Genomic DNA, 57049 nt, shown 5'->3' on the forward strand with positions numbered 1-57049 from the left:
CCGGTGGGGCCGTTCGGGCCGCAGGTCCACCAGAGCCAGCGGACGTTGGCCTGGACCTCGGTCGGCACACACGCCGCACCGATGGAGACGGTTCGCATCGTCTGGAACCCCGGCAGCCGCACCTGGCGGAGCTGGCCGTTGCCGCCGGTGGTGGTCCAGAGCGTGTCGAACCAGAGCGCGGCGGCGGTGATCGGGCCGGTACGCAGGGTCTCCGTCTGCACCAGGTCGACCACGTACTGGGTGGCCGGCGCTCCTCCGTCGACGACGGCGTACCGGTCCATCGCGTCAACCAGCCGCGCACCGGTGGTCGGCAGCCACATGGAGAAGTTGCCGCCGCCGTCGCCCTTCCTGGTGATCGAGGTCTGACCGTTGACCTCCATCAGGAACGTCGTCTTGCCCTCGACTCCGTCGACGGTCCGGACGCAGGCGACCGCTGGCGTGCAGCGCACCGAGTAGACGCTGAGCTCGCCTCCCTGCTGGGCAAGCGGGTACGCGTCGGGCGCCAGCGCGTGGTTGAACACCGCGTACTGCGTCTCGGAGGTGCTCGGGAAGACCTGGGTCTGCACGTGCCGCACGACGCCGCGGCGGTAGGTGAGCCCGGCGTTCTCAACCGGGTCCCGCACCGACATGACCGGGGCCGGCGCCGCGCCGGTCGCGGTGAACCGCTGCACCGCCCAGTCGCGGTAGTTCGTGCCACCGACCGCCAGCGCGGTCCCGTCCGGACCCTGGAGCAGCGAGTCGGCCGGCTGGGCACGGGGCAGCACGGTCGTCTGGCCACTTCCGTCCAGCGAAACCGTGATCACCGAGCCGTCGGTCTTGCCCGGGACGGGGTCGAGCGTGGCGACCACCCGGTCACCGAGCACAGCCAGGCGATTGCGGGCACCCGCGACCGTGACCACCCGCTCCGTGGTGTCGCTGCCGGAGGTGAGGCCGGCACGGGAGAGGACGTGCGCGGTGCCGGTCGAGGTCACCCAGGCCACCGCGTCCCCGGAGAGGCGGAAGTCCGTGGGTGACGCCGCCGTGGCACCGGGAATCGGGACGACGGTGGCCGTCGCGATGTCGAGCAGGCCGTACCAGTTCCTGCCGTCCGAGGTGGTCCCGGGTACGACCACCGAGGCCGCGTCACCGACCCGGGACTCCGCGGCGAAGCGTGTGCCCGCCGGGGCGCCGGTGACCGGGCGGCTCCCGGTTATGTTCCCCTCGGCGTCGACGGTGTGCAGCGCGAGCTGCCTGTCGCTGACCCGCGAGATCATCGTGCGTCCGTAGATCCCGAATGGCTCGCCCTCGGCGGCCCACGCCCACGTCTCCCAACTCTGGTCGGCGAGGTTCACCACGTGCGTCGACGAGCCCGACGACGCCTCGATGGTCACCGTGTCACCGCCGGCCGGTCGCAGATCCGCCAGCCGTACGCCGAAGAGTTCGTTCACCCGGACGGAGTTGCCTGTGTCGTAGCGGGTCCAGAGGTAGCTGCGCTGGTTGTTGTGCTGGTGAAGGAAGCCGGTCGTACCTGCGAAGACCACCTTTTCGGTGGGCCGCACGGTCGGTTCGTACTCGGGGATGACCGCGACTTCGCGCGGAGCGGTGCCCGGGTCGGCGGCGGCCGGGGTGGCCGGGATTGCCAGCAGGCCGACGGCGAGGGTGGTCGCCAGGGTGCCGGCTGCGGAACTGCGGCCCAAAAGGGTCCTCCTGAGTGGGGTGCTGCGCACGGGGAAGTGAGCCTATCGATATGAAGAGCCACGGGTAGGCCGCCGAACGGCTGGTTCGTGGACGCGCAGCCGTCGTTGCCCAGCCGACGTCCACCTGATGGACGACCGCCCCCGCACGCGGTGCGTGCGGGGGCGGTCGGGGCGCGCAGTTCGAGTCAGATGATGATTTTGTACATGTTCCAGCCGGAGCCGGCCTTGACCCGCGGCTCGAAGGAGCCGTTGCCGAGGCCGGCGTAGGACCAGAGGACCCCGTCGGCGTCGCGGGCGACGAGGTCGTTACGGCCGTCTTCGTCGAGGTCGCCGATGGCGACGATCGAGTTGTAGATGTTCCAGCCGGCGAACACCTTCACGCGGCTGCTCCAGCCTTTGTCGCCGTTGCTGAAGTAGGCGTACATGACGCCGGTGGCGTCGACGCCGAGCAGGTCACCGTGACCGTCGCCGTTGAGGTCTCCGGCGCCGAGGACCCGGCTGTAGATGTTCCAGCCGGAGCCGACCTGCACCCGGGAGTTGATCCCACCCTTACCGGTGGTGGTGTACAGCCACAGCTTCCCGTCCGCGTCGACACCCAGGATGTCGTCGTGACCGTCACTGTTCACATCACCGGGGGCGAGGATCGACTTGTACATCATCCAACCCGCACCCAGGCTCACCGTCTGCCGGCCACCGAAGTTGAGCTGACCGATACCCAGATGCGCCTTCATACCGCCGTCACCGTCACGCACCAACAGATCCGGGTACACGTCCCCGTTGAAATCACCGAACGGCACCAACGCCGACGTACGCGACGCCCCCGAACAGCTCAAACACCAGTTGTCGGTGTACCCGTGGTCGTAGAGCACACCCGGGACGCTCTGGTCCCGGCGAGTGCCGTACCAGTGCCCCTCGCCGGTCGCCTGGACCCCGAGCAGACCCGGGCCGCCGTAACAGTCGTAACCCCGGAACGGGAACGTGCCGCAACCCACCAGGAGCGCCTTCGTACCGATCGTCACCGGCTCGGAACTGTCGGCGGTGGTGGCCTTGAGAGTCCACTGGTAGGGCCCGTTCAGGGCCGGCTCCCCGGAAGAGAGCTTGCCGTCCCAACTGACCGAGATGCTCTGGCGGGCGGCGGCCCCGGTCTGGCGGTGGACCACTTCCTCCGTCCACTTGCGCGTGACGGTCAGCTCCCACTGGGTGACCGACCGGGTGAGCCCGAACGACCCGTACCAGCCGGCCCCCGCCGTCCGGGGGTGCGCCACGTCCCGCACCGAGGAGGTGGCGGCCTTCACCGGCGTACCCGGCACACCGGTGTCGAGCACGTGCACCGCGTTCTCCGCGTCTACATACGCGACGCCGGAACCGTGCCGGTCCACCGCCCAGGTCACCCGGCGGCCGTCGGCCGGGACGCCCGCAGCCAGGTCGGCCAGCTTCACCGGCGCCCGCACCGTGCCGTCGTGGAAGTCGGTGAGGTAAAGCGCACCAGTTTCGTGCCGGACCAGGAAACCGTCACCCAGCATCGCCGGCCCGGCCGGCACACTCAGGTTGTGGTTCCGCTGCAGGTCGTAGACCCCGGCCGGGCCGGCCACCCCACACGACCAGTAGAGCCAACGCGCGCTGGCCTGGAGTTCGGTCGGCGCACAGGGGGCACCGGTGGAGAAATTCCAGCTGACCGGACTGCTGTTCATCAGGTCGCGGGCTTGAATCCAACCCGACGATCCGCTGGTCCGGTACAGGGTGTCGAACCAGAGGGCGGCACCGGTGGCCGGCCCGAGCCGGGTCGTGCTCCCGTGAGCGTTGTCGACCAGGTACTGATCGGTCGTAGCGCCGTCGTCGACCAGGACGTACCGGTTGCCCACGTCCACGACCCGGCCGTTCTGCGTCGGTAGCGAGTAGGTGCTGTAGCTGGAGGGGAATTCCCGGAAGGTGTAGAGCGTGTCCTTCGCGCCGTCGGCGCCCGGGGACACGTAGGCCACACCCTCCTGATTGCCCTCCGCCAGCCGCACGCACTGAACGCCCGTCTCGCAGGGCACCTGCGGCTTCGCGAACGCGACCCCACCGGCCTTGACCGAGCCGTCGTCCACGATCGGGTGGTTGTAGAGCGCGTATCCGGGCTCACCAGTCGTCCCGACGATCTCGCTCTGCACGTGCCGAACCAGGCCCTGGTGGTAGAGGAGACCCGCGTTCTCCACCGGGTCACGCACCGGCATCAGCGGCGTGCTGGTGGGCGCCTGACCGGGCTGCGCGCTGATCCGGCGTACCGCCCAATCCCGGGCTCCTGAGCCGCCCACGACCAGCGCGGTGCCGTCCGCGGCCTGGACCACCGCGGTCTCCTCCGCGTCGACTCGCGGCAGCAGCGTAGTCCGGGTGCCGTCGGCGGAGACGGCGACCGCCGGCTCCCAGGTGGCACCCCATCCGCTGGCGTCCCGCGACGTGACCAGGCCGTCGCCGACGATCGCCGAGCGGCGCACGGTGTCGTAGGGAACGGTCAGCTTCCGGGCTTCAGTGTTGGAGCCGTCAGCCAGGCCGCTGCGCGAGTAGAGCCAGTAGGTGCCTCCACCGGTCATCGAGGACGACGCCCAGCCGACGGTGTCGCTGGTGAGCCGGAAGACCGCTGCGCCCCAACCGACCTGGGGGGCACCCGGGATCGGCATGATCTGGCCGCTGGCGATATCGAGCAGCCCGGAACGCAACGTGCCGTTCTCATTCGCGTACCCGACGACGGCGGAGGTCAGGTCAGCGGTGGCGGCGGGGTAGATGCCGGTGGGGACGGCGCCGTCGGGCACGGTTATCGGGGTGCTGCCGGCGATGGTGCCGTCCTCGGCGAAGGTGAGCAGCTCGGCACGGGAGCCGACGCCGCCCGACAGCTTCACGGCCATGACGGTGCGGCCGTAGACACTCAACACGGCATAGCCGTTGGAGCCGGTGGGCACCGCCCACTGCTGCCAGCTCTGGTCCGAGAGGTCGAGCACGCTCACCTTGCCCGGGGCCGGCTTTGCCGGCACCTGGAACCGGGTGGAGACGAAGTCGCCACCGGCCGGCTTCAGCGATGACGGCTTGACGCCCGCGAGGCTCGGAACCGGTACCGTTTCGCCGGTGTCGTAGCGGGTCCAGAGATACTCGCCAGACGTGTTGTGAAGGTGCAGGAAGCCGGTCACGCCGGCGAAGATGATCGCCTCGTGGGCCGGGACCGTCGCCTCGCTCTCCGGAAAGACGGCGATCTCACGGGCTGCGGCGCCGGGTTCGGCGGCGGCCGGTGCGGCCGGGGTGACCAGCAGGCCGAGGGCGAGGGTTGTCGCCAGGGCACCGGCCGAAAGACTGCGACCCAAAGAGGTCCTCCTGGGGTTGGGTACGGCGCAGAACGCGCCCAGATACGCGCAGCAGCCTAGCTTGATGATCTTCGACGGGTGTGCCGCCGAACGGCTGATGCAGGCACCAGGCCTGTCCCGCTCCTGACCCGGGGACTCGATCCGCTGCGTCCCCACCCGTCGCCCACAGCCAGTGCCGTTGCTCTCGACGGCGCTGGTCCGTTCAGCGCCGCACCTCTCAATCGCCGCTGCCAGTCTCTGAGCGGCGAAGGTCGGCGGCGCCATAACCTGTCGCCCGGTAGAGGTCACGCAGTAGGCAAATCTCGCCGCCGTGGTGCATCACCTCGCGGTTCACATGCACTATCAGCGCTGCCATTGACTCATCGGCGAAGAATGCACCCCTCGGCCCGAGCGGCCGGCTCAATGCCTGCTCGTCCAGCCTGGCGATGGCGTCATGCCAGCCCTTGTAGGAGTCTTCGAGCAGGGCTATCCCGGCTGCGGCGCTGCCAGGCAGGTCGGCAGGAAGATGCCGAGAGTCGAACATATCGGCGTCCTCCGGCACGCTTCCGTCGCCGAAAAAGGCGCTTACGCGGGTGGCCATTCCGGTAGCAACGTGCACGAGTCGCCAGGCAAGAGTGGTCACCGGCGCGGGCGACGGCTCGGGTCGTTGCACATCGAGAACGTGGCGGCCGTCCGCCGTTGGGCGCAGGTTCCAGCATCCTTCGACGGGTTCCCAGAAGTATTCCTCGTCGGTCAGCCCATCCAGCCGCGGCCGCAAGTGCACATTCCAGTAGAACTCCAGCTGCCCGACCAACGATGATCCCAAGTCAACTGCCACGTATGCCTCCTGCGGTCGATGTCTCTGCACGCTATCGAGGTGATGTGGCTCGGGCCGACCGGTGCGGATCTCCTCGTCGGGCAGTCGTACAACGTCGCGCCTGCGGCGGCGACCAGCTCGTGCCTCAGACCATCCCAGCTCGCCTGACCTATGAGAGGTTTCAGCAAAGGTCTAGGCGGTGGGGCTTTCATCCCTTGTGGAGGGACCTGAGCGACGACCACTCGTCGTATGGACGCCGGGGGCACAGCCGATCCGCCATTGACGGTAACATCTCCATGTTTTTGCCTGGAGCGGGGAGAAAGACCACATGCGATGGAAGATCCGGGTCGGCGTCCTAATGGCGCTGGCCTTTCTGATCCCGGCGGCACCGGCGATGGCGCAAACCGAACCGTCCGGGCTGAACGAAGCCTGCCAAACGGTCGAGCGCAAGGTGTACACGGATATCCGCGAGCTTGTCACCATCGACCTGGATACCGCCACAAATGCAGAGATACGGGTGCTGGCCAACCAGATCCTGGCGGCGGCGAACGCCGACTCGTTGCCCGTTCTGCCTGACGCTGTTCAGGAGCGCCTGGACGGCACCGCGGATGATCTGCGTGCATTCCTCAAGGCGGACGTACAGAACGCCTGGTCGACGGCTCTGCGGATCACGGTGGACCGGACGTTGACGGGCGCTGGTCCCAACGTGAAGGCGGCCGCGCAGAAGGCGCTCGACGACGGGTCCATCGATGCCTTCATGGCTTACCTGAACGACGGCCTGTACGCCGCACGTGAGCTCGACTGCGCGTCTCAGCCCACAGCGACACCGACGTCTCAGCCCACGTCGGCGCCGAGCGCCACTCCCAGCGCCACGACGACCGTTGCACCGGCCCCTGCTTCCTCCACCAGCCTGGGTGCTGCCGGCGGTGAAGGCGGCGGGCTGCCCGTTACCGGTGCCGACACCGCGACCGTGGCCGGCATTGGCGGGGCGCTTCTGCTCCTCGGCGGCGTGGGCTATGTGATCGGCCGCCGACGCCGTTCCCGCTTCGTGGCATAGCCCACTGGACGCGCCCGGCTCGATGCTTTGTCGGGCCGGGCGCGATTCGCCTGTGCCGCGAGGCGGTAGTGCGGTGGGAGATCACCTGCGGTGAGTAGCGAAGCTCCTCACCCATGATCCGAAGCTGGCCCGCGAACGTTCAGCAGGCCTTGGCCTTCCTGTTCGACGCGTAGGCGTTGGGCTCAGCCGTGGGGGTCAAAAGGATCAAGGGCCGGTCTCCCGTGACAGGAAACCGGCCCTTGACCTGCTGTGCGCCCGAAGGGACTCGAACCCCTAACCTTCTGATCCGTAGTCAGATGCTCTATCCATTGAGCTACGGGCGCTCGTGCTCAGCCAGCCTACACGACCGACTTTCGCGCGGAGACTCCGGGATTCGAACCCGGGAGGGGCTTTAAGACCCCAACCGCATTAGCAGTGCGGCGCCATAGACCAGACTAGGCGAAGTCTCCTTGGTGACCCGCAAGTCACCGCGCCCGAGGATACAGGGCAGCACCCGCCGGGGGCAAAGCGGCATCCTCGGGCAACCCCATCCGGTATCTGCCTCGGCGTACTTCCACGCTGTGCACCGGCGTGAACACGGCTAGGCTCCATCGATATGCAGGAGCAGCCCCCGAGCGAGCCGACCCGCCGCGAGCCTGCTGACGGGGCCCGGCGGCGGTCCCCCAAGGCGACCTTCACGCCGCCCGGCGACCCGCCGGTCGCGTCCGAGCCGGCACCCCCACCGGCACCGCCAGCAAGATCACGCCCGGTGAAGGCCGCCCCGGCCATACTGTTCCAGCCGCCCGAGCCCGACGGCCCGCTGCCACCCCAGCCCTCCCGGCCCACGGCCGGCAGAAGGGCCACCCCGGCCACTGGCAGCCCGGCCGGTAGCGCACCGGCGAGGCCGGCGACGGCAGCAGCGGAGCAGCCGGCGGCGACGTCCGCGCCTCAGGCGACGGCCGACCCGACGACGACGGCGGACCCGACGGCGACGGCCGACCCGACGACGACGGCCGACCCGACGGCGACGGCGGACCCGACGGCGACGGCGGACCCGACGGCGACGGCGGCAGATCAGCCGGCGGGTGACCGGCAGGGGCCCGCACCGGCCAGGGCACCGAAGGCACGGAAGGCAGCCTCCGGGACGAAACGGACGCCGGCCGGGAAGTCCGCGCCCGCGCAGACCGGACCCGCAGAGCCGGACCCGCCGGCGGCCCCCATCGGGCGCGACGAGGAGCCGGAGCCGGTGGCTGCACCCGAGCCGAAGACGGCGACCGCCAAAAAGAGCACCCCGGCGAAGACGGCGACCGCCGCGAAGAACACCCCGGCGAAGAAGGCCGCCGCCGGGAAGGTGCCCGCGTCGCGCAGGAGCACGCCGAAGAAATCGGCCCCGGTGCCCGTGCAGGTCGCGGCCGCCGAACCGCGGCCGTGGCAGCAGGCCACAGCTCCGCCAGAGGAGCTTTCCGCCGTACCGGCTCCGGCTGCCGAGTCGTCCGGTCTCCGGATGACCATCGCGCGGATGCTCGATCACCCCGGCTTCGCGCCGGAGTTGCTAGCCCTGGCCGCTGTGGAGGCGCTCGGCCCGAGCGCACGGGACTGGGCCGAGCAGCTGCGTTCGACGTACCCCGAGGCGTCGCCGGACGGGCTGGCCCGGCTCGCCACCCGGCGGTTCGTCCGGCTGGCCGGCGCTGGCGGGGCCACCTCGGCGCTCGCCGGAGCCCTCGCCCCGCTGGCCGAGCTCACTTCGGTGCTCTGGGCCCAGGCCAACCTGGTGCTGCACCTCGCGGCGGCGTACGACCGCGACCCGGCCCACCCGGATCGGGCGGTCGAGTTGCTGGTGCTGACCCAGGTGCACCCGGATGCGGAGAGCGCGCGTACCGCTCTGGACGCGGCGCGGGCGTTGGACGGACCGGGAGACGCGCCCTGGCCGCGCGTGGTGGAGGCGGCGTGGCGGCTGGCGGCGCCGCTCGCCGCCCAGGCCGCCGGGTGGCTGGCGCTGCGACTGGCGTCCCGGCTGCTTCCGGGCGCGGCGGTGCTCGCAGCGGCGGCCGGCGACGCGGCGGCTGCGGAACGCCTGGCGGCCCGCGCGATCACGGCCTACCGCCCGGCGCGCGGCGGCTGACCGGACGGCGATATTCACCGCCTGCCGAGCAGGCGGTGACGCCGGCTGGGGTCGTTGGGGGGCCAAAGGCGCGCCCGCGGGGCGGGTCAGAGCCAGTCGAACCACGACTTGGGCAGCAGCGCGTAGCCCACGAAGGCGACCACGTCGAGGAGGGTGTGCGCCACGATCAGCGGCATCACCCGACGGGTGCGCAGGTAGAAGAGGCTGAACACCACGCCCATCACCGCGTTGCCGAGGAACGCTCCGAAGCCCTGGTAGAGGTGGTAGCTGCCGCGCAGCAGCGCGCTGGCCGCGATGACCCCGCCGATCCGCCACTGGAGTTGCCGCAGCCGGGTGACCAGGTAGCCGACCACGATCACCTCTTCCAGCACGGCGTTCTGCGCGGCGGCGAGGATGAGCACCGGCACGGCCCACCAGACGTCGGGGAGCGCGGCCGGCACGAGCGTGGCGTTGATGCCGAGCTGCGCCGCCGCCCAGAACAGCGCCAGCCCCGGCAGCCCGATCAGCGCGGCCAGGCCGGCGCCGCGGACCAGGTCCGAACCGGGCCGCCGGGCGTCCAGGCCGAGCGTTCGCGCCGGGTCGCCCGGGTCCCGGCTCAGCAGGTGTACGGCGAGCAGCACGGGCAGCAGCGCGAACACGATCCCGAGCAGCTGGTACGCCAGGTCCAGGTACGGCCGGGCCGACGCGGAGGTGTTCAGCGCGGCGGTCTGCTTGGAGAGGCCCCCGTGCGCGGTCAGCTTCGCGATGATCGAGACGACCGCGTAGACGGCGGACTGGCCGAGGGAGAGGCCGAGGACCAGCAGCGTCTCGGTCCCCAGCATCCGGCGGGACACCGGGCGGGTGAGCTCAAGGGTCACCGCACCACTCTGCCCGATGCGGGCGTACGGCGACCGCCCGAGGAGCCCTTGTGAGCTGATCGCACATTCTGTGCGACCGGTCAACACGCTCCGTGGAGATTCTGTGTTCGCCCCATTCGCGGTCAGGAGAGGGAGCGAGCCGGCATGGAGAACTTCGAGCGGTTGCTCAAGGAGAGCTGGACCCTGGTCGAGGAGCACCGGGAGCGGCTCAGCGAGCACTTCTACGCCCGACTGTTCCTGCTCGACCCGGAGCTGCGGCAGCTCTTCCCGGTGCAGATGCGCGGGCAGGGTGACCGGCTGCTCGAAGCGGTCATCACGGCGATCCACACCATCGGCGATCCGGAGAGCTTCGACGAGTTCCTCCGCGCGCTCGGCCGCGACCACCGCAAGTACCACGTCGAGGCGGAGAACTACGCGACGATGGGTGTCGCCCTCATGGACGCGCTCCGCAGCACCGCGGGCGACGGCTGGAACCTCGAGTACGACCAGGCGTGGCGGGACGCGTACGCGGCGATCTCGGAGAAGATGCTGGCCGGAGCGGCGGCCGACGAGAATCCGCCGTTCTGGCATGCGGAGGTGCTGACCCACGAGCGGCACGGCACCGACACGGCGGTGCTGACGGTACGCGCACTCCAGCATCCGCTGCCCTGGAAGGCCGGCCAGTATCTGAGCCTGGAGGTGCCGCGCTACCACCCGAGGGTGTGGCGGACGTACTCGGTGGCGAACGCCCCGAACGACGAGAACGTGCTGGAATTCCACGTCCGGTCCGCTGACGCCGGTTGGGTGTCCGGGGCGCTGGTTCGCCGGGTGAAGCCGGGTGAGCTGCTCCGACTCGCCGCGCCGATGGGCTCGATGACCCTGGACCGGACCTCGGAGCGGGACATCCTGTGCGTGGCCGGTGGGGTCGGGCTCGCGCCGATCAAGGCGCTCGTGGAGGAGTTGGTCACCTACAACCGCACCCGCTGGGTGCACGTGTTCTACGGGGCCCGCCAGGAGTCCGACCTGTACGGGCTGCCCGGGCTCCGCGAGCTGGTCGCCGCACACCCGTGGCTCTCGGTCACCCCTGCGTGCAGCGAGGACCCGGACTTCGACGGCGAGCTGGGAGACATCGCGGATGTGCTCGGCCGGTACGGGCCGTGGACGACGCACGACTGCTACGTCTCCGGTTCGGCTCCCATGGTCCGCTCGACGCTGCGGGTGCTCGCGGCCGACAACGTGCCGCCGCCGCGCATCCGGTACGACACCTTCGGCGAGATCTGAGGCTTTCCTCCCCCCATCCGGGGTGCGTGCCCCTGCCCCCTGGGGCACGCACCCCGGCCCCCGCCCCCGCACCGGGCTCGACACCCGGATGCGGAAGTCAGTACCGCCATGGCCGGCCGGTCTCGCGGTATTCCTCCACCGGGACCAGCGGCACGCCGGGCGTCATCCGGTCGAGATACAACCGCCCCTCCAGATGATCGATCTCGTGTGCGACGAGCCGCGCCATCCCGAATTCGAACGAGGTGATGATCCGGCTGCCGTCCCACTGGGCGTGCTCCACGTCGAGCCGCAGCGGTCGAGGTACGAGACCTCGGTGGTCGAAGAAGGAGAGACAGCCTTCGTACTGTTCGTCCGTGTCGGGCGAGACGTCGACCACCCGCGGGTTGAGCAGCACGACCGGCTCGGCGTTCCGGTCCGGGGGCCGGACCACGGCCACCGCCCGGACGACGCCGAGTTGCGGCGCCGCGATCCCGACGCCCTTGCTGAACGGATGCAGTTCGTCGAGGCGTACGAGGGTCGCGCTGAGCCGGTCGACCAGCGCCCTGGCGTCCGGTTCCTCGGCAGGCAGGTCGAACGGGCGCGCGGCCTGTCGCAGCAGGTCGTCACCGCGCTGCACCACGCCCAGCGCACGCATCCGGTCGCTCGGGCGGATCCGGCCGTTCGGCGGGGTGTCGTGCTCCGGCTCCGGCCGGGCCCGGAACCGCCATTGCATCCGGTAGCGGGCGTTCAGCGGCGGGTCCTCGGTCTCCCACTCGAAGATCACGCGATCGCCCTCGTCGTGCCGCTGCACCGGGGTGCGTAGCGGGCCTTCCTCCGCCGAGAGTGAGGTCTCCGCGCCCCAGACCTGTGGATCGAGGGCCGCCGGCAGATCCAGCCGTACGGCGAGGTGCCGGGTGGGTAGCCGAACCGCCCGCTGGAACCAGGGTCCCCACTTCTCCGCCCCGACCCGGTAGGTGTACTCGATGGTGGCCCGGTCGCCCGGGTAGAGCGGGAAACGCCGATCGCCGTTGTCGAAGAGGAGCCAGACCTCCTTGAACGCGTCCCGATCGTGCTTGGCTCGCCAGTGCATCGGCTCCCGCTCGCCGCCGTCGTCCCGGTACGCACGCAGTTGGAGTTCCGCGAAGGTGAGCGGATGTTCCCGGTGGTGCCGGTTCGAACGGCCCGGGTCGTTCGGGTAACGGTCGACCGCCACCCGTACCAGGTAGCGGGTGACCGGTTCGGTGCCGGCGTTGTAGAGCTGCCGCCGGATCACGCACCGGTAGCCCCCGTCGGTGTGGCTGAGGGTGGCGGATTCGCGCTCGACGATCAGGCCGGTGCCGGGGGGAAGCCACTGCCCGGGCGGGGGCAGCTCACGGTGCGCCTGCCCGTTGCGGGCCTGCCGCGCGTCGTCGTACTCACGAAAGCGCTGCCAGATCGCGCCGCCGGCCTCCAGGACGGCTTCTGCCCGTCGGGCGAAATCCTCGGTCGGGCGGTGTCGCCGGCCCTCGACGTGGCTGACGTACGACGGGTCGAAGCCCATCAGCACGGCCAACTGTTTCTTGGACAGCCCCCGCCCGGTCCGTCGGCGGGCGAGTTCGGCGGCAAAGGAGTCGACAGCGCGATCGAGGGGTGAGGTGGTCATCGGCTTCCTCGTGGCCGGGAGTATCAGTTTCACGTTCCGTGGCCGAACACACACGGAACTGCCACCTTGCCGACAATCTGCTTGACAATTAACCGACGGCCGTCGATCCTCTGGCGCCCGGCCGGACAGCCGGTGCGTTTTTCCGGTACCGGCAGGGGTATCAACGGCTGGCACGTGACGTTGCCGCCTGCGGAGACAGGAAGCCCGAAGGTGACCCATGCCTCGGCATCCGCCGGGGTCCGACCTTCCCGGAATCGGGGATCTGTGGTTAGGCTAGCCTTAGCTCAACGGACTTCACGGGGGTACGGGGGATGATCGAGTGACAGCGGTGATGCCGAGCCGCGCCCTCGCGGCCGCCCCGCTGGCTCCGGTCACGGCGGCTCTGCGCGCCATGTTCGGCACCGACGACGTGCCGAGCCTCGCGCCCGGCCTGACGGTCACCGATGAGATCGGCTGGATTCCGGCCACCGCCCTGATCGACGGCACCCGGCTTCCGGATCTCCTGCGCGCCGCTGCCGAGCAGTGGGGCGGCACTCCGCACGCCTGCGCCGCATTGGCCTGGAAGTCGTACAGCTACTGGAGCGCCCTGCCGGTGGCGCTCGGCTGGGCCTCGGCCCGACGAGTGCCGCTGCTCGACCCGTCCGACGTCCTGGTCCACTTCGAGGATCGCCGCCCCCTGCTCACCCTCGGGCTGCGCCACTCGACCACCGTGGCGGTGCTGCCCGGTGACCCGCTGGCCCTCACCGGCGGCCTCGGGGTGCGGATCGTGGCCGACGAGGCCGAGTTGCTCGACGCGCTGCGCGCCTCACTGCTGGATGCCCACCTGCTGCCGATGATCGAGGCGATCCAGACGCAGGTGCGGATCGGCACCCGTACGCTTCTCGGCTCGGTCGCCTCCGGCCTCTCGAACGGGCTGCTGCGGGCGGCGGACGTGCTGCCCGGCTCGTCGGCGGACACGATCACCACCCTGCTCGACGCCCTCGGCCTGCAGGATCTGGTCGAACTGGTGCCCGGCCCGGGCGGCGAGCCGACCGTGCAGCGACGCACCTGCTGCCTGGCCTTCACCCTGCCGCAGCCGAAGATCTGCCGGGGCTGCTGCGTCAGCCAGGCCTGACCGGCGGTCTCGTCCGGCGGAGCGTTGGAACAGAAGCCGACGGCATCCGCGAGCGGAGCGTTCAGTCGGTCAGTGGGCGGACGTCCCATAGCCAGACACCGCGCGTGAAAACCGGCTCGATCCCGGTCAGCTCGGTCATCCCCCGACGCAGCGCCTCCGCCTGCCGGTGCGGTCCGAGGATCACCACACCGGCCCGCCAAAACCGCAGGTCGTCGACCGCGTTCACCCGGCTCTGCGGGGTGATCGGCGGCACCGCTCCGGTCTGCCGGATCACGGTGAAGAAACTACTGGTGGGGCGGGGCGGGGCGGTGAAGAGAGCCGCACCCCGCTCCTCCGCGTGCGGCCGGTCGTCCGGGCCGAGGAAGTAGCCCCGGGCCAGGGGCATCTCCAGCCGGGTGACGGCCGACCAGCGCAACGGCTCGGCGTAGTTGGTGTCCGGCAACGGCAGCGTGACCACGCTTCGACCGCCTGCCACGTACGGGCGCCAGGCCCCGGACGTGACGAATCCCGGGACCGGGTTGAGGTGGGTCGCCGGCAGGGGCGTGGGCAGGATCGGCAGCAGGGCCATGGCGAGCACGGTCACCGTCCAGAAGCGGATGCGGGGTCGCGCGCTCGAATGCCGTACGGCAAGCTTCCGGGCGCACTCGGCACCGAGCGCGAGCAGCAGTCCGATGATCGGGGTGAGGGCCAGCGCCCACCGGGTCGGCACCACCGAGTGCAGGATCGGCAGGTCCTCGAGGGGAGCCCAGAGGCTCGGCACACCCGTCTCCCGACCGTCGAAGACCACCTCCCGGCCGAGTGAGAGCACCGCGAAGAGCAGGCCGAGCACGGCCAGGGCGAGCGCCAGCAGGTTACGTCTCAGCCACCAGATCAGGGCGATCACCAGCACCACCAGCGCCCAGCCGAAGAAGCTGTTCTCCTCGGTCGGGTTCTTCGCCAGTCCCTCTGCGGTACGGGCGTTGCCTGCCAGCGACTCGCGGGAGTACGCCACGAACGACGCGAGGTCGCTCGAGTAGCCCCGGATCAGCCGGGACAGCCCGGTGTACGACCCCGGTCCGAAGAACTGCACGTAGAGCGGGTACGCGAGCGCCACCGCAGCGACGGCGGCGGCGACCCCGAGACCGGCGAGGAAGGGGCGAACGCGTTGTCTCAGGTCCGGGCGGCCGATGGCGAAGACCAGCAGCACGACGCCCAGCCCGATCGCGGCCATCAGCAGTATCTCGAGGTTGAGGAACGCCTGCCAGATGATCACCAGCGCGAGCAGTACGCCGTTGCGCAACCAGCGATCCGGCTCGGCGAGGCGCATGGTGCGCCAGATGATCAGGGGCACCACGAACTGGGACACGATGTTCGGATGCGCGTTCGCGTGGGACACCATGGCCGGCGCGAACGCGCAGAACGCCGCGCCCAGCCAGGCCGGGCCACGGGAGCCGACCAGCACGCGGGAGAAGAGGAAATACCAGGCGACCCCGGTCGCGATCATTCCGAAGGTGAGAAAGAGCAGGAACGAGGTACGGGGCCCGAACAGCAGGGTGATCGGCGTAAGCGGCAGCGAAACGGATAATACCGACGTATTCGCCGCCAAATTGACGCCGTCCGGCACATTCATCTGGTCCGAGTGGAACGGGTACGCGAATTGCGTGACCACTCGCGCACCGTGCGCCATCATCCACTCGAACTGCGCCTGATCCGACCGGTTGTCCCGAATACCGTTGCGCGGGTCGAGCCAGAGCCGTGCGGTCACCCAAAAAGCCAGCGCCACGAAGCTCAGCAGGGCGAGGACGTCGATCCGTGGCCCCCACGCCGAGCGCTCCCCCCGGTCGACACCCTCCGCCGCATCGCCCACGGAGCCGCCTTTGGGTTCGCCCGGGTCAGGAGTAGTCATAACAATTCGGAGCGTAGTCAGCCTAAGGCGTGCACGTGACACGTTTCGGGGTACTGCCGTACTATGTGCCGGGTTCGCCGACCGCCGATCACGCGCCACCCCCGACCGCATTTCGGCCATCAGGTTCCCCCGATTCTTCTGCCGTCCGCGCGGATGATTCACTCTGTCGGTCCAGGCGCGGGTCGAGTTCATACCGTGAGGAATCGACGCATGGCAGAAATCACTGGTGATCAGCGCGTCCAGTCCGAGGTGCTGGAGGGTCTCGCGACCGCGGTCAACCACCGCCGCTGGTTCGTCGAGCTGGCCGTGCCGTACCTGGGAGACAATCCGATCGAGATCGGCAGCGGGCTGGGCGACTACGCACTGGAGTGGTCCGAGCACACACCTCGGTTCACCGCCACCGAGGCGGACCCGGACCGCCTGGTCCGGTTGAAGGAGCGGCTGGCCGACCAGCCGAACATCGACGTCCGGGAGATGCTGCTGCCGCACTCCGAGCGCGGGGACTACAGCGCGGCGGTCTCGTACAACGTGCTCGAACACATCGAGGACCACGTGCTCGCGCTGAGCAGCATGCGCGAGCTGGTCCGGCCGGGCGGCGCGGTCATCATCATCGTGCCGGCCTTCCAGTTCGCCATGAGCCCGGCGGACATCGCCACCGGACACGTGCGCCGGTACACGAAGAAGACGCTCGCGGCGGCGATGACCGAGGCCGGACTGACGGTGGAGAAGATCCACTACGCCAACGCGCTCGGCCTGCTCGGCTACTTCATGGCGACGAAGGTCTTCCGGCTCATGCCGAAAGAGGGCCCGATGGTCAAGATCTACGACACGCTCGTACTTCCGGCGACGAAGGCCGCCGAGCAGATGGCCCGCCCTCCGTTCGGGCAGTCCGTCTTCGCCGTGGCCCGCGTCCCGGCCTGATCACGCACCCTCCCCGCGAGCCCACGATGGCCGGCCCGCATCGCGAGGCCGGCCATCGAAGGGGATCACGGGGGAGCGCTGGCTCAACTCACTTGCTCTGGTAGGTCGGACGGATGACCGCCCGAGCCAGGGTGTGGAACGCCAGATTGAACCCGACGTACGCCGGGGTGGCGTCCGGGGTCAGGTCCAAGCGGTCGACGTCCAGGGCGTGCACCGCGAAGACGTACCGGTGCGGGCGGTCCCCGCTCGGCGGCGCGGCGCCGCCGTAGCCCTGCTCGCCGTAGTCGTTACGGACCGGGAAGGCCCCGCCGAGATCGGCGCCCGCGCCACCCGCGCCCCGCGGTAGCTGGGTGACGCCGGCCGGCACGTTGACCAGCACCCAGTGCCAGAATCCACTGCCGGTCGGGGCATCCGGGTCGAAGCAGGTGACCGCGAAGCTCTTGGTGTCGGCCGGGAAGTCCGACCAGGTGAGCTGCGGGGAGAGATTCTCACCGCCCATGCTCGGGTGCGCGTGCCGTACGTCCATCGGCTCGCCGTTCTGCACGTCGTCGCTGGTGAGCGTGAACGACGGCACGGTCGGCAGCAGTTCGTACGGGTCCGGGGCGATCGGTCGTTCCAAGGTCATCGAGACGCGTCCTTCCGATGTGCGCGCGAACGTCCTGTGATCTTCTTACCCTGCCGCGCCGGAGCATTCGACCGGAAGCGGCAGGTGCGGATGCGCCGTTCGTCTCATTACCGTTGGTTCCAGGCAAACGTTCCAGGAGAAATCTCTTGACCAGCATCTGGCGTGACTTCTTCGCAGCGGTCGTGACCGCCTTCCGGCACCGGCCGGACGAGCGGGCGACCGCCGAGGAGCGCCGCCGCGCCGTCCAGCGACTGGCCGAGGAGAAGATCCGTGAGCAGCGCCGGGAGCCGGACGCGCAGGAGTGAGGAGCCGCGGCGCACCGGCGATCCCGCCGGTGACCTCGGCGGTCCTGCCGTTCAACAGAGCGGAGGGTGTGGGATTCGAACCCACGAAGAGGTTGCCCCCTTACCGGTTTTCAAGACCACGAAGCTCACGGCGCTGACCTGCTGCTATACGAGCCATCGCCCACCATGCGACACGAATGCGGCATAGGGACTGCTCGGGCCGCTTGCGTGTCGCTCTCGGATTCTGTCGTACGCGTTTGCTAAAACCAGCGAGGTTCGGATGGTCCATAGGAGGTGATCATCCCCGTATCAAGTTGGAGGAAGTATGGATCCGAGGGCGCTGTTCATCAGTCTCGCTGTTGGCACGGTGGCGACCTGGGCCACCGGCAAGATCATGAAGGAGCTGAGAATTCCTGCCTACGCGGCACCGCTTGTGGGCGCCGCTGCCACCATGGTCGTCAACACTGCCGCCAAGCTGCTGCGCTGACGACTGGCGGGCCGCTGTGCGTAGCTACAGCGGCTCGCCAGTCTTCGCCCCCGGCCTTCCCGTCTACCGTCCACGCACTGTGGAGGCAGCCCACCGGATACGATCCCGCCTCCGGAGGGACGCAGCGTATCCAGCCCCAGCCCACCCGTGAGCTGGGCGGACGTCAACCGAAGCGAAAAAGCATGTCCAACTTTGGCACGTTTTCGGCACAGAGGGCGTCTCACCCGGCTGGCGCGGCTAAGGGAAGGTCGCCCAACGGCCCTAGACTCCAATGGGCCACTGAACGAGAGGTGCGAGCGTGGGGACGGACAACTCCGCGAGCAGGCTGGCGGCGTTTCTACAGCAGGTGCGGCAACAACAGCGCGACACTGACAAGCCGGCCGTCGAAGTCTGGAAGCAGATCTTCGGAGTATCGGACGACGCCGACGTACTCAAGAAGGCAGCCGACCTCGCGAGGCTGGTCGATGAGGTGGAGGCCGAAGTGCGCGCCCTGCCAGAGGACGAGGATCCAGACCATCTACTGGCATATCTACCCCAGATCCGCCAGGTCCTGGGCACCTTCCTCTTTGCCAGGCAAGTCAAGATGCATCAAGTCATGTCCCAAGTAACGGGAGAGATGGCCTACAGCATCGCGACCTGCGAGCGGGCGCTGCGGCGCAACGGCAAGGTGGAGCCCACGATCTCGAAGGACTCGGCAAGGCAACTTGTGGAGGACGTCAGGGCGATCATCGATGACGTGGTCAGCAGCGACCTTCCGAATAAGCTGAAGGAGCTACTGGTAGACCGGTTGAGGGGCGTGGAGGCGGCACTGCTCAACGTCCGTATCGGCGGATATGCCAACGTCGAAGAGGCGATGGATGCCTTGACGTTCGGGGCGGTGCGGGCCACCAAGCCAGACAGCGAGGAGCGCGCAAAGGTCGGCTCTTGGCTCGGCCGACTCTGGGGCAAGCTGGGCGAGCACGCCCAGGGCGCGGAGGCCATCGCCTCGACAGCCGCCAGCACGGCAGAGGTGGTCAAGGCGATCACCGGAGGCTGACGGCCTCCATTGGCTGGCTGTCACTTGTCTACCAGTGTCTTGATAGGCAGATGAACCTGTACAACTGCGGACACAACGTCTGCGATCTTTTCACCTAGCCACGTCTCCGTTACCATCCGTTCCATGGTTGGTGAGGCGCTCCATGAGATCGGTCGAGACGGAGCGATTCGCGCCAAGAAGTGGCTCGATGCGACCACGCGTGTAAAGGCTGCTTGGCTTAATACTGACCCGTCCGGTGCTCAGAAACTTAGTTTCAACTGGCCTGCCTCGGGCAATGAATTCTCCTTTGATATCGGCGGAATCTTGCGTGGCGGCGAGTTCGAGAATCAGATGTTCCTCGCTGAATGCAAGAAATACACGACGCCTGGCGGTCAAGGCACGGCGTACCGCCGCTATCTGGCGATGTGCTACGTAGCGACGACTCTCAACCGGGCAATCACTGACCATTTTATGTGGATAACCTGGCATCCATTTTTGGTCGAGAGCTGGTCGAAGCTCTGTGAAGCTGACGAGATTGAGAAAGGCGTCGTTGAGCAGAGAACTCAAATCCTTGGCTCTGATGCAACTCCGGAAGATGCAAGAGCTTGGCTCGATCAAGATTTGTGCAAAGAGGTAGCCAATCGGCTCTGGCTCTTGGTGCTGAGTGACCGACAAGAAAAACTGGTCATTACTGACGCGCACCGAGGGCTAATCCTTAAGTATGAAGTTGAGCACGGCGGGGGGTGGTGAGATGTCAGTCTTTCAGGAGCGAATCCAGCAAGCCCGAGCGGGATCGGATGCCCGGGAGAACGTCAGGCAAATTAAGCGGGCGGTCATAGACGAACTGCGTCACACGGACCCGCGCGTTTCCATCAAAAACACTGATTACTTCAATAACACCTACGCCCCAGATCTAGTGCTTCATTGGCCGACTGATGGGAAGTCCCGCTACCTCTACATACGAACAGATCCTGATCCGCGGCGGCTGCATGAGGACGTGAGCTATCTCGGAAACGAGCATCCCGTTCTGTTTAGTCTGGAAGCGGTTGGACGACACCCTGATTCGGCAGCTTCTCTGGACCAAGTCACCGCATCGAAGGATGTTCTGGTGACCGATCCGGACGGCCTAGAGGCGTTGGTAGACACGCGTCGTCGGCATCCAGTTGTCCAACTCGCATCGGCAGCGGTGCTGCAGGGCGGCCGTGGGCTTATCGGTGAAGAGCAAGGACACCGCATTGCGGAAAGCTTCAGCGAAGGATTTGACGCTGCCCGTAGAACTGAGCCAGAGCTCACTGCTCGGGCGGCTGCGACGATAGATGACTCTTTCGATACTCGGTCAAGTAAGCGTTTAGGTCAATTCCTGCAAGCTGTATGGGTTGGGTCCGGAGGTCTCCCGACGACGTTTCCAGGTCGCACCGACCTTTCGTCAGACCTATCCGACGAGGGGTTTCGTTTCCTGCTGGAACTCGCAGAATTCGACGACGCTGAGTTTTGGAGACGGGTCGGCCGAAGGCTGACGGTAGAGCGGCTTGCGCAGATGGACGTCGACCCTGCATCGCCCAACTTCCAGCATCTCATAAAAAGCAATCTTGATGTTCTCTGGGTCAGGATTTGTCGGGTGGTGAAGACCGGGGCGACGTTATTCGATGCCCCAAGCCGCTTTTCCTGGACGCAAGAGTCCGGAAACTTGGCACTCAAGGGGGCGCGCTTTACGGCTTATGTAGCCCGGAAGACCGAAGATATGCGAGTTGCGGCAGATCGCGGGGATAGCATTAGTGGTGAAGACCTCATTGCTCGGGCGGAGCAGCTGAACCGTGGTGTTGAGCAGGTTGACCTTGTAGGGCCAACTTGCAGCGTCCTTTATGCCTCTCAGGGCACCGATGCAACGCACGACGCCGCATTGCACGGAATTATTTCCACACTTGGGGACGCTAGGGTGCGCGCAGCTACCATCAAGTTGCCCGAGGGTAGAACCTTGAGGTGTGATTTCGAGACTCGTACAGCCGCCGGTAAGGGTCCGGCGATTTTCCCGATCGGGGACCTGGTGCCGGCGGCGCTGCGGGTTATGGAGGATCTGAACGAGAATGAGGTCAGCGAACTAGATGAACTATTTGGCGGCTGGCGCAGTGGGCCGTCGCAGTTGACGCTTGGCTTCTCTGGTTCGAGCGACGAAGCCGCCCTCTTTACCTTCCCTGAGCTTGAGGCACCGGAAGCCCTTGACGAGGGCGGGCCAAGCTAGCCGCAGAGGTTTGCGACCCGGTGTACAGCCAGACGATCAGCCGTCAGAACCCTCGTCAGCACGCCGGCTATCGCCCCCATGCTGGTGATCACTACATCCGCCCCGGCAGCCCGGAACGCCTCGGCCTTGGGTGGCCGATTCGCGTAGCCGACCACCCGCACCTCGGCCGCCCGCGCCCCCTCGATGTCCGACAGCGAGTCGCCGACAAGAACACACCGGCCAGGAGTCGCGCCGAGGGCTTCAACGGCTCGGAGGATCGGTTCCGGGTTGGGCTTCATGCGGTTTGGCTCGGCATATGCCCGGCCGACCACCGGCGACACATGCCCTGCGAGCCGGTGCGCTGTCAGGTAGGCGGCCACCGCACCAGCGGAGTTGTTGCTAACCACCACGACGGGCAGGCCTGCCTGTCGAGCGGCCACGATGACCTCCCGGCCGAAGGGTGTGGGCTCGGCGCTCGCGACCGCACGGCGCTCTGCCGCGCAGAGCGCATCCTCCACCGCCCGCGTGGCCTCCTGGTCGCCGGTTGACCCGGTCCAACGCAGCACTTCAAGCGGGTCCGGCTCGGTGGCGAGGCTCGGCGGCAGGTCGACGCCTTGACGCCGGAGCACGTTGACCAGCTCGACCGCAACCTGCGGCGCCGGGTAGCCGGCGAAGATGCTGCACACCGGGCCGTCGAAGTCGAGTAGGACTGCGTCGACCTCGCCGAGCAGTCGGCCGAGGGCGGCGTTCATCCGTCGTACCGGTAGGCGATGGTCGACCACACTGAGTCGAACCACTGGCGGGATGCCTCCACGAACTGCGTGCCGTGCGAGGTGTCGTCGTCGGTCACCGCGTAGTGGAACAGCGGCACGTCCTTGCCCATCAGGTCGTAGATGGCCATCGGCTCGCCCTTGATCGAGACGGTGCGCTCCACAACCGGGTAGAAGCCGTAGAACACCTCCTCGCCATTAAGGATGTACAGCTTGAACAGCGGGGACGCCCGGTGCATCCGTACCTCGACGGTGGTCGACCGGATCAGGCCGAGGTCGCCCAGCTCGGTCACCTGATCGATGATGCCGTCTGCCGCCCGGCGGGTGATCCGCTCTGCCCGCTCGCGTACGGCCGGGTCGTCGGCCTGTGTCTCGGCGCGTGAGGGCAGCGCCATCGGCACGGTCATGTCGGAGATCAGGACTCGCACGGCGATCGTTTCCGGCGCGAGCCGGCCCACGCGCACCTTGTCGAGCGCTTCGGCAAGCGCGTCGCGCAGTGTCTCGCCAGAGAAGCCGGCGAAATCGATGGTGACGTGGGGCCGCTCGAACGCGGCTTCGATGTGTGGCCGCAGCTCGACGGCCCGCTGCGTCTGCGCCCGGACGAACGCGCCGCTACCCTGCCGGGTCACGATCAGCCGCTCTGTTCGGAGCAGGTCTAGGGCCCGCTTAACGGTCTCGCGCGCCACGCCGTAGCGGGTGGCTAGCCTGCGGCAGCACTGTCGCGACGCCAACGGCCGCATGTTCAACGCGGCCGGCGCCCGCTTGGCCCCGGTATCCAAGAGCACCTACCTCCGTGCCTGGCGGCAAGCCCGGCAGGTGGCGCTGACGCCGGTTCAGCAGCGGTGACCGCTAGCGCATCGGCCCTACGACCTGCGGCACGCCGCTGTGTCACTCTGGCTCAACGCCGGGGTGCCGGCCACCCAGGTCGCCCAGTGGGCCGGGCACAGCGTGCACGTGCTGTTGAAGGTCTACGCGTCGTGCATCGACGGGCAGGATGAGGCCGCGCGGAAGCGGATCGAGGGCGCGTTGGGTGTCGAGAAGCCGGCCACGGCACCATGATCGACCCGGAAGACGCCGACACGCATACGACACGACCAGTGAGACACGACGGCCCGAAGCGGGACGAAGTGAGACCGACTCAGCATCCATAGACACGCCCCCTGACCGGCGTTCGCGCTGGCCAGGGGGCGATTTTGCTGTTCGGGGTGGCGGAGGGTGTGGGATTCGAACCCACGAAGAGGTTGCCCCCTTACCGGTTTTCAAGACCAGCGCCATCGGCCACTAGGCGAACCCTCCCGGACCGCGCCCAAACGGCGCGCGGCCGTGCCTAGTGTGCCATGTCGCCCGTCCGGGACGAGTGAGGGCGGCAGCGCCGGCGGGTACTTACCGCCCGCCGCGTGGACGGCGGCGCGGATCGGGTAAGACTGATCCATGCACGCGATCACCATTCCGGAGCCCGGCGGACCCGAAGCACTGGTCTGGGCCGAGGTGCCAGATCCCGAGCCCGGCCCCCGCGAGGTGATCGTGGACGTACGGGCCAGCGCGGTCAACCGGGCGGACCTGCTGCAACGGCAGGGGCACTATCCGCCGCCGCCGGGTGCGCCCGCGTACCCCGGGCTGGAGTGTTCCGGCGTGATCAGCGCGGTCGGCTCCGACGTGACGGACTGGCGGGTCGGCCAGGAGGTCTGCGCGCTGCTGGCCGGCGGCGGGTACGCCGAGCGGGTGGCCGTGCCCGCCGGGCAGCTGCTGCCGGCGCCGGTCGGCGTCGACCTGGTCGACGCCGCGGCGCTGCCGGAGGTGGCCTGCACGGTCTGGTCGAACGTAGTGCAGCTGGCGGGGCTGCGCTCCGGTCAGACGCTGCTCGTGCACGGTGGCGGCAGCGGCATCGGGACCTTCGCGGTCCAGCTCGGCGTGGCCCTCGACGCCACCGTGCTGGCGACCGCCCGGGCCGCGAAGCACGACCGGCTGCGGGAGCTGGGTGCCGCCCACGCGATCGACTACTCCGAGCAGGACTTCGTCGAGGAGGTACGTCGGCTCACCGACGGCCGGGGCGCGGACGTGATCCTCGACATCATGGGTGCCGGCTACCTGGCTCGGAACGTCGCTGCGCTCGCCACCGGCGGCCGGCTGGCGGTGATCGGTCTTCAGGGCGGCCGCAAGGCTGAGCTGGATCTCGGCGCGCTGATGACCAAGCGGGCCACGATCACGGCCACCACCCTGCGGGCACGGCCGCTGGCGGAGAAGGCGACGATCGTCTGGGGCGTCCGCGACGAGGTGTGGCCGCTGGTCGAGGCGGGAAAGATCCGGCCGATCGTGGAGCGGCGGATGCCGATGGCGGATGCCGCCGACGCGCACCGGCTGGTCGAGAGCAGCGACCACTTCGGCAAGGTGCTGCTCACGACGTCCTGATGTCGGCCTCCCGCTCGGCGCGGGTACCGGGCAGAGCGTCCCGTTCAGCCGGGGTACCGGGCGGGGCCTCCGGCTCGGCCTCGGTGCGGGGCAGCACCAGTCGGGCACCCGGCCCCTCGCCGGCCAGGCTGTCGCCGGGGTTGTAGAGGGCGCAGCGCTGCAACGACAGGCAGCCGCAGCCGATGCAACTGTCCAGGTCGTCGCGGAGCTTGGTCATGAGCCGGATCCGCTCGTTCAGCCGCTCCCGCCAGACGCTGGAGAGCCGGGCCCAGTCCGAGGCGGTCGGCGTACGCGAGGCGGGCAGCGAGTCGAGGGCTGCCCGGATCTCGTCGAGCGAGATGCCGACCTGCTGGGAGATCCGGATGAACGCCACCCGACGCAGCTCGGAGCGGGCGTACCGGCGCTGGTTGCCGCCGGTCCGCTCGGCACGGATCAGACCGAGCCGCTCGTAGAAGCGCAGCGCGGACGGTGCTACGCCGCTGCGTGCGGCGAGCTGGCCGATGGTCAGGGATTCGTTCATCCGGTCGCCTTGGAGTTGAAGCTAGATTCAACTTGCAGGCTACCGGCATGACGATGACCGCCGCCACCACGCCCTGCACGAAGAAGGTGGTGGCCGCGACAGGCGCGGGCGGTCAGATGGCGGGCGCCGTTCGGATCAGCGGATCGACGCGGAGGGACGGCGGCGGGTGCGCTCGCGGCCGAGGATCCAGATGGCCTCGACGCCGTCCTTCCAAGTGATCTTCTTGCCCTCTTCGCGGCCCCGGGCCCGGTAGCTGATCGGCACCTCGTAGGGGCGGATCCGGCGGCGCAGCAGCTTCCCGGTCACCTCGGCCTCCATGCCGAAGCCGCGGGAGCGGACGTCGAGGGAACGGTAGAGCGCCACCGGCATCAGCTTGAAGCAGGTCTCCAGGTCGCCGATGTAGGAGTTGAAGAGCAGGTTGGCCGCCATGGTGACGCCCTTGTTGCCCATCACGTACCAGAAGCTGTAGGCGCTGTGGCTGCCGAACGTGCGGTTGCCATAGACCACGGTGGCCCGTCCGTCGAGCACCGGGTCGAGCAGCTTGGGGATGTCCTGCGGGTCGTACTCCAGGTCGGCGTCGAGGATGACCATGTACTCACCCTCGGCGTTGTCGACGGCCGTCTTGATGGCCGCGCCCTTTCCGGCGTTGCGCTGGTGGGTGATGACCCGGACTCGCTGGTCGTCGGCGCGGTCGAGGACCTCGGCGGTGCCGTCACGACTACCGTCGTCCACCACGACCAGCTCGATCTCGCACGGGTAGTCGACCGCGAGCGCCTGCTTGAGGGCATCCGCGATGCGATCTTCCTCGTTGTAGACCGGCATGAGGATCGAGAGCTTCACGGAAATCTCCATGGTGGGGACGATTGTCGCGCCTAGCGTAGCCTGGCTGGTCAGCGCGATGGTGGTCCCTACCATAGGGCGTCCGGCGTGGCGCGGCTATCTGGATGGTGTTTACTTCCCGCCATGTCGGCAGCTGGCTCCCTGCTCACGGTGGCGCCTGTCGCCGCGATGCTCCTGCTCGTCCGCGCCACCAGACCGCACGATGCCGTGACGGCACCGCTACGGCTCGCGGTGGTCCGAGCGGCGCTGGTGACCGGAGCCTTCGCGGTGCTCACCGTCGAGGTGCTCGGCGCGCTGCACGCGCTCACGCCGGCCGCATTCACCGTCGCCTGGCTGCTGTTCCTCGCCGTCGCCGCGTTGGCGGCGGGCTGGCGCCACCGTCGGGACGCCGCTCGGGACGCGGCGATGCGAGCCGCCGCGCCACGGCAGGCGTTGGTCGCCGCCGCCACCGCACCGACGACCGACACGCTCGACGTCCTGTCCCCGCCGCGCGTGCATCCGGCGAACGCCGGCTCCGCCACGCGACCGGACCGCCTCGGCTGGCGGGCCCGGCTCGGCCGGCACTGGCGTACGGCGAGCCGGGGCGAACGGCTGCTCGCCGGCGGGGTGGCCGGGCTGCTCCTGATCGAACTGGTCGTCGCCCTGCTCGCCGAGCCGAACAACTTCGACTCGCAGACGTACCACCTGCCCAAGGTGGAGCGTTGGGTCCTCCAGGGCGGCCTCGAGTTCTGGCCGACCGCGATCCACCGGCAGGTGACCATTCCACCCGGCGCGGAGTACCTGCTGCTGCACCTGCGTCTGCTCACCGGTGGCGACGGGCTGTACAACCTGGTGCAGTGGGGGGCCGGGGTGCTCTGCCTGCTCGCGGCTGCCCGGATCGCCGCGCAACTCGGCGGCGGCCGGCGCGCCCAGCTGCTCACCGCTTTCATCCTGGCCACCACGCCGATGGTGGTGCTGCAGGCGACCAGCACCCAGACCGATCTGGTGGTCGCCGCCTGGGTCGCCTGCGCGGCGACGTTGGCGTTGGACGGGCTGCACCGGCGTACCGGACTGGGCACGCTGCTCGGGCTCGGCGCCGCCACCGGCCTGACCGCGGTGACGAAGACGAGCGGGCTGATCGGGGTGGGCCCGCTGCTGGTGCTCTGGGGGCTGGCGCAGCTCCGGCTGGCCCGGCGTCCGGAGGCCGCGCGGTCGGCCGCGAGCAGCGAGGTGACGGATGCCGCGCACCCACCCGCCCGGACCGTCGGGGTCGCCCGGACGGTCGGTGCCTCGGCGCTGATCCTGCTCGTCGCGGCCACGGTGGTGGGCCCGTTCCTGGCCCGCGTCACTGTGGAGTTCGGACACCCGCTCGGGCCGCCCCGGCTGCGCGAGTCGATACCGATGGAGCGGCACGATCCCCTCGCGATCCTGGTCAACGGGCTGCGGATCGCGCACACCGCGTTCGACACCCCGCTCGCGCCGGTGCGCTCAGTCACCGCCGCAGCGATCATCAACGGTGCCGAGGCGGTCGGCGTCGACCCACAGGACCGGGAGATCACGTTCGGCCGGGAGATCTTCCCTGTGCCGTCCTGGTACCCGGACGAGGACCGGGTGGCGTTCCCGCTCGCCGGAGCGCTGGCATTGCTGGGGGCGGTGTTCGCGCTGGCCCGGCCGTGGCGGATCAGCCCGGACCGCGCCGGGTCGCTGCGGGGGTACGCGGCGGTGATGACGGCCACCGTGGCGCTGCACGTCGCGATGATCAAGTGGCAGCCGTGGGGCAACCGGCTGCTGCTGTACGCGCTGGTGATGGCCGTACCGCTGGCCGGTGTCTGGCTGGACGCCGTGTTCCGCGGGCGGGCCGGATCGGCGGGTGCGCCCGGACGCAGGCCGGTCGCCGCCCTCGCGGCGGTGACCGTGCTGGCCACCTCCGCGCTGGCCGGCCTACTGGCCGTGTCGTACGGCTTCCCGCGCCGGCTGGTGGGCTCGGGATCGGTCTTCACCACCGCCGAGTGGGACACCCGCTTCCTGCGCCGGCCCCAGTGGACCGACGAGTTCCGCTGGGCGGCCGAGGCGGTACGCGACAGCGGCGCCCGCCGGATCGGCCTGGTGGAGCAGAACGACAACTGGGAGTACCCCTGGTGGCTGCTGCTGCGCGACGCCGACGGCCGACCGCCCGAGCTGGTCGCGCTCCAGTCGGTGCTGCCCGAACGGCCACCGGCCGAGCCGTCCTCGGTGGACGCCATCGTCTGCACCGGGCCCCGGGCGGCGTGCGTGCGCCTCGTCCCGCCGGGCTGGCAGGTCGAGTACCGCAACTACGTCGGGTACGCGTTGCCACCCGGTCGCTGACCGGCTCGCGGTAGACCGGCGTACTCCACCGCCCGGTCGGGTCAGGTCAGACTTGCGCCGCCGGCCGGGCGTACCCGACACCCGTCATCGGGCACGAGGCGCCGGGCCGGGCAGTCAGCGGACGACGGCCGGACGGAGGGCGGCGGGCCGCGAGTTGGCCGGCGCTTCGCCGATGGTGGCGACGATCCGCTCCTGGGCGGGCCGCAGCCGGGTGCGGAAGGCGTGGTTGAGCAGGGTGTCGAGCTGCCACATCTGCTTCGGATCGTTGTTGCGGATCAGGAAGCGCTCGCGGACGCCGTCGATCGCGGTAGCAGCCAGCTCGACCGAGTGCGTCCGCGGGTCGGGGCTCCACGTCACGTTGCTCAGCTCGCGCAGTTCGGTGTTGAGGTGCAGGCGGAGCCGGTGCAGCACCCGGGTCTGCTGGGTGACCACGAGTCGCCGGTGCGTGAGCAGGAGGAGGTACTCGCCGCCGGCCGGCCTCTCGGGACGGCTGCAGCGGGTCACCAGGATCGTGGCATCGCCCGAGCCGACGCAGCGGCGGAAGACGGGCATGTGCCGGCCGACGGTCTGCACCGCCAGGCCGGCCTCGGCGGCGGCCGGAAGGAACGTTCGGGAGAAGACGTCCATGACCTGCCCAACGACAAGCGCGCAGCAGTGACATGGGTCACGTCGAAGTTGTGCAAGTTCCACGCGTCGTCGTCGCACCGGGTGTCCGACTTCCGGCCCGCGTGGGCGCCGCTGGGCCGGGTCCGCCCTGATGGCGGACCCGGCCGGCGGGATCAGATGATCGGGGTCATGGAGCCGAACCCGGTGCCGATCCGGATGGCGGTGGCGAAGCCGGTGCCGGTCCAGCGGTACCGGTAGAGGTAACCGCTCGACTTCTGCACGGCGACCATGTCGGGCTTTCCGTCCCGGTCGAAGTCGCCGACCTGGGCGAGGTCCCGCATCGTGTCCCAGCCCGCTCCGACCTGGGTGCGGGTGACGAAGCCACCGGTCGTACCCGGGTAGAGGAAGAGCTTGCCGGTGCTCTTCTCGCGGGCGATCAGGTCGGCATAGCCGTCGCCGGTGAAATCGCCACCGCCGTTGAGTTCATCCACGGTGTTCCAGCCGCCACCGAGCCGGATCCGGGTGCTGAACGCGCCACTGCCCCGGCCCGGGTAGAGGTAGAGCGAGCCGGTCGAGGTCTCCACCGCCACCAGATCCTGGAAGCCGTCGCGGTTGTAGTCCCCGATCGAGGTGATCTCGCGGAACCCCTTCCAGCCGGCACCCAGGTTGAACCGGCCGGTGACCCCGGAGCCGTTGCCCGGGTAGAACCACAGGTAGCCGGTGGCCGGCTCGCGGGCGATGAGGTCCTCGCCTCCGGAACGGTCGAAGTTGCCGGCCCGGATGATCGTGTCCATGCTGTTCCAGCCGGCACCGAGCGTCACCCGGCCGCTCAACGTCGTGCCGTTGCCGCCGTAGACGTACAGGTACCCGGTCGAGGGGTCACGGTAGCCGACGTCCGACCAGCCGTTGCCGGTGAAGTCGCCGAACGGGGTCGTCGGCAGCGGGGCGACGTCCAGGTAGTCGCCGTCGATGTTGATGGTGACGCCGCCCCAGGTCTCGTTGTGCGGACCCACGTGCTGCTTCATCCGCCGCTTCGGCGACCAGTAGCCGGCGGGGATGGCCGGGTCGCTGACCGTCGCGACGCCGTCCCAACGGGCGAAGTCGAGGTAGTCCGGCCGCACGTAGCCTGCCGTGTTGTAGGCCGCCACCTGGTCGGCCACACCCCGGGCCATGCTGCTGTAGAAGCCCGAGAGGTAGCCCGTGTCGTGCAGCCGGGCCGTCCACGCGCTCATGAAGGTGAGGACCGCCTGGGTGCAGGCAGCGTCGCCGCCGTCGTAGTCCTCCATGTCGTAGAAGAGCACGCTCTCCCGCGGCAGGCCGAGGTTCACCGCCTGGGCCACGGCGTCGTCGGCCTGCGCACGACCCTGCGCCGCCGCCTGGGCCGGATCGATCAGGTCCTCACTGGTGCCCTGGCACGGGGCCTGGAGGCCGACGTACATCGGCACGAGGTGCCAGCCGGCCGCGGTCTGTGCCGCCACCCACTCGGCGGTGAGGGCGGGCTGGGCGCAACCACGGTTGACGCCGCCGAAGTAGATGACGATCGCCCGGTAGGGCGAAGCCTGCCAGGCCTGCATCTGGGCGCTCGTCGGCGCGGTGCAGGCGTCGAAGCCGAGACCGGTGTAGGTGCCCGGCTGGGGACCGACGGCGGCGAAGGCAGGGCTGGACGCGACTGTCAGCGCGAGACCGGCCCCGAGCGCCGCGGCGACGGCACCGGCCAGAACCCTGCGCGCGGCTTGACGGAGCCCGCGCGGCGAGAAGGTCGAATTCAACGTTTCCCCGATCTGTGTCCCTCGGTGGGAGCGGTAGGCGAGCGGTCGCAATGCGTCACCCGCTCGTACGGCCCGCTGATTCTCACCACAGTCGACGTCGGTTGTCGAGATCGGAGCCGGAAACATCCGGTTTAAGCAGGGATCGGAGTCGGCCGAGCGGGGATGGTACCGCCCGCTCGGCCGCCGACGGAAACGACTGTCAGAGCAGCTCCACGATGGTGGCGTTGGCCATGCCACCGCCCTCACACATCGTCTGCAACCCGTACCGGATCCCGTTGTCCCGCATGTGCTGGAGCATGGTGGTCATGATCCGGGCGCCGGAGGCGCCGAGCGGGTGCCCGAGAGCGATGGCCCCGCCGCGCGGGTTGAGCCGCTCCGGGTCGGCCTCGGTCTCGGCCAGCCAGGCCAGTGGCACCGGGGCGAACGCCTCGTTCACCTCGTACACCCCGATCTCCTCGATGCCCAGCCCCGCGCGGCGCAGCGCCTTGGCGGTGGCCGGGATGGGCGCGGTGAGCATGGTGACCGGGTCGTCGGCGGCACCCACCGCGGTGTGGATCCGGGCCAGCGGACGAAGCCCGTGCCGGCTGGCCCACTCGCTCGTGGTGACCGCGAGGGCGGCCGCGCCGTCGGAGATCTGGGAGGCGGACCCGGCGGTGACCACACCGTCGGCTCGGAAGGGGGTGGCCAGGCCGGCCAGCTTCTCCAGCGAGGTGTCACGGCGGATGCCCTCGTCCGCGGCGAACTTGCCGCCGTCGCCGAGCGCCACCGGAGCGAGTTCGGGGTCGAACGCGCCCGCGTCCTGCGCTGCGGCCGCCTTCTCGTGGCTGGCGAGCGCGAACTCGTCGAGCTGGGTCCGGGAGAAGCGCCACCGCTGCGCGATCAACTCGGCGCCGACGCCCTGATTGAACGGGAGCGGGGAGTCCTCGGCGAACCCCTCCACGCCGCGGTAACGCTCGGCGATCGCGGCACTGAACGGCATTCCACCGGCCACGCTGGAGCCCATCGGCACCCGGGTCATCGACTCGACGCCGCCGGCCACGACCAGCTCGGCCTGCCCGGAGAGCACGGTCGCCGCGGCGAAGTGCAGGGCCTGCTGGCTGGAGCCGCACTGGCGGTCCAGCGTGGTGCCGGGCACGCTCTCCGGCCAACCGGCGGCCAGGACGCCGTTGCGGGCGATGTTCCAGGACTGCTCGCCCACCTGCGACACGCAGCCCCAGAAGACCTCGTCGACCAGCGCCGGGTCCACGCCGGTGCGCTCGGCCAGGGCGCGCAACACGTGGGCCGACAGGTCCACCGGGTGTACGTCCGCGAGACTGCCCTTGCGCCGCCCGACGGGGGTGCGTACCGCGCCGACGATGACCGCGTCACTCATGACTACTCCCCGGTAACTTGAGCTGCACCGATCCTACGTCCTCCACCACCCCGACGTCCCGTGGCGGGGTCGCCTGATCTCGACAGGCCGGGCCGGGCGTACGTCCGGGCACCCGGTCGTGCCGGGCGTGACGGCAGACGATGCCACGACCCGGGCTCGCTGGCATGCTGGACGGGTGGAGGAGACGTTCCCGGTGCGACGGTGGCGGGTGCCCGCGAGCCTGCCGGCCGCGAAGATCGCCGGCGCCATCCTGCTGATGTCGATCGGCCTGCTCTTCGCCGACGGCGATCCGGTACGCCTGGCACTGGCCGCACTGGTGGCGACCGCGCTGGCCGGCTGGGCCGTACGCGACTTCGTGGCACCGGTGCGGCTCGCGGTCGACGCCGCGGGACTCACCGTCGTCCACGGTTTCGCCCGCCGCCGGCATCTGCCGTGGGCGACGGTCGAGGCGATCAGCGTGGACCGGCGCCCCCGGCTGGGGCTGACCACCGAGACGCTGGAGATCGACGCCGGGGCGACGCTGCACCTGCTCGGCCGGTACGACCTCGGCGATTCTCCCGGCGACGTGGCCCGGGTGCTGCACAGCGCGCGTACGGCCGCCGGCGCCTGACCCGACGCCGCCCGGCGGGCACCCGACCGCGCGAGGCGGGCACCCGACGCTGAGCTGCGGCTCAGCCGGCCACGAGCTGGGCGCTACGGATCATGACCAGACCGATCAGCGCCAACACGATGATCGCGCCACCGGCCACCTGGAAGAGCGTGCGACGGCCGCGCGGGGCATATGCCAGCACCAGCCCCATCAAGGCACCGATGATCAGGCCGCCGACGTGCCCGGACTTGGAGATGCCCTGCACGGCGAAGGTGAAGACCAGGTTGACCACGATGACGGGCAGGATCGCCGAGGTGTCCCGGCCGAGCCGGCGCATGATCACGAAGATCGCCGCGAAGAGCCCGAAGACCGCCGTCGACGCGCCGGCGGTGGCCGAGTTCTGGGCGCTGAACAGGTAGGCGGCGACGTTCCCGCCGAACCCGGCGATCAGATAGAGCGCCAAAAAGCGCAGCGGACCGAGATTGGCCTCCAGCGAACGGCCCAGCACCCAGAGCGCCCACATGTTCAGCAGCAGGTGGAGCAGGCCGTAGTGCAGGAACATCGCGGTGATCAGCCGGTACCACTCACCGTCGGCGATGCCGCCGACGGTGCCGTCCGGGAAGATCGCCAGCCCCAGCACCGCACCCCAGTCGGTGAGCGGCGTGTTGCCGCCGAGCAGCCCCGCGAAGCCGGAGCCGCCCGCCGCCGCGTCGCCGCCCCGGTCGGAGGCGATCGAGAGCAGCATGAACAGTGCGTTGATCGCGATCAACGTCTTGGTGACGTAGCCGTGCCGGCCGGCGGCACCGCCGCCGAAGGCGGTACGCGCCGGCCGGACGCTACGACGCCCTTCACTGATGCACTCCGGGCACTGGTGGCCGACCGATGCCTCGCGCATGCAGTCGGGGCAGATCGGCCGATCGCAGCGGGTGCAGCGGACGTAGGTCTCCCGGCCGGGATGCCGGTAGCAGACCGGGGTGGTCGGTGGCGATTCGCTCACCGTGCCCACCCTCCGGAGCGCTCAGTCATGCGAGCAAAGGTACCTCGCGCCCGCCTCAGGCGGCGGTGCGCTCGATCTCGACCCGCTCGATGACGACGTCCTGGAGGGGACGGTCGCTCGGGCCGGTCGGGGTGTTGGCGATCGAGTCGACGACCTTCGCCGACTGCTCGTCCGCCACCTGACCGAAGATGGTGTGCCGGTTGTTCAGGTGCGGCGTCGGGCCGACGGTGATGAAGAACTGCGAGCCGTTGGTGCCCGGCCCGGCGTTCGCCATCGCGAGCAGGTACGGCCGGTCGAAGCGCAGCTCCGGGTGGAACTCGTCGGCGAACTTGTAGCCCGGGCCACCGCGACCGGTACCGGTCGGGTCACCCATCTGGATCATGAAGCCGGAGATGACGCGGTGCGAGATGGTGCCGTCGTAGTACGGCCCCTTCCCCGGCTGGCCGGTGCGGGGGTCGACGTACTCGCGCGTCCCCTCGGCCAGCTCCACGAAGTTCTTGACGGTCTTCGGCGCGTGGTTCGGGAAGAGCTCCAGCCGGATCGGGCCGGCGTTGGTGTGCAAGGTGGCGTAGATGGCCTCGGCCACGGGTACTCCTCACTCGTTGGTCAGTTCCATGCGGATCCTCCCATGTGCCCGATCTGGCATCACGGAGGCATCCGAAGGTGGAGGATGACGAAGGAACAACTCCCAGGAGGTGGGACCGTGTTTGGAATGGGACGACGTAAGTCCCAGGGGCAGCTGGCGAAGGCCGAATTGAACCAGGGCATCAGCCATCTGGTACAGGCAGCCACGTACGCCGCGAGGGGTGCCGGCGCGACCGTCGGTCCGCGGGTGCAGGCGGCCCGGGACCAGGTCGGTCCGACGGCGGCGCTGCTGCGCGACCGGGCCGCGACCGGTTGGGACACGGCTCTCACCTCGCTCGCCCCGCTCGCCGCGGCCGCTCGTGACGGCGCCACGCAAGCGGGCTCGATGACCAGGAAGGCGAAGTCGAGGAACATGCGGATCAGCGGGAAGAAGAAGCAGCCGCGCCGTGGCGGCCGGATGATGACCGGTCTGCTGGCCGCGGGCGCGATCGCCGGGGTCGCCGGGTTGATGGCCGCGCGGCGCCGCCGGGAGCAGCAGGAGTGGGCCGAGTACGACCCGACCCGCACCCTGGAGCCGATGCGGGACGAGGTGGACACCCTCGAGGTGCAGACCCGGTCGACGCCGGGCGGCGCGAAGATGGCCGACGCGTCCACGCCGCGGACGTCCGGTATGGCCGGTGGCCCGACCGGGGCCGGCAGTTCGGCGGTGGCGGGCGGGGACAGCGCCACCACCATCCCGGCGAGCACCGGGTCGAAGATCCAGCCGACCGGCAAGGTCCCCTCGGTGGCCGAGGGTGCCACGGACGTGTCCGGCCGCCCGGCCGACGACGCCGGCAAGGCCATCAGCAAGGGCGCGGCGCGCACCAACGGGCGCCGCTGACCAGCCGTTCACCGCGGACAGCGCCGGCAGGCGGGGTGATCCCGCAGCGCCGGCGCTTCCGCGCGTTCCGGGGTCGTGCCGCCGTACGCCCGGCGCTGCCACAACGTGCCGTGGGCCCACGTCCGGCGTTCAGCGTTCCGCAGAGCCAGCCGTTGTGGCGGAGGCGGCTCCTCAGAGCCAGCCGTTGCGGCGGAACCAGCGGTACAGCGTCCACGAGCAGGCCAGCATCAACGCCCAGATGACCGGGTAGCCGTACTTCCAGTCCAGCTCCGGCATGTACTTGAAGTTCATGCCGTAGATGCCCGCGATGGCCGTCCAGACCGCGGCTATCGCCGCCCAGGCGGCGATCTTGCGCATGTCGTTGTTCTGGTCGACGGTGACCTGGGCGAGGCGCGCCTGGAGGATCGAGTTCAACAGGTCGTCGTACGAGTTCACCTGCTCGACCGTGCGGCTGAGGTGGTCCTGCACATCCCGGAAGTAGCGCCGGATCTCCTTGGGCACCTCGCGGTTGACCTGCGAGGTCAGCGTCAGCAGCGGGCGCTGCAGCGGCACCACCGCCCGCTTGAACTCCACCAGTTCCCGCTTCATCTGGTAGATCCGCTGGATCCTTCCGCTGCCGTTCCGGTCGAAGACCTGGGCCTCCAGGATGTCGAGGTCGTCCTCGATCTTGTCGGCGACCTCCAGGTACAGGTCGACCACCCGGTCCGTGACCGCGTACGCGACCGCCCACGGTCCGTGCAGCAGCAACTCCTGCTTGCTCTCCAGGTCGGCCCGGATCGGGGAGAGCCGGCCGGCGTCGCCGTGCCGGACGCTGACCACGAAGTTCGGGCCGATGAAGAGCATCACCTGCCCGGTCTCCACGACCTCTGACTGCTCGGTCAGTTCGGTGTGCTCGCAGTAGCGGGCGGTACGCAGCACCAGGAAGCTGACGTCGCCGAACTGCTCCAGCTTCGGGCGCTGCGCGGCCTTCACCGCGTCCTCGACGGCGAGTTCGTGCAGCCCGTACGTGGCCGCGATGGCGCTCATCTGCTCCAGCTCCGGCTGGTGCAGCCCGAGCCAGACGAAGCCCTGCTCCCGCCGGGCGGCGGCCAGGGCGTCGGCGTAGTTCCAATCACCCGGCTGCCGCTTCCCGTCGACGTAGAGCGCGCAGTCGACGATCGCGTCGTGCCCCGACTCGGCATGCTCCGGGGCGCGCTGAGCGCCATCGGTGCTGAGGATGCGGGTCATCGCCCTTACCGGAGCCGCCCAGCTTCGCGGCACCGGCAACCGGCCGCCGTTCTGCGGGGTCGCCCGGCCCCGCTGGTCCCGACCTGCCATCGCACACCCCCTCCCCACGGTGAGCCGCGCTCGTCGCACCGGCTCCGCCAACCGCACAGCACCCTGGGACTGCCGGAAGACCGGGGCAGCCGCCGCACGCTTTCCCGACAGTCTCGCGGAGCCGGATTGCAGGGTACGCCGGACCGGACCATCACTGCCTGTGACGAAGGTGTCGGGGGTGGCGCCGGGCGGGCCGGGTCGCATCAGGGGGGTGAGGGGACGACACGGCCCACCCGGCGCCCTGTGGGGGCGAGGGGTTCTGCTGGTCGCGTCACTCGTCACGCATGGAAGCTGGTCGAGCACCCCTGGCGCCGGCTCGGCCGAGTGCCGGGCTCGGGGACGACCGATCGCTACCCGTCGTGAATGACGCTCGCAGCATTGTGGGCCGTCGGCCGCCCGGGCGGGAGCCCTGAGACGGCCGACATCAGCCTTCTGTCGGAAATCCGACAGAAACTCACCCACGCACCGCTTTCACCGCTTCGGCGAGTCGGCGTACACCCTCATCGATCTTGTCGGCGGTGACCGCCGAGTACGCCAACCGCAGCGCGTGCCGGCCGCCGTCGATGACGAAGTCACTGCCCTTGACCACCGCCACACCACGCTCGGCGGCAGCGGGGGCGACCCGTTCGGCCAGCACGTCCTCCGGGAGTTCCACCCAGAGGAAGTAGCCGCCGTCCGGCTCCACGAACCGAGCCTCCGGAAGGTGGCGGCGCAGCGACTCGGCGAGCACCCGGGCCCGCTCGCCCAGCGCCACCCGCACGGTCTCGATCGAACGGTCGATGTCGCCGGAGACGCAGAACTGGTGCACGATCGCCTCGGAGACCATGCCGGGCGAGATGTAGAGACTGGTCGCCTTCTTCGCGATGTCCGCGATCAGGTCCGTCGCGCCGACCAGGTAGCCGACCCGGACGCCGGGGCAGACCGTCTTGGTGAAGCTGGAGGCGTGCACCACCACGTTGCGGGTGTCCAGCGAGAGCATCGACGGCAGCGCCTCGCCCCGGAACCGGATGTCCGCGTACGGGTCGTCCTCGAAGATCGTGAAGCCGTACTCGGCCGCCAGGTCCAGCAGCTCACGCCGCTTCTCCAGGGAGAGCGTCACGCCCGCCGGGTTCTGGTAGTTCGGGATGACGTGCGCCAGCCGGGGGCGGACCCCGGACTCCAGCAGCTTGCGCAGCTCGGCCGTGTCCAGGCCGTCCGGCTGGATGGTGACACCGTGCAGTTCGCCGCCCATCTGCTTCAGGTTGAGCAGCGTCCGGTCGTACGTGGGCCGCTCGACCACCACCGCGTCGCCGGGGCGTACCAGGTGGTTGAAGAGGAACGCGTCGGCCTGCAGCGAGCCGTTGGTGATCAGCACCTGCTCCGGCGCCACCCTGTGCTTTTCGGCGATCCACCTGCGCAGGGGCGGGTAACCGACTGAGGTGCCGTACGCCGTGACCCCCGCAGGGTCGGCGTCGAACGCGCGGACGGCGGCGGCCTTGAGCCCCTCGACATCGACGATGTCCAGCGAGGGAGCTCCGCGGGCGAAGGAGATCAGCTGCTCGGCGGTCATGGCTGTTGAGCGTACGGGCGGCCACCTCGGGTACGCCGACGGCACGGCGATGTCCGCATCCTGAGCCACCGGGTCGGGTGACCTGGGCCGGACGCGCGGGGCGGCAAGTCGGGCCGGAAGGGCGAGCGGGTCGTGCTGCACCTGACGAATCCGGCGTTCCACCCGCATCGATCCGCCGGCCGGTCAGCCCGTCGACACCATCCGGCCGGCCGCCCAGACCCGCATGATGTCCCGCACCGAGATCACCCCGGCCACCTCGCGGCCGTCGAGCACCACCAGGTGCCGGAACCCGCCCCGGGCCATGGCCACGGCCGCTTCCTCCAGCGTCCAGTCCGGCACCGCGTAGACCACGTCCCAGGTCAGGTGGGCGCCGGTGCGCTCGACGTCGCAGTCGAGGCCGGCGCCGATGGCGTTGAGCACATCGCGTTCGGTCATGATCCCGACGCCCTCGGACTCCGGGTCGATCACCACCGCCGAACCGACCCCGCGGGCCGACATCATCTGGGCCGCCTGCCGGAGCGTGTGCTCCGGGCCGACCACCAGGACCTGGCTGGACATCGCTTCCCGTACCTGCATCACACATCACCCCTGTGGGACGGTGGCCTCCGGTACGGACATAGTGGGCGGCCGATGTTTCCGGAACAAGACCTCGGCGTCGCCGACATGTCGATCGGCTCGCTACTGTCGGGGCGTGTCCACCGAGCCTCTGCGCTGCGCCGGCGCCCTCATCGTCGACGACGACGACCGGCTTTTCTTCCAGCGCCGATCCCCGCACCGACGCCTGTTTCCCAACTGCTGGGACGTGGTCGGCGGCCACCTGGAGTCCGGCGAGGATGTCGAGGCGGCGCTGCGCCGCGAGGTGACCGAGGAGACGGGCTGGACCGTCTCGCACCTGCTCGGCCCGGTCGGCGAGTACCGCTACGTCGGCGACGACGGCCTGGCCCGGATCGAGTACAACTGGCTGGTCCGGGTCGAGGGAGACCTCACCCGACCACGGCTGGAGGTCGGCAAGCACACCGAGTTCCGGTGGCTCGCCGAGGAGGACGTGGCCCTGTTGGACGAACACCGGGACGTCAACGACGGCCTGATCCGCCGGATCGCGGAGGAAGCCTTCGCCGCCCTGCGTGCCATGGATCGGTGAGCCACGCCGTCGAGCTGGCGCCGCACCGGTACGCCGGGCTGGTCGCCCCGGCGGTCGACCGGACCTTCCTGGCCGGCATGAGGACCGGCCAGGAAGGCGGCACCGAGCTGAGCCGGCGATACGGCGGACCGGCGGCGACCGGCTTCCTGGTGGAGTTCCGCACCCGGTTGGGCGAGCCCGGCGGCACGATCGACGAGCCCGGGTTCGCCGCGGTCACCCGGTACCGGGACGCGGCCGAGTGCCGACGGGCGTTGGACAAGCAGGTCGCGTACGGGATGCTGCACCGCCGCCCGGACGGTGGGCTGGCCGCCACGGAGCGCGGGCTGGCGTTCCTCGCCGAACTCTGGCGGCTGCACGCCGAGGTGACCGCCGAACTGTGGGCCGGCCACGAGGAACGGGTGGTCCGGCTGGTCGAAGCGTTCGGCCGGCTGCTGGCGTACGCGCTGGTGCTCGCCGCCGAACAACCCGACTCGGCGGGCGCCGCGTTCGCCGCGATCGCCCCGCCGTACGAGCCGGACGGCACCCCGCCCGGCGTGCTGCTGCTCAACCGGCTCGACACGCTCCGCCACCACCGGGCCGACGCGCACGCCGCCGCCTGGGCCGTCGCCGGGCACACCGCGCTCAGCGTGACCGCCCTGCCGCCCGGCCCCGAGCGGCTGGCGATCGAGCAGGAGACAAACCGCCGGGCCGCCGGCCCGTACGAGGCGCTGACCGCCGACGAACGGTTGAGCGTGCTCGCCGACCTGGCCGCGCTCCCCGGCTGAGAGATCGTCGGAAAAGCCGGGGTCGAGCGACAGTCGCTGAACATCGGGTGAAGCCCGGTTGACGGGAGGCGGCGCCGGGTCCGGCGCTATCCTCCACCGGTGACCGGAGTCGTACGAGGGGGGAAGCCGGCATGATCGGGATGGTGCTCGCGGCCGGGGCGGGGCGTCGGCTGCGCCCGTACACCGACACACTGCCCAAGGCGCTCGTGCCGGTCGACGGCGAGGTCACCATCCTCGACGTCGCGCTGGGAAACCTCGCCGAGGTGGGGCTCACCGACATCGTGATCGTGGTCGGCTACGCGGCCGACGCGGTCCGGGAGCGGCAGGCCGACCTCGAGAAGAAGTACGGCGTGAACCTCACCCTCGTGCACAACGACAAGGCCGAGGAGTGGAACAACGCCTACTCGCTCTGGCTGGCCCGCGAGTACTTCAGCCAGGGCGTACTGCTCGTCAACGGTGACACCGTGCACCCGGTGAGCGTGGAGAAGACCCTGCTCGCCGAGCGCGGCCCGGGCATCCTGCTCGCGGTGGACACGCTCAAGCCGCTGGCCGAGGAGGAGATGAAGACCACCTTCGACGCCGCCGGCCAGCTCACCCGGATCACCAAGCTGATGGACCCGGGCGAGGCGTACGGGGAGTACATCGGCGCGACGCTCATCGAGCCGCAGGTGGCCGACGCCCTCGCCGACGCGCTGAAGGCGACCTGGCGGCGCGATCCGAACCTCTACTACGAGGACGGCTACCAGGAGTTCGCCGACCGGGGCGGCGAGGTCCGGGCGGCGCCCATCGGGAACGTCTCCTGGGTCGAGGTCGACAACCACGCCGACCTGGCCCGCGCCCGGGAGATCGCGTGCCACTACTAGCCCGGTCGGTACTGACTCCGCTCCACATCGACGTACGACGGGGGGCGGTGGCCGACCTGGCCACGATCCTGGCCGACGGGCGGATCTCCGCCGGCGGCGACGTGGCGGTCGTGGTCGGCCCCGGCCAGGGCGAGCGGATCGCCGAGCTGATCCGGCCCACGCTCGGGTCGGCCGACGTGTTCACGGTGGCGGGCGGCACCCTGCAGGCGGCCGACGACCTGGAGGGCAAGCTCCGCGCCCGGTCGTACGACGCGGTGGTCGGCATCGGCGGTGGCAAGACCATCGACGTGGCCAAGTACTCGGCGACCCGGCGAGGTCTGCCGATGGTCTCGGTCGCCACCAGCCTCGCCAACGACGGAATCGCCTCCCCGGTGGCGAGCTTGATCACCGACGGGCTCAAGGGCTCCTACGGGGTGCACATCCCGATCGCGGTCATCGTCGACCTGGACTTCGTGGAGAGCGGTCCGGAGCGGCACAATCGCGCCGGAATCGGCGACGTGGTCAGCAACATCAGCGCCCTCGCCGACTGGGAGTTGGCGCGAGTGGTGCGCGGTGAGCCGGTCGACGGTCTGGCCGCCTCACTGGCCCGGGCCGGTGCCGAAGCATTGATCAACCATCCGGGCGACATGGGGGACGACGCCTTCGTCACAGTCCTCGCGGAGGCGCTGATCTCCAGCGGCCTGGCGATGGCCATCTGCGGGACCAGCCGCCCGTCCAGCGGCGGCTGTCACGAGATCATGCACGCGGTCGACGCGCTCTTCCCGGGGACCGCCTCGCACGGCGAGTTGGCCGGGCTCGGCGCCCTCTTCTGCACCTGGTTGCGGGGGGACACGTACCGCTTCGGCCAGATGGTGTCCTGCCTGGCCCGGCACAAGCTGCCGGTCACCCCCGCGGACGTGGGGCTGACCGACGAGCAGTTCGTCGACGCGGTGATCTTCGCGCCACGTACCCGGCCAGACCGATACACCATCCTCGAACATCTGGCGCTGTCGCCTTCCGACGTCCGGGCGCGGCTGGCAGACTACGCCGGTGCAATCCACGACCGCCTTGGCTGAGCCGTTTCGTCCCACCGTCGCCGATTTCCACCGGACAAACCGGGGCGGTGGCCTGTTCAGTGAGTCGATCAGCCAGTGGCTGGGGGCCGCCTTCGCGGTCGCCGCGCACCGGCTGGGTCTGCGCCCGACGGCGCTGACCATCACGAACCTGGTGCTGGGGCTGGCCACCTCGATCACCGTGGTCGCACTCGCCGACCGGGTGGCCGCCGGCGAGGTTCCGGCCTGGGTCGTGGGGCTGCTCGCGCTGGTCGGCTGGCAGGTCGCGTACTCCCTGGACTGCGCGGACGGCCAGCTCGCGCGGGTGACCGGGACGGGCAATCCGGCGGGTGCCCGGGTCGACGTGCTCGCCGACGTGGCCGCCCAGATCGCCCTGGTCGCGGCGCTCTCCGCGACCGCCGTGGCGCAGCACCCGTCGACCCCGATCTGGCTGGTCGCGACGTTCGCCGGCACGTGGATGGTCAACCTGGTCACGTCGGTGATGCAGGCCGGCCCGAACGCGGCGAGCATGGTCACCTCGACCTCGCTGCCCGTACGCCTCGTGAAGCTGGTCCGCGACTACGGCGCGGTGATCTTCGTGGCCGCGCTGGTGCTGCTCCTCGCCCCCGCCCTGACGCTCTGGGTGATGGTGGCCTTCACGGTCGTCAACGGCGGCTTCCTACTGGCCAGCATCGCCTTCTCCGCCCGCGCCTCCTACCGCTGACCCACCCCCCCCACCCTCCGCCCCGCGTGGGCGCACTTTCACGGAAAGAGTGGCTTCCGGAGCCCGGATAGCCACTCTTTCCGTGAACGAGTGGGTTCACGCTCGGCGTGAGGGGCAGCCGGTCAGGGGGTGAGGGTGGTGTAGATGTCGATGAGCTGGCTGGTCACCACGTCCGGGTGGAAGGTGCGCTCGTAGCGCGAGCGCGCGGCCGACGACAGTGCGGCGGCACCCGCCCGCGCCACCGGAAGGGCCGCTGCCAGCGCGGCCGCCTCGGGCGGCACCGCCCAACCGGCCTCGCCGGTGACGATGCCCGCCGGCACGGCGGACGTTCCGGAAACGGGTCCCGAGAGCGGCACGGAGCTGGCTGAACCGGTCGCGGCCGAGGCCTCCTGGGCCGAGCCGGTCCCGGCCGGTACCCGCGCGGTGTCCGCCCCGACCAGGTACGGGATGCCGCCCAGCGCGGTGCCGAGCACCGGCCGGCCACTCGCCAGCGCCTCAATGATCACGGTGGGCAGCACGTCGTGCCACGTCGAGGTGGCGAGCACCACCGCGCTCGCCTCGAGCGCGGCGCGCACCCCGGCCCGGTCCAGCGTGCCGAGGTAGGTGACGTCCGACCGTTCGGCGGCCGCCGCCTCGACCAGCGGGCGCAGCTCGCCGTCACCGGCGATCCGCAGCGTGCCGAGCGTGCCGTCCGGGTGCCGGCGCCAGGCGTCCAGCAGCAGGTCCAGCCCCTTCTCCGGGGAGAGCCGGCCGAGAAAGAGGAAGCCGTCGCCGAGCGGCGCGGGCAGCCCCGGGTCCGGGATCCCATTCGGCTTGATCACGATCCGGTCGGCCGGGATGCCGTAGTCGCGCAGGTGCGCGGCGACCGCCGAGGTCAGCGCGACGTACCGATCCACCGACCGCCAGGTGGGCCGGTGCACCGCCAGCGTGGTGGCCATCAGGGCGCTCTGCGCGCGGGAGTTCCGGTAGCAGCGGTGCACGATCGCCGGTACGCCCAGCGCCCGGCCCCGGCAGTCCTGGCAGATCATCCCGTCCCGGAAGTAGAGCCCGGAGGAGCAGACCTGCCGGTAGTTGTGCACGGTCTGCACCACCGGCACGCCGTGCTTGTGGGCGGTGCGCACCACCCAGGGCGAGAGCAGCGGGTACGGGTTGTGCAGGTGCAGCACGTCCGGGCGGTGCTCGGTGAGCAACCGGCTCAGTTCCTGCTGGGCCTGCGGCGCGTAGATCGGCGAGATCGGTAGCAGCGCCTTCGCCGCCTTCGACATCGAGGGGATCTCGTCGGAGCTGCGGATGAACGGCAGCACCTCCACGCCGGCCGCGGTGAGCTGGGCGATCTCCGCGTCGACGATCGTATTCTCCCCGGACGGCTGAGCCTGCCGGTACCGGTTGTGCGCCACCACGATCTTCACTGAGCTCGCCCTTTGTTCGCGATTGCCGGACTCGCGAGCTCGCTCCTCGCGCTCACGGGGCCACCATCGTTCCCGACTGCGGGACTCGCAAGCTCGTTCCTCGCGCTCACGGAAAAGAAGGCTACCGTTGTCTGATGCCCGAGCTACCGGAGGTTGAGGCGCTCGCGGGTTACCTGCGTCAGCGCGCGGTGGGGCGGCGGGTCGACCGGCTGGAGGTCGCCGCGATCAACGCCCTGAAGACGTACGATCCGCCGCCGACCGCCGCGACCGGCCGCACGGTGGTGGACGCGCGCCGGCACGGCAAGTTCCTGGACGTGGTCTTCGACGGCGACCTGCACCTGATGGTCCACCTGGCCCGGGCGGGGTGGCTGCACTACCGGGAGGCGTTCCCCAGCGCCGCCCCGCTGCGCCCCGGCAAGGGCCCGATCGCCGTGCGGGTACGCCTCGACGACGGTTCCGGCTTCGACCTGACCGAGGCCGGCACCCAGAAGAAGTTGGCCGCGTACCTGGTGACCGACCCGGCGGCGGTGCCCGGAGTGGCCAAGCTCGGCCCGGACGCGCTCACCGCCGACCTGCCCACGTTCACCGAGCGGCTGCGCAGCCGCCGGGGCCGGGTGAAGCTCGTGCTGACCGACCAGGCGGTGCTGGCCGGGGTGGGCAACGCGTACTCCGATGAGATCCTGCACGCCGCGAAGCTCTCGCCGTACGCGCTCACCGACCGGCTGACCGACGACCAGATCGCCACCCTGCACGCGGCCACCCGGCAGGTGCTCGGCGACGCGGTCGGCCGCTCGTTGGGGCAGCGGGCGGCGGAGCTCAAGGGTGAGAAGCGCTCCGGGTTGAAGGTGCACGCGCGTACCGGGCTGCCCTGCCCGGTTTGCGGCGACACCGTCCGGGAGGTCTCCTTCTCCGATTCGAGCCTCCAGTACTGCCCGACGTGCCAGACCGGCGGCAGGCCGCTCGCTGACCGACGGCTGTCCCGACTCGTACGGTGAGTAACGACACTCGGGAGCTACGGAGCGGAATCGTCCGGAGAACGCGGAAGGTCCTGCTCCGGAGTTCCACCAACGGCACCATCCATCGGTATAGTGGCCCGGTCCCCGGCTTCTGATATGCGTGAAGCCGGCCAGATCCCGCCGGCACCAGCGGGGCGCGATGTCCTTCGGGTCCGGCGCCCGGCCCGGCCGGTCGTGGGAGACTGGGACGGTGGGCGACCCGGGTCCTCACGATGAGTGAGCGGCCCGCGTCATGCGGGAGGACATGGGTTGAGGTGACGGCAAGCCTCCAGCGCCCGGTAACCAACACAGGCCGGAGCGAACTCGTGCGGCACGTCGACAGCTTCGAGATCCAGCCGCCGACGCCGCCGTCGCACAACGGCGTTCCCCGGTCGGCGTGGGCCCGGGCCCGCCGGCGCGTTTCCCGCTGGCACCGTCCCTACATCGCCATCCTCCTGCTGCTCGACTTCGCGGCCGCCGCGTTCGCCAGCTTCACCGCGATCCACACCTTCGACCAGGCGCGGTCGGGCTTCTACAACGCCCAGGAGAACCCGACCTGGTTCTTCACGGTGGCGTTCGTGCTGCTGCCGCTGGGCTGGGTGCTGATCCTCTGGGGCAACCGGGCGTACGACCGGCGCTACCTCGGCCTCGGGCCGGACGAGTTCAAGCGGGTGATCCGGGCCGGCGTCGCGGTCGCCGCCACGGTCTCCTTCCTCGCCTTCGCCACGGTGACGCAGCTCTCTCGTTGGACCGTCGGCACCGCCCTGCTCGGTGCCCTGCTGCTCATCCTGCTCGGCCGTAGCCTCGCCCGGTTCGTGCTGCACGTCATCCGGCGCAACATCGGCCAGGGCGGTCACCGGATGATCCTGGTCGGCACCCTGCCGGAGTGCCTGGAGGTGCACCGGGCGGTCACCCGGAACCCGGCGGCCGGTCTGGTGCCGGTCGCCATCCACCTCACGGACGGGTACACGGCCGCCCGCGGGATCGAGACTCCGGTCCCGGTCTACACGGGTCGCGACGTGCTCGCTTTGGTGCGGGAGGTCGGCGGGGATACCATCGCCGTGTGCGGCTCGGCCAGCGCCGAGCCGGGCGAGCTGCGCCGCCTCGCCTGGCAGCTGGAGGGTTCCGGCGTCGACCTGGTGGTCGCCCCGCAGCTCACGGACATCGCCGGCCCTCGGGTGCACATCCGCCCGATCGAGGGACTGCCGCTGCTGCACGTCGAGGAACCGACCCTGTCCGGGCCGGCGCTGCTGGCCAAGAACCTGCTGGACCGGTTGGCCGCCGGGCTCGGGCTGCTGCTGCTGATCCCGGTCTTCGTCGCCATCGCCGTGGCGATCAAGATCTCCGACTCGGGACCGGTCTTCTTCCGGCAGCCCCGGGTGGGCCACGAGGGCCGCACGTTCCGGGTGTGGAAGTTCCGGACCATGTACGTCGACGCCGAGGAGCGGCTGGCCAGCCTGGTCGACCAGAACGAGACCGACGGCATGCTCTTCAAGATGAAGGAGGACCCCCGGGTCTTCCCGGTGGGCCGCTTCCTGCGCGCCTCCTCGCTGGACGAGCTGCCGCAGCTGATCAACGTGCTCTGGGGGGAGATGTCGCTGGTCGGGCCGCGTCCGCTACCGGCCGACGACGGCGACTTCCTGGGCGACGTCCGCCGGCGGCTGCTGGTGCGGCCCGGCATGACCGGGCTCTGGCAGGTCTCCGGCCGCTCCGACCTCTCCTGGGACGAGGCGGTCCGGCTCGACCTCTACTACGTCGACAACTGGTCGCTCGCGTACGACCTGAGCATCCTCTGGCGCACCGTCGGCGTGGTGCTCGCCCGCAAGGGCGCGTACTGACCCCTTGGCGGCAGGGCCCGGAGCCGACAGGATCTGGGCGTGGGTGGCAACGTCTCGGCCGTCTTCGCCGTCGTCTTTCTGGTCAGCGCGCTCGCTGCGGCCCTGTTCGCGGTGGGCCGGCTGCGTGCGCGCCGGGGCATCGCCACCGCCACCCAGCGGGCCACCTACGAGGTGCTGCACACCGCTGGGCTGGCCGCTGAGCCGTTGCGCGCGGGGTTGAGTGCGGCGGGCGCGGCGAAGTCCGTACGCCATCTTCGGGCCCTGGTGGGTGCACCCGGGTTGGCGCTCACCGACCGGAACGAGCTGCTCGCGCTCGACGGGCGGGGTGCCCACCACGGCGAGCAGCTGCTGGCCGCGGCGCGGCGGGCTGTGACATCGGCCCGGTCCACGGTCCTGGGCGAGTCGGAGCTGCAGTGCGACCGGGTGGACTGCCCGGTACGGGGCGCGGTGGTCGCTCCGCTGACGGGCGCGGACGGCGAGTCCGTCGGCGCCCTGCTGGCGATCGCCGACGGGCCGCCGGCACCCGGCCTGGTGCAGGCGACCCTGGAGACCGCGCACTGGGCCGGCAACCAGCTCGCTCTGGCGGAGCTGGACTCGTCCCGGGAGCGGCTGGCCCGGGCCGAGATCCGCGCGCTGCGGGCCCAGATCAGCCCGCACTTCATCTACAACGCGTTGACCGCGATCGGCTCGTTCGTCCGCACCGACCCGGAGCGGGCCCGCGAGCTGATCCTGGAGTTCGCCGAGTTCACCAGGTACTCGTTCCGGGCGCACGGTGAGTTCACCACGCTGGCCGAGGAGCTGCGCTCGATCGACCGCTATCTGATCATCGAGCGGGCCCGGTTCGGCGACCGGCTCCAGGTGCGCCTGCAGATCGCCCCCGAGGTGCTGCCGGTGACCCTGCCGTTCCTCTGCCTGCAACCGTTGGTCGAGAACGCGGTCCGGCACGGGTTGTCCCGCAAGCCCGGCACGGGCATGGTGAGCATCGAGGCCCGGGACGCCGGTGCCGAGTGCCACATCACGGTGGAGGACGACGGGGTGGGAATGGATCCGGCCACGCTGACCACCGGCATCGCCGAGCTGGCCCGCAGCACCGGCGACCCGGGGGAGGATTCCGGCCAGCACGTCGGGCTCTCGAACGTGGACGAGCGGCTCCGCTCGGTCTTCGGGGACGGCTTCGGGCTGGTCGTGGAGACCGGGCTCGGCTCGGGCACGCGGGTGAGCATGCGGATTCCGAAGTTCCACCCCGGGGTACGGGCGGGCTCGTGACCGAGCGGAGCGAGCAGGCCGGCCGGGTCGGCGCGGTGAACCCGTCGGGGTTTCTCCGGGTGCTGGCGGTGGACGACGAGCCCCCGGCGCTGGACGAGCTGGCGTACCACCTGCGGGCCGACCCGCGGGTGGCCCGGCTGCACACCGCCGGTGACGCGACGGAGGCGCTCCGGCTGCTCCGCGACGGCGACGTGGACGTGGTGTTCCTGGACATCAGGATGCCCGGACTGGACGGGATGGAGCTGGCCCGGGTGCTGCGCCGGTTCGCCCGACCGCCGGCGATCGTCTTCGTCACCGCGTACGACGACGGCGCGGTCGACGCGTTCGACCTGGGCGCCACCGACTACGTGCGCAAGCCGGTACGCGCCGACCGGTTGGCCGAGTCGCTGCGCCGGGTGATCGGTTCGCGGGTGGTGCCGTCGCACCCGGCGGCGCTGGCCCGGGCCGAGGAGGATCCGACCATCCCGATCGAGCTGGCCGGTACGACCCGGATGCTGCCGCGGTCGGCGGTGCGCTGGGTGGAGGCGCAGGGGGATTACGCCCGGCTGCACACGGCGGACGGCTCACACCTGGTCCGCGTCTCGCTGGCCACCCTCGCGGAACGCTGGGCGGACGCGGGGTTCGTGCGGATCCACCGGTCGTACCTGGTGCAGTTGAAGCTGATCGCCGAGTTGCGGTTGGTGAACTCCGGCTACGTGGTGGTCATCGACGGCACGGAGCTGCCGGTCAGCCGCCGGCACACCCGGGAGCTGAAGGACAAGCTGGTTCGCGCGGCGAAGCAGGACTGGAACCGCTGACCGCCGCGCCCGAGCCGCCGGCCCCGGCGGAGCGTCCGCCACGCCGTGCGGCCGGGCCGGGAGCGAGCGGGAGGTCGTGCCCCTCGAGGGTGATCGACTCGGCTTCGTGAAGTCCGGGTGTCCGCCTGCTCGTGACGCCGGGCATGCGTGGAGGTTCGAGCGAATCAAGCGTGAGTCGCCTAGCGGCGCGGGAATGAAGGCGGCCTGCCGTACACTGTACGACAGGCCGTACGACTTCGAGGAGGACGCCGTGACCGACGCCCCGTACGACGCCGCAACCGAGTTCGACCGCCAGGTGCAGCGCCTGGTGGAACTCGGCTATCCCAAGCTGGCCGGAACGGCCGAGGACGACTTCCGGGACCTGGTCGCCCCGCTGCGGGCGGCCGCCGTCATCGGCACGGCCGGGCTGCCGGCCCCCACCGCGGCCCGGGTTCCGTTCCTGCTGGTGGTCACCCGCGACCTGATCCCGGTGGAGGAACGCCTGCCGCTCACCACGCTGGCCGGCAAGCGCAAGCCCGGCTTCCTCGATCGCCACTACGCCGACGGCGACCTGGCCCGCTTCGACCCGATCAAGGAGTTGGAGGTGCCGGCCGGGCCGGCGTACCTGCTCTTCGACGTCGACCGCGGGGAGGAGACGCTGAACCTGCCCCCCTCGTCGGCGATGGAGAGCATCACCGGCCAGGGCCGGCTGCCGCTCACCATCGACGAGGGGATCGCCTTCGTCACGCTGCACCCCGCCGCACTGGAGAAGAACAAGTGCTTCTCGCTGGTCGGGTCACGTAGCGGGGACAAGCGGGTGCCGGCGCTCTGGATCAGCCAGGGCGCGCCGAAGCTCGGCTGGTGCTGGTACGGCAACCCGCACACCTGGCTCGGCTCCGCCTCCGCACGACCGGACCGCGTCGGCCTGTCCTGACCCCGCGGGCCCTCCACAGCGTTCTCCACCGGGTTATCCACAGGGGTGACCCGTAATCCACAGGTTATGCACAACTCCTCCCGGAGGAATCCGGGTGTGCCTCCGCCCTGCGCCAACCGGGGCACTCGACCACCGTGCTCTTGACAATCCCATCGAACCAACGAGACTGCCGGGGTGTCCGCCATCGACGATCGCGCGTCGACACCCGGTGCCGAAGGACGACCGGAAGCCCCGGTGCAGTCCGCCGTCGGCGGCCGGTCGGTCCCGCAACCAAGGACGCGGATCGTGCTGGCCGACGTGTCCGGCCGCGACAACCGGGGCGACCGGACCCGCGCCGAACTAGCCCAGCAGACCCGGGTCGGTGAGGCGCTCGTCCGGGGGCTGGTGCGGGCACAGCTCGCCCTGGCGCTGCGGCTCTCCCTGGTCGTGGTGATCGGGCTCGGCGGCCTGCCCTGGCTGTTCGCCATCGCGCCCTCGGTCAGCCGGGTCACCGTGCTCGGGGTGAAGCTGCCCTGGCTGCTGCTCGGGGTGGCGAGCTTTCCGTTCCTGATCGGGGTGGGCTGGGCGTACGTGCGGCTGGCCGAACGCAACGAGCAGGACTTCACCGACCTGGTCCAGCGGCCGGAGCGTTGAGGTGGAGAACGGCCTCGTCGTACCGGCGATCGTCGCGGTCACCCTGCTCACCGTCGGCATCGGCTTCTACGGGCTGCGGCTGGCCCGGACCACCTCCGACTTCCTCGTCGCCTCCCGGGCGATCAGTCCGACGTGGAACGCGGCCGCGATCGGCGGGGAGTACCTGTCGGCGGCGTCCTTCCTCGGCGTCGCCGGACTGATCCTCAAGTACGGCGTGGACGTGCTCTGGTATCCGGTCGGCTTCGCCGCCGGCTACCTGGCCCTGCTGCTCTTCGTGGCCGCCCCGCTGCGCCGCTCAGGGGCGTTCACCCTGCCCGACTTCTGCGAGCTGCGGCTGGGCTCCCGCCGACTGCGCATCCTCGCCACCGCCTTCGTGATCTTCATCGGCTGGCTCTACCTGGTGCCGCAGCTCCAGGGCGCCGGCCTCACCCTCGCCACGGTCACCGGCTCCGCGTACCCGGTCGGTGCCGTGCTGGTGGCGGTCGTGGTCACCGCGAACGTGGCACTGGGTGGCATGCGCGCGATCACCTTCGTCCAGGCGTTCCAGTACTGGCTGAAGCTGACCGCGCTCGCCGTACCGGCGATCTTCCTGGCTCTGCAGTGGCAGGCCGACGCCCGGCCGGCCGTCGCCCCGCCGGACGGGCCGTTGTTCCGGACCGCGACCAGCGTCGTGGTCGAGCATCCCGCGAACCTCACGTTCCCCGACGGCGAGATCCGGGCGGTACGGCCCGGCGAAACCATCTCCTTCGACGCCGGCGACCCGGTGCCGGAGGTGGCCGGCGTGACCATCGACGGCACCGACTGGCTGCTTCCGAGCACGGCCGGGACCGACGACCGGGGTCTGTTCGCCACCTACTCCCTGATCCTGGCCACGTTCCTCGGCACCATGGGGCTCCCGCACGTGCTGGTGCGCTTCTACACCAATCCGGACGGGGCGGCGGCCCGCCGCACCACCCTGGTCGTGCTGGCGCTGGTGGGCCTGTTCTACCTGTTGCCCACCATCTACGGGGTGCTCGGCCGCATCTACACTCCGCAGCTGCTGGTCACGGGGCAGACCGACGCGGTGGTGGTGCTCCTGCCGGAGGCGGCTCTCGGCGACGGAACGACCGGCCGGCTGCTCGCCGCCCTCGTGGCGGCCGGCGCGTTCGCCGCCTTCCTCTCCACCTCGTCCGGTCTGCTCACCAGCGTGGCCGGGGTGATCTCGACGGATGTGCTCGGACGGGGCTCGGTACGCGGCTTCCGGCTGGCCACCGTGATCGCCGGCACCGTGCCCGCGATCCTCGCGTTGAACGTCTCCGGGTTGGACGTCTCGCAGGTGGTCGGGCTCGCCTTCGCCGTCGCCGCGTCCAGCTTCTGCCCGCTGCTGGTGCTCGGCATCTGGTGGCGGGGGCTGACCGACCTCGGCGCCGCCGCCGGGGTGCTCGTCGGCGGCGGCGCCGCGATCGCGGCCGTGCTGGTGACCGTGGTCGGCCCGCCGTTGTCCGGTTGGCCGGCGACGCTCGTGGCACAACCGGCCGCGTGGACCGTGCCGCTGGCGTTCACCGTGACGGTCCTGGTCTCGGCGGCCACCCGGCGGCGCGTACCCGCAGACGTCGGCGCGACCATGCTCCGCCTGCACGCCCCGGACACCCTGCGCCTCTGACCGGGGACGGCCCTCGACCGTCACACACCATGCCCGGGTCGGAGCGCGCCGGAACCGGGACCTGTACGCCTCCGGGAGGACGGAAGGTCATCCCCGGGCGGGTCTACCGGGTCGCGCCGGAGGGATAGGTTCTGGTGCATGACCGATGAGCACCCGGCGCTTTCCCTTCGTGGCCTGGCCAAGCGGTTCGACGGCAAGGTGGCGGTGGCCGGCGTCGACCTGGACGTACCGGCCGGCTCCTTCTACGGCCTGCTCGGGCCGAACGGCGCCGGCAAGACCACCACGCTCTCCATGGCCGTCGGGCTGCTCCGGCCCGACGGGGGCCAGGCCCGGGTGCTCGGGCAGGACGTCTGGGTCGACCCGGTCCGCGCGAAGCAGCTGCTCGGCGTGATGCCCGACGGCGTACGCCTCTTCGACCGGCTGAGCGGCGCGGAGCTGCTGGCGTACCACGGTCTGCTGCGCGGCATGGACCCGGCGGTGGTCGACCAGCGGACGGCCGAGTTGCTCGACGTGCTGGCGCTCACCGACGCGGGTCGCACGCTGGTGGTGGACTACTCGGCCGGCATGAAGAAGAAGATCGGCCTGGCCTGCGCGCTGCTGCACGGGCCCCGTCTGCTGGTGCTGGACGAGCCGTTCGAGGCGGTCGACCCGGTCTCGGCCGCGCTGATCCGGGACATCCTGGCTCGGTACGTCGCCAGCGGCGGCACCGTGATCTTCTCCAGCCACGTGATGGAGGTCGTGGAACGGCTCTGCTCGCACGTGGCGATCCTGGCCGAGGGCACGATCAAGCGGGTCGGCACGATCGACGAGGTACGCGGGAAGCGCTCGCTCGAAGACGTCTTCGTCGAGGTCGTCGGCGGCCGGACGGCGACCGGTGAGGAGCTGGCGTGGCTGTCGAACTGACCGCGCCGGCGGTGCCGGCCCGCCGGGTGTCGGCCCGGCACTTCGTCCGGCTCAAGCTGCGCGTGATGGGCAACAACTTCCGCGGTCAGGGCCGGCGCATCGCTCTCTTCGTGGCCGGCGCACTGGTCGGGCTCTGGCTCGCCGGCACCGGCTTCGTCTTGTTCGCCACGCCCGGGTTCGCCGACGGCGGCCGGTACGCGGCGATGGTCGCCGCGTTCGGCGGCGGCCTGCTGGTGCTCGGCTGGCTGCTGCTGCCGCTGGTCTTCTTCGGCGTGGACGAGACGCTCGACCCGGCCCGCTTCGCGCTGCTGCCGCTGCCGCGCCGGACGCTGGTCACCGGGCTGTTCGCGGCCGCCCTCGTGAGCGTGCCCGCGGTCGCGACGCTGCTGGCGCTCTTCGGGCTGGTGGCCACCGCCGGCGCGCTCGGCGGCTGGTCGGCGGCCCTCGTGCAGGTGGTCGGTGTACTCGCCGGGGTGCTGCTCTGCGTGGCCGCCGCCCGAGCGGTCACCAGCGCATTCGCCTCCATGCTGCGCTCGCGCCGGGTCCGCGACCTGGCCGCCGTGCTGCTCGCCGTCGCGGCCGCGCTGCTCGGCCCGTTGCAGTTGGTCGGCATCTCGGCGCTGCAGGAGACCGACTGGGACAGCCTCACCGGGGTGTCGGAGGTGGTCGGGTGGACCCCGTTCGGGGCGCCCTGGACGGCCGGCATCGACGTGGCCGAGGGCCGCGCCTGGGCCGCGCCGATCAAACTGCTGATCACCGCGCTCGCGTTGCTGGCGCTGGTCGGCTGGTGGTCCCGTTCGCTGGAGTCGGCGATGGTGGGCGCGGCAAGCTCCGGAGGCGCCCGGGCGAAGAGCGACCCGACCGGCGGCGCGGTCAGCCAGCTCTTCCCGCGTGCCGCCACGTGGGCCCGGCGTGACCAGTTCGGCGCGCTCGTGGCCCGGGAGGCCCGCTACTGGTGGCGGGACGCCCGCCGGCGGGCCAACCTGATCACCATCGCGGTGGTCGGCATCTTCGTCCCGGTGCTGGTCAACCTCGGCGGAGCCGGGTTCACCACGAACAGCGGGCAGGGCTTCGGCCAGGGCAGTGCCGAGCCCTCGGCCGGGCTGGTCAGCCTCTCCATGCTCTTCGTGGGCGTGGTCGCCGCGGTGACCCTGGCCAACCAGTTCGGTTTCGACGGCAGCGCGTACGCCGCGCACGTGGTGGCCGGCGTACGCGGCCAGCAGGAGCTGCGGGCCAGGATGACGGCGTTCTCGATCTACGTGGTGCCGATGCTGGCGGTGGTCTCGATCGTGATCGCGGTGGTGCTCGACCGGCCGGGGTGGATCGGGCTGACCGCGGGCGGCCTCTTCGCCAGCTACGGCGCGGGGCTGGCCGTGAACAGCTTCGTGTCGGTGCTCGGCGCGTACGCCCTGCCCGAGACGAGCAACCCGTTCGCGATGAACACCGGCGCCGGGGTGGCCAAGGGCTTCCTCACCATGCTCGCCATGCTGGTCACGGCGGTGGCCGCCGTGCCGATGGTGGTGGCGGCCGCGCTGCTCGGCGACGTCTGGCACTGGCTCGCCCTGCCGGTCGGCGCGGCGTACGGACTTGGTGCCGCGCTGCTCGGCGCGTACCTGGCCGGCGACGTCCTGGACCGCCGCCAACCGGAGTTGCTGGCCGCGGTGACTCCACGCCGCTGAGAGTGGCGGCGATCCGCGGCGGCGATGCTTCCTCAGCCGGGGCCGGGGCCAGGGCGGCACAATGTTTCACGTGAATCATGAGCCCGGAGCGGAGATCCATCACACCGATCCGTTCGCCGTGCCGGCCGGTCAACGCTCGCCCGCGCGCCGGCTGCGGGGCCGCCTCGCCGCGCCGGTCACGCTCTGGACGGCACCCGGGCCTGCCGGGCTGACCGTGTCGTCCACCCTGGTCGCCGAGGGTGAACCGGACCGGCTGCTCGGACTGATCGACGCCGAGTCGGACCTCTGGGCGGCGGCCGAGTCGGCCGGGCGTTTCGCGGTGGCACCGCTGGGCCCGGCGCACCGGCAACTCGCCGACCGTTTCGCCGGCCTGTTCCCGTCTCCGGGCGGGCTGTTCGCCGTCGGCGCCTGGACCGAGACGCCGTACGGTCCGGTGCCGACCGACGCCGGCGGGTGGGCCGGCTGCCGGCTCGACAGCGCCCGGGAGTACGGCTGGGCGCTGCTGGTCGAGGCGACGATCGAGGCGGTCGAGATGGTCGAGGAAGCGGCGCCGCTGCTGCACTACCGGGGCCGCTACCGAGAGCTGACCTGACGACCACCGACCGCTCAACGGGGTGACCTGAGTCACTCGGCGCAGCCATCCCGCCGTTCGGCGCAGCCGCCGACCGACGGCGATCTCGGCCTTCCCCGCCGGGGAGCGCGCTTTCTAACGTGCGCGAAATCCCCGACGCCTGTGAAGGTGGTGATCCACAAATGTCCACGGACACACCCACGCCGGCCGCGTCCGCGCCCGACCGGTACCTCGCCGTACAACGGTCGGACGAGTTCGCCGGCCTGCGTCGCGCCCTGCGCGGCTTCGTCTTTCCGATGACCGTCGCGTTCTTCCTGTGGTACGCGCTCTACGTGATCCTCTCCGCGTACGCGCGGGACTTCATGGGCACGAAGCTGATCGGCAACATCAACGTCGCGCTGGTCTTCGGCCTGCTCCAGTTCGTGTCCACGTTCCTGATCGCCTGGCTCTACTCCCGGCACGCCGACCGGAAGATCGACCCGGTCGCCGACCGGATCCGCGACGAGATCGGGGAGGTGACCCATGGATCCGGTCCTCGCGGCTGAGGCGGGCGGCACCACCGCCCGCAACCTGACCATCACGCTCTTCCTGATCTTCGTAGCGGTGACTCTGGCGATCACGATCTGGGCCAGCCGGCAGACCAAGACCGCGACCGACTTCTACGCCGGCGGCCGGTCGTTCTCCGGCTTCCAGAACGGCATGGCGATCGGCGGCGACTACATGTCGGCCGCCTCGTTCCTCGGCATCGCCGGCCTGATCGCCCTCTACGGGTACGACGGCTTCCTCTACTCGATCGGGTTCCTGGTCGCCTGGCTGGTGGCCCTGCTGCTCGTCGCGGAGTTGCTGCGCAACTCCGGCCGGTACACCATGGCCGACGTGCTGGCCTTCCGGATGCGCCAGCGTCCGGTGCGTACCGCCGCCGCGGTCTCCACCATCACCGTGTCGATCTTCTATCTGCTGGCGCAGATGGTGGGCGCGGGCGCGCTGGTCGCGTTGCTGCTCGGCATCAAGCCGGGCACCACGTTCCTCGGCATGGACGCGGACGCCGCCAAGATCGCCACCATCATCATGGTCGGCGCTCTGATGATCATCTACGTCACGGTGGGTGGCATGAAGGGCACCACCTACGTGCAGATCGTCAAGGCGTTCCTGCTCATGAGTGGCGCAGTGGTCATGACGCTGCTGGTGCTCGCCAAGTACAAGTTCAACCTGTCGTCGCTGCTCGGTGATGCCGCGTCCTCCTCGGGCAAGGGCAGCGCATTCCTGGAACCCGGCCTGCGCTACGGCGTCGAGGTCGCCGGCAACGCGACGCAGACCTTCTACAACAAGATGGACCTGCTCTCGCTCGGTATCGCCCTGGTGCTCGGCACCGCCGGCCTGCCGCACATCCTGATCCGCTTCTACACGGTTCCGACCGCGAAGGCCGCCCGCAAGAGCGTGCTCTGGGCGATCGGCATCATCGGCACCTTCTACCTGCTCACCCTGGCCCTCGGCTTCGGCGCGGCGGCCCTGGTCGGCAGCGAGGCGATCACCGCGCAGGACAAGGCCGGCAACACGGCGGCACCACAGCTGGCCCAGGTGCTCGGGGTCGACTTCCTCGGCGGCGACCTGGGCGGGGCCACCCTGCTCGCAGTCATCGCCGCGGTGGCGTTCGCCACCATCCTCGCCGTCGTGGCCGGGCTGACCCTGGCCTCCTCGTCGAGCTTCGCGCACGACTTCTACGCCAACGTGCTCAAGAACGGGCAGGCCTCGGAGCGGCAGGAGGTGAACGTCGCCCGGATCTCCGCGCTGGTGATCGGTGCGGTCTCGATCGCGCTCTCCATCTTCGCGCAGAACCTGAACGTGGCGTTCCTGGTGGCGCTCGCCTTCGCGGTGGCCGCCTCCGGCAACCTGCCGGCGATCCTCTACAGCCTGTTCTGGAAGCGGTTCAACACCTCGGGCGCGGTCTGGGCCATCTACGGCGGCCTGCTCGCCGCGGTGGTGCTGGTGTTCTTCTCGCCGGTGGTCTCCGGAGCACCGACCGCGATGTTCCCCGACCACGACTGGCAGTGGTTCCCGCTCTCCAACCCGGGCCTGATCTCCATCCCGTTCGGCTTCCTCTGC

51 protein-coding genes, 4 tRNA genes and 3 pseudogenes (1 of these 58 cut by a window edge) are annotated in these 57049 nt (G+C 70.3%); 33 read left to right on the plus strand and 25 right to left on the minus strand.

What is annotated here, in order from left to right:
* From BXA10_RS27970 to BXA10_RS27980, 3 genes are all read right to left on the minus strand, one after another.
* Positions 1 to 1676 (minus strand): hypothetical protein (locus BXA10_RS27970; RefSeq protein ID WP_139338194.1); only part of this gene is annotated, 1676 nt, incomplete at its 3' end.
* A gap of 185 nt (positions 1677 to 1861) precedes the next feature.
* On the minus strand, positions 1862 to 5008 hold the full coding sequence (locus BXA10_RS27975; RefSeq protein WP_076473848.1) for an FG-GAP-like repeat-containing protein: 3147 nt from the start codon (positions 5006 to 5008) through the stop codon (positions 1862 to 1864).
* A 217-nt stretch (positions 5009 to 5225) separates the two neighbouring features.
* Positions 5226 to 5825 (minus strand): DinB family protein, encoded by a 600-nt coding sequence (locus BXA10_RS27980; RefSeq protein ID WP_076473849.1) that lies wholly within the window; start codon positions 5823 to 5825, stop codon positions 5226 to 5228.
* Between the two features lie 18 nt (positions 5826 to 5843).
* Here BXA10_RS27980 and BXA10_RS32490 point away from each other — a divergent pair, with 18 nt between their 5' ends.
* The gene (locus BXA10_RS32490) at positions 5844 to 5972 is read left to right on the plus strand and encodes a hypothetical protein (protein WP_281251455.1); all 129 of its coding nucleotides are present in this window, start codon (positions 5844 to 5846) and stop codon (positions 5970 to 5972) included.
* A gap of 160 nt (positions 5973 to 6132) precedes the next feature.
* Positions 6133 to 6861 carry an LPXTG cell wall anchor domain-containing protein gene (locus BXA10_RS27985; RefSeq protein WP_076473850.1) on the plus strand — a complete coding sequence of 243 codons (729 nt, stop codon included), beginning with the start codon at positions 6133 to 6135 and terminating at the stop codon, positions 6859 to 6861.
* A 250-nt stretch (positions 6862 to 7111) separates the two neighbouring features.
* On the opposite strand, the gene BXA10_RS27990 is transcribed toward BXA10_RS27985, so the two are convergent.
* From BXA10_RS27990 to BXA10_RS32320, 3 genes are all read right to left on the minus strand, one after another.
* Positions 7112 to 7184: transfer RNA gene (locus BXA10_RS27990), tRNA-Arg, on the minus strand.
* Positions 7185 to 7219: 35 nt separating this feature from the next.
* Positions 7220 to 7310, minus strand: a tRNA-Ser gene (locus BXA10_RS27995).
* Between the two features lie 604 nt (positions 7311 to 7914).
* Entirely contained in the window at positions 7915 to 8352 is a 438-nt protein-coding gene (locus BXA10_RS32320) for a hypothetical protein (RefSeq protein WP_245828588.1), read from the minus strand.
* Here BXA10_RS32320 and BXA10_RS28010 point away from each other — a divergent pair.
* Entirely contained in the window at positions 8345 to 8962 is a 618-nt protein-coding gene (locus BXA10_RS28010) for a hypothetical protein (protein ID WP_245828590.1), read from the plus strand. The two genes, BXA10_RS32320 and BXA10_RS28010, sit on opposite strands and share 8 nt — an antisense overlap.
* An 86-nt stretch (positions 8963 to 9048) precedes the next feature.
* Here BXA10_RS28010 and BXA10_RS28015 read toward each other — a convergent pair whose 3' ends face one another.
* Positions 9049 to 9819 (minus strand): CPBP family intramembrane glutamic endopeptidase, encoded by a 771-nt coding sequence (locus BXA10_RS28015; RefSeq protein WP_076473853.1) that lies wholly within the window; start codon positions 9817 to 9819, stop codon positions 9049 to 9051.
* Between the two features lie 144 nt (positions 9820 to 9963).
* Between BXA10_RS28015 and BXA10_RS28020 the strand changes: the two genes are divergently transcribed.
* Positions 9964 to 11079: a globin domain-containing protein gene (locus BXA10_RS28020; protein WP_076473854.1), complete on the plus strand. Its 1116-nt coding sequence runs from the start codon at positions 9964 to 9966 to the stop codon at positions 11077 to 11079.
* 97 nt (positions 11080 to 11176) lie between these two features.
* On the opposite strand, the gene BXA10_RS28025 is transcribed toward BXA10_RS28020, so the two are convergent.
* A complete protein-coding gene (locus BXA10_RS28025; RefSeq protein ID WP_076473855.1) occupies positions 11177 to 12700 on the minus strand; it encodes a peptide deformylase in 1524 nt (507 codons plus the stop codon).
* Positions 12701 to 13031: 331 nt separating this feature from the next.
* Here BXA10_RS28025 and BXA10_RS28030 point away from each other — a divergent pair, with 331 nt between their 5' ends.
* On the plus strand, positions 13032 to 13814 hold the full coding sequence (locus BXA10_RS28030) for a hypothetical protein (RefSeq protein ID WP_076473856.1): 783 nt from the start codon (positions 13032 to 13034) through the stop codon (positions 13812 to 13814).
* Between the two features lie 61 nt (positions 13815 to 13875).
* Here the strand turns inward: BXA10_RS28030 and BXA10_RS28035 are convergent, their stop codons facing one another.
* Entirely contained in the window at positions 13876 to 15699 is a 1824-nt protein-coding gene (locus tag BXA10_RS28035) for a DUF6311 domain-containing protein (protein ID WP_076473857.1), read from the minus strand.
* 210 nt (positions 15700 to 15909) lie between these two features.
* Between BXA10_RS28035 and BXA10_RS28040 the strand changes: the two genes are divergently transcribed.
* Positions 15910 to 16620, plus strand: coding sequence for a class I SAM-dependent methyltransferase (locus tag BXA10_RS28040; protein WP_076473858.1), 711 nt, complete (start codon positions 15910 to 15912; stop codon positions 16618 to 16620).
* 88 nt (positions 16621 to 16708) lie between these two features.
* On the opposite strand, the gene BXA10_RS28045 is transcribed toward BXA10_RS28040, so the two are convergent.
* A complete protein-coding gene (locus BXA10_RS28045) occupies positions 16709 to 17245 on the minus strand; it encodes a YbhB/YbcL family Raf kinase inhibitor-like protein (RefSeq protein WP_076473859.1) in 537 nt (178 codons plus the stop codon).
* Between the two features lie 146 nt (positions 17246 to 17391).
* On the opposite strand from BXA10_RS28045, the gene BXA10_RS31720 reads away from it, so the two are divergent.
* Positions 17392 to 17550, plus strand: coding sequence for a hypothetical protein (locus BXA10_RS31720; RefSeq protein ID WP_175649332.1), 159 nt, complete (start codon positions 17392 to 17394; stop codon positions 17548 to 17550).
* Between the two features lie 63 nt (positions 17551 to 17613).
* Here BXA10_RS31720 and BXA10_RS31725 read toward each other — a convergent pair.
* Positions 17614 to 17705, minus strand: a tRNA-Ser gene (locus tag BXA10_RS31725).
* Between the two features lie 149 nt (positions 17706 to 17854).
* Here BXA10_RS31725 and BXA10_RS31730 point away from each other — a divergent pair.
* The 4 genes from BXA10_RS31730 (at position 17855) to BXA10_RS31130 (ending at position 21270) form a co-directional block, all read left to right on the plus strand.
* Positions 17855 to 18016, plus strand: coding sequence for a hypothetical protein (locus tag BXA10_RS31730; protein WP_175649333.1), 162 nt, complete (start codon positions 17855 to 17857; stop codon positions 18014 to 18016).
* 298 nt (positions 18017 to 18314) lie between these two features.
* Positions 18315 to 19052, plus strand: a complete 738-nt coding sequence (locus BXA10_RS28050; protein WP_076473860.1) for a hypothetical protein — start codon at positions 18315 to 18317, stop codon at positions 19050 to 19052.
* 123 nt (positions 19053 to 19175) lie between these two features.
* The gene (locus BXA10_RS31125) at positions 19176 to 19781 is read left to right on the plus strand and encodes a hypothetical protein (protein WP_139338196.1); all 606 of its coding nucleotides are present in this window, start codon (positions 19176 to 19178) and stop codon (positions 19779 to 19781) included.
* A 1-nt stretch (position 19782) separates the two neighbouring features.
* Positions 19783 to 21270 (plus strand): hypothetical protein, encoded by a 1488-nt coding sequence (locus tag BXA10_RS31130; protein WP_139338197.1) that lies wholly within the window; start codon positions 19783 to 19785, stop codon positions 21268 to 21270.
* On the opposite strand, the gene BXA10_RS28060 is transcribed toward BXA10_RS31130, so the two are convergent.
* Positions 21267 to 22001 (minus strand): HAD family hydrolase, encoded by a 735-nt coding sequence (locus BXA10_RS28060; RefSeq protein WP_076473862.1) that lies wholly within the window; start codon positions 21999 to 22001, stop codon positions 21267 to 21269. The two genes, BXA10_RS31130 and BXA10_RS28060, sit on opposite strands and share 4 nt — an antisense overlap.
* Positions 21998 to 22723: pseudogene (locus tag BXA10_RS28065) on the minus strand (GntR family transcriptional regulator); the annotation flags it as partial. The gene BXA10_RS28060 and the pseudogene BXA10_RS28065, both read right to left, overlap by 4 nt.
* Positions 22724 to 22904: 181 nt before the next feature.
* Between BXA10_RS28065 and BXA10_RS32775 the strand changes: the two are divergent.
* Positions 22905 to 23078 (plus strand): hypothetical protein, encoded by a 174-nt coding sequence (locus BXA10_RS32775; protein WP_245828592.1) that lies wholly within the window; start codon positions 22905 to 22907, stop codon positions 23076 to 23078.
* A gap of 147 nt (positions 23079 to 23225) precedes the next feature.
* Here BXA10_RS32775 and BXA10_RS28075 read toward each other — a convergent pair.
* Positions 23226 to 23315 (minus strand) — tRNA-Ser (locus BXA10_RS28075).
* Positions 23316 to 23450: 135 nt separating this feature from the next.
* Between BXA10_RS28075 and BXA10_RS28080 the strand changes: the two genes are divergently transcribed.
* Complete coding sequence (locus BXA10_RS28080) at positions 23451 to 24428, plus strand: NAD(P)H-quinone oxidoreductase (protein WP_076473864.1); 978 nt, start codon at positions 23451 to 23453, stop codon at positions 24426 to 24428.
* An 85-nt stretch (positions 24429 to 24513) separates the two neighbouring features.
* On the opposite strand, the pseudogene soxR reads toward BXA10_RS28080, so the two are convergent.
* Positions 24514 to 24948: pseudogene (soxR, locus tag BXA10_RS28085) on the minus strand (redox-sensitive transcriptional activator SoxR); the annotation flags it as partial.
* Positions 24949 to 25083: 135 nt separating this feature from the next.
* Complete coding sequence (locus BXA10_RS28090) at positions 25084 to 25788, minus strand: glycosyltransferase family 2 protein (RefSeq protein ID WP_076473890.1); 705 nt, start codon at positions 25786 to 25788, stop codon at positions 25084 to 25086.
* Positions 25789 to 25911: 123 nt separating this feature from the next.
* On the opposite strand from BXA10_RS28090, the gene BXA10_RS28095 reads away from it, so the two are divergent.
* Positions 25912 to 28113, plus strand: a complete 2202-nt coding sequence (locus BXA10_RS28095; RefSeq protein ID WP_076473865.1) for a glycosyltransferase family 39 protein — start codon at positions 25912 to 25914, stop codon at positions 28111 to 28113.
* Between the two features lie 114 nt (positions 28114 to 28227).
* Here BXA10_RS28095 and BXA10_RS28100 read toward each other — a convergent pair whose 3' ends face one another.
* The 3 genes from BXA10_RS28100 to BXA10_RS28110 all read right to left on the minus strand — a co-directional run bounded on the left by BXA10_RS28100 (position 28228) and on the right by BXA10_RS28110 (position 31860).
* Positions 28228 to 28740, minus strand: a complete 513-nt coding sequence (locus BXA10_RS28100; protein ID WP_076473866.1) for a hypothetical protein — start codon at positions 28738 to 28740, stop codon at positions 28228 to 28230.
* A 152-nt stretch (positions 28741 to 28892) separates the two neighbouring features.
* Entirely contained in the window at positions 28893 to 30488 is a 1596-nt protein-coding gene (locus BXA10_RS28105) for a glycoside hydrolase domain-containing protein (protein ID WP_076473867.1), read from the minus strand.
* Between the two features lie 199 nt (positions 30489 to 30687).
* The gene (locus tag BXA10_RS28110; RefSeq protein WP_076473868.1) at positions 30688 to 31860 is read right to left on the minus strand and encodes a thiolase family protein; all 1173 of its coding nucleotides are present in this window, start codon (positions 31858 to 31860) and stop codon (positions 30688 to 30690) included.
* Positions 31861 to 32035: 175 nt separating this feature from the next.
* On the opposite strand from BXA10_RS28110, the gene BXA10_RS28115 reads away from it, so the two are divergent.
* A complete protein-coding gene (locus tag BXA10_RS28115; RefSeq protein WP_076473869.1) occupies positions 32036 to 32470 on the plus strand; it encodes a PH domain-containing protein in 435 nt (144 codons plus the stop codon).
* A gap of 61 nt (positions 32471 to 32531) precedes the next feature.
* On the opposite strand, the gene BXA10_RS28120 is transcribed toward BXA10_RS28115, so the two are convergent.
* Both BXA10_RS28120 and BXA10_RS28125 read right to left on the minus strand, forming a co-directional pair.
* Positions 32532 to 33446, minus strand: a complete 915-nt coding sequence (locus BXA10_RS28120; protein WP_076473891.1) for a rhomboid family intramembrane serine protease — start codon at positions 33444 to 33446, stop codon at positions 32532 to 32534.
* Between the two features lie 55 nt (positions 33447 to 33501).
* Positions 33502 to 34032 (minus strand): peptidylprolyl isomerase, encoded by a 531-nt coding sequence (locus tag BXA10_RS28125; RefSeq protein ID WP_076473870.1) that lies wholly within the window; start codon positions 34030 to 34032, stop codon positions 33502 to 33504.
* A gap of 84 nt (positions 34033 to 34116) precedes the next feature.
* On the opposite strand from BXA10_RS28125, the gene BXA10_RS28130 reads away from it, so the two are divergent.
* A complete protein-coding gene (locus BXA10_RS28130) occupies positions 34117 to 34911 on the plus strand; it encodes a hypothetical protein (RefSeq protein WP_076473871.1) in 795 nt (264 codons plus the stop codon).
* Between the two features lie 171 nt (positions 34912 to 35082).
* Here BXA10_RS28130 and corA read toward each other — a convergent pair whose 3' ends face one another.
* The 3 genes from corA to BXA10_RS28145 form a co-directional block, all read right to left on the minus strand.
* Positions 35083 to 36228: a magnesium/cobalt transporter CorA gene (gene corA, locus BXA10_RS28135; RefSeq protein WP_076473872.1), complete on the minus strand. Its 1146-nt coding sequence runs from the start codon at positions 36226 to 36228 to the stop codon at positions 35083 to 35085.
* 454 nt (positions 36229 to 36682) lie between these two features.
* Complete coding sequence (locus BXA10_RS28140; protein WP_076473873.1) at positions 36683 to 37777, minus strand: aminotransferase-like domain-containing protein; 1095 nt, start codon at positions 37775 to 37777, stop codon at positions 36683 to 36685.
* A 183-nt stretch (positions 37778 to 37960) separates the two neighbouring features.
* The gene (locus tag BXA10_RS28145; RefSeq protein ID WP_076473874.1) at positions 37961 to 38353 is read right to left on the minus strand and encodes a CBS domain-containing protein; all 393 of its coding nucleotides are present in this window, start codon (positions 38351 to 38353) and stop codon (positions 37961 to 37963) included.
* A 115-nt stretch (positions 38354 to 38468) separates the two neighbouring features.
* Here BXA10_RS28145 and BXA10_RS28150 point away from each other — a divergent pair, with 115 nt between their 5' ends.
* The 5 genes from BXA10_RS28150 (at position 38469) to BXA10_RS28170 (ending at position 42300) form a co-directional block, all read left to right on the plus strand.
* Positions 38469 to 38918, plus strand: coding sequence for an NUDIX domain-containing protein (locus BXA10_RS28150; RefSeq protein WP_076473875.1), 450 nt, complete (start codon positions 38469 to 38471; stop codon positions 38916 to 38918).
* Entirely contained in the window at positions 38915 to 39682 is a 768-nt protein-coding gene (locus BXA10_RS28155) for a hypothetical protein (protein WP_076473876.1), read from the plus strand. Before BXA10_RS28150 ends, BXA10_RS28155 begins: the two co-directional genes overlap by 4 nt.
* A 131-nt stretch (positions 39683 to 39813) precedes the next feature.
* Positions 39814 to 40545 (plus strand): phosphocholine cytidylyltransferase family protein, encoded by a 732-nt coding sequence (locus tag BXA10_RS28160; protein ID WP_076473877.1) that lies wholly within the window; start codon positions 39814 to 39816, stop codon positions 40543 to 40545.
* Entirely contained in the window at positions 40533 to 41600 is a 1068-nt protein-coding gene (locus BXA10_RS28165) for an iron-containing alcohol dehydrogenase family protein (RefSeq protein ID WP_076473878.1), read from the plus strand. Before BXA10_RS28160 ends, BXA10_RS28165 begins: the two co-directional genes overlap by 13 nt.
* Positions 41575 to 42300: a CDP-alcohol phosphatidyltransferase family protein gene (locus BXA10_RS28170; protein WP_076473879.1), complete on the plus strand. Its 726-nt coding sequence runs from the start codon at positions 41575 to 41577 to the stop codon at positions 42298 to 42300. The genes BXA10_RS28165 and BXA10_RS28170 overlap by 26 nt, the downstream gene beginning before the upstream one ends.
* 122 nt (positions 42301 to 42422) lie before the next feature.
* Here the strand turns inward: BXA10_RS28170 and BXA10_RS28175 are convergent, their stop codons facing one another.
* Complete coding sequence (locus BXA10_RS28175) at positions 42423 to 43709, minus strand: glycosyltransferase family 4 protein (RefSeq protein ID WP_076473880.1); 1287 nt, start codon at positions 43707 to 43709, stop codon at positions 42423 to 42425.
* Between the two features lie 134 nt (positions 43710 to 43843).
* Between BXA10_RS28175 and BXA10_RS28180 the strand changes: the two genes are divergently transcribed.
* The 12 genes and pseudogenes from BXA10_RS28180 to BXA10_RS28235 form a co-directional block, all read left to right on the plus strand.
* Complete coding sequence (locus BXA10_RS28180; RefSeq protein ID WP_076473881.1) at positions 43844 to 44704, plus strand: Fpg/Nei family DNA glycosylase; 861 nt, start codon at positions 43844 to 43846, stop codon at positions 44702 to 44704.
* Between the two features lie 326 nt (positions 44705 to 45030).
* Entirely contained in the window at positions 45031 to 46542 is a 1512-nt protein-coding gene (locus BXA10_RS28185) for a sugar transferase (RefSeq protein ID WP_076473882.1), read from the plus strand.
* 39 nt (positions 46543 to 46581) lie between these two features.
* A complete protein-coding gene (locus BXA10_RS28190; protein WP_076473883.1) occupies positions 46582 to 47808 on the plus strand; it encodes a sensor histidine kinase in 1227 nt (408 codons plus the stop codon).
* A 35-nt stretch (positions 47809 to 47843) separates the two neighbouring features.
* Entirely contained in the window at positions 47844 to 48605 is a 762-nt protein-coding gene (locus tag BXA10_RS28195) for a LytR/AlgR family response regulator transcription factor (RefSeq protein ID WP_076473892.1), read from the plus strand.
* A gap of 250 nt (positions 48606 to 48855) precedes the next feature.
* Complete coding sequence (locus tag BXA10_RS28200; protein WP_245828594.1) at positions 48856 to 49518, plus strand: DUF5701 family protein; 663 nt, start codon at positions 48856 to 48858, stop codon at positions 49516 to 49518.
* A gap of 234 nt (positions 49519 to 49752) precedes the next feature.
* On the plus strand, positions 49753 to 50151 hold the full coding sequence (locus BXA10_RS28205) for a DUF485 domain-containing protein (protein ID WP_076473894.1): 399 nt from the start codon (positions 49753 to 49755) through the stop codon (positions 50149 to 50151).
* 1 nt (position 50152) lies between these two features.
* Complete coding sequence (locus tag BXA10_RS28210; protein WP_076473884.1) at positions 50153 to 51793, plus strand: sodium/solute symporter; 1641 nt, start codon at positions 50153 to 50155, stop codon at positions 51791 to 51793.
* Positions 51794 to 51931: 138 nt separating this feature from the next.
* Positions 51932 to 52696 (plus strand): ABC transporter ATP-binding protein, encoded by a 765-nt coding sequence (locus BXA10_RS28215; protein ID WP_076473885.1) that lies wholly within the window; start codon positions 51932 to 51934, stop codon positions 52694 to 52696.
* Positions 52681 to 54375 (plus strand): ABC transporter permease, encoded by a 1695-nt coding sequence (locus BXA10_RS28220; RefSeq protein ID WP_076473886.1) that lies wholly within the window; start codon positions 52681 to 52683, stop codon positions 54373 to 54375. The genes BXA10_RS28215 and BXA10_RS28220 overlap by 16 nt, the downstream gene beginning before the upstream one ends.
* 52 nt (positions 54376 to 54427) lie before the next feature.
* Positions 54428 to 54967, plus strand: a pseudogene (locus BXA10_RS28225) (flavin reductase family protein); the annotation flags it as partial.
* Between the two features lie 161 nt (positions 54968 to 55128).
* Positions 55129 to 55491: a DUF485 domain-containing protein gene (locus tag BXA10_RS28230; protein ID WP_076473887.1), complete on the plus strand. Its 363-nt coding sequence runs from the start codon at positions 55129 to 55131 to the stop codon at positions 55489 to 55491.
* Positions 55469 to 57049, plus strand: partial view of a solute symporter family protein gene (locus tag BXA10_RS28235; RefSeq protein ID WP_076473888.1) — the 5' portion only. The gene runs 93 nt beyond the window's last position; 1581 of the gene's 1674 nt are visible here — the first part of the coding sequence; the start codon lies at positions 55469 to 55471; the stop codon falls past the right edge of the window. Before BXA10_RS28230 ends, BXA10_RS28235 begins: the two co-directional genes overlap by 23 nt.

The organism is Micromonospora avicenniae, assembly GCF_900156065.1.
GTDB lineage: Bacteria > Actinomycetota > Actinomycetes > Mycobacteriales > Micromonosporaceae > Micromonospora > Micromonospora avicenniae.

Coding starts and splice junctions, on each gene's coding strand:
- BXA10_RS28230 (WP_076473887.1), top strand. CDS start 55,129: ATGTCCACGGACACACCCACGCCGGCCGCGTCCGCGCCCGACCGGTAC.
- BXA10_RS27985 (WP_076473850.1), top strand. CDS start 6,133: ATGCGATGGAAGATCCGGGTCGGCGTCCTAATGGCGCTGGCCTTTCTG.
- BXA10_RS32490 (WP_281251455.1), top strand. CDS start 5,844: ATGTCTCTGCACGCTATCGAGGTGATGTGGCTCGGGCCGACCGGTGCG.
- BXA10_RS28110 (WP_076473868.1), bottom strand. CDS start 31,860: ATGAGTGACGCGGTCATCGTCGGCGCGGTACGCACCCCCGTCGGGCGG.
- BXA10_RS32320 (WP_245828588.1), bottom strand. CDS start 8,352: ATGGTCATCCGGAGACCGGACGACTCGGCAGCCGGAGCCGGTACGGCG.
- BXA10_RS28010 (WP_245828590.1), top strand. CDS start 8,345: ATGACCATCGCGCGGATGCTCGATCACCCCGGCTTCGCGCCGGAGTTG.
- BXA10_RS28215 (WP_076473885.1), top strand. CDS start 51,932: ATGACCGATGAGCACCCGGCGCTTTCCCTTCGTGGCCTGGCCAAGCGG.
- BXA10_RS28045 (WP_076473859.1), bottom strand. CDS start 17,245: ATGACCTTGGAACGACCGATCGCCCCGGACCCGTACGAACTGCTGCCG.
- BXA10_RS28060 (WP_076473862.1), bottom strand. CDS start 22,001: ATGAACGCCGCCCTCGGCCGACTGCTCGGCGAGGTCGACGCAGTCCTA.
- BXA10_RS28040 (WP_076473858.1), top strand. CDS start 15,910: ATGGCAGAAATCACTGGTGATCAGCGCGTCCAGTCCGAGGTGCTGGAG.
- BXA10_RS28025 (WP_076473855.1), bottom strand. CDS start 12,700: ATGACCACCTCACCCCTCGATCGCGCTGTCGACTCCTTTGCCGCCGAA.
- BXA10_RS28140 (WP_076473873.1), bottom strand. CDS start 37,777: ATGACCGCCGAGCAGCTGATCTCCTTCGCCCGCGGAGCTCCCTCGCTG.
- BXA10_RS28145 (WP_076473874.1), bottom strand. CDS start 38,353: ATGCAGGTACGGGAAGCGATGTCCAGCCAGGTCCTGGTGGTCGGCCCG.
- BXA10_RS28095 (WP_076473865.1), top strand. CDS start 25,912: ATGTCGGCAGCTGGCTCCCTGCTCACGGTGGCGCCTGTCGCCGCGATG.
- BXA10_RS31125 (WP_139338196.1), top strand. CDS start 19,176: ATGGTTGGTGAGGCGCTCCATGAGATCGGTCGAGACGGAGCGATTCGC.
- BXA10_RS31130 (WP_139338197.1), top strand. CDS start 19,783: ATGTCAGTCTTTCAGGAGCGAATCCAGCAAGCCCGAGCGGGATCGGAT.
- BXA10_RS28020 (WP_076473854.1), top strand. CDS start 9,964: ATGGAGAACTTCGAGCGGTTGCTCAAGGAGAGCTGGACCCTGGTCGAG.
- BXA10_RS28130 (WP_076473871.1), top strand. CDS start 34,117: ATGACGAAGGAACAACTCCCAGGAGGTGGGACCGTGTTTGGAATGGGA.
- BXA10_RS28160 (WP_076473877.1), top strand. CDS start 39,814: ATGATCGGGATGGTGCTCGCGGCCGGGGCGGGGCGTCGGCTGCGCCCG.
- BXA10_RS28035 (WP_076473857.1), bottom strand. CDS start 15,699: ATGACTACTCCTGACCCGGGCGAACCCAAAGGCGGCTCCGTGGGCGAT.
- BXA10_RS28100 (WP_076473866.1), bottom strand. CDS start 28,740: ATGGACGTCTTCTCCCGAACGTTCCTTCCGGCCGCCGCCGAGGCCGGC.
- BXA10_RS28030 (WP_076473856.1), top strand. CDS start 13,032: ATGCCGAGCCGCGCCCTCGCGGCCGCCCCGCTGGCTCCGGTCACGGCG.
- corA (WP_076473872.1), bottom strand. CDS start 36,228: ATGGCAGGTCGGGACCAGCGGGGCCGGGCGACCCCGCAGAACGGCGGC.
- BXA10_RS31730 (WP_175649333.1), top strand. CDS start 17,855: ATGGATCCGAGGGCGCTGTTCATCAGTCTCGCTGTTGGCACGGTGGCG.
- BXA10_RS28080 (WP_076473864.1), top strand. CDS start 23,451: ATGCACGCGATCACCATTCCGGAGCCCGGCGGACCCGAAGCACTGGTC.
- BXA10_RS28180 (WP_076473881.1), top strand. CDS start 43,844: ATGCCCGAGCTACCGGAGGTTGAGGCGCTCGCGGGTTACCTGCGTCAG.